Source organism: Dyadobacter endophyticus, from assembly GCF_014641595.1.
Lineage (GTDB): Bacteria > Bacteroidota > Bacteroidia > Cytophagales > Spirosomataceae > Dyadobacter > Dyadobacter endophyticus.
The window spans coordinates 749730-807400 of sequence record NZ_BMIA01000002.1; the positions used below are offsets into that span (position 1 = coordinate 749730).

The following is a 57671-nucleotide window of genomic DNA, read 5'->3' on the forward strand; positions in this document are numbered from 1 at the left end:
CATTATTGATGCGGATGCCCTAAACATACTTTCCACCCACCCGCATTTGCTTTATAAGCTGCCGGCCAATACGATTCTTACACCGCATCCCAAAGAATTTCAACGGCTTGCCGGGGACAGCAGCAACGAATACGAGCGGCTGGAAAAAGCACGGGTGTTTTCTTCGAAATATAAAGTGATTATTTGCCTGAAAGGTGCGAATACTGCTGTTGTTTTACCTAATGGCGAAGTCCATTTCAATTCCACAGGTAACCCCGGAATGGCCACCGGCGGCACAGGAGATGTGCTTACCGGCATTATCACCAGTTTGCTGGCACAAAAATACGCCCCGGCAGACGCCGCGATTCTGGGCGTTTACCAACACGGCCTGGCCGGTGACCGTGCCGCCGAAGCCCGCGGGCAAACCGCGCTGATCGCGTCAGATGTAGTGGAGTGCCTGGGTTGGTAACGATCTTAATTTGAAGTAAATTTGATTAAATCATTTATCAAGGCTTATGGACTTTCTAGAAAGAATCACGATCGACCCGGGCATTTGTCATGGCAAGCCCTGCATCAGAGGTATGCGTTGGCCTGTGGAAGTGATTATCGACATGCTAGGCTCAGGAATGTCAATCAATGAGATTCTCGAAGATCATCCCGAGCTCGAAAGAGACGATATTCTGGCTAGTTTAAATTACGCCAAGATGTTGGTATCGGGAAGGACTATCAATGAAGCTGCATAATGAACTTCCTATGCGATGTTCATATACCTATTAAACTAGCGAAGTTTCTTCAAAGCAAGGGGCATTCGGCAAAACACGTAAATCAGCTATCCGCCAAATGGCATACCGAGGATTCTGAGATTTGTTCGATCGCTGATAGAAACCAATGGATTGTCATTACAAAGGATGAAGACTTCCGCGCGTCCTTTTTACTCCGGCGTACTCCCCGCAAACTAATCCGTATCAGCCTTGGGAACATTTCAAACGAGGCATTGATCGAACTCTTTTCGGAGCACCTTGCATTAATTGAGGACATTGATCAAAACCAGTTCTTCTATCTTGAATTGGGTAAAATCAATACACTCTACACATTCTAACTCAATACCTGATAAACCACAAACGCCGAAACATAGGCTAGCACGGTCAGATAGGCGAGCTGGATCATGGGCCATTTCCAGCCGTGGGTTTCGCGGTAAACCACGGCGATGGTGCTCATACACATCATGGCGAATACGTAGAATATCAATAATGAATAACAAACAGCTGGCGTAAACATCTGCCCGCCGGTTTCGGGGTTCTTTTCCTGAATAAGCCTTTGTTTTACGGTTAGAACATCTTCCGTATCGCCACTGATGCTGTAAATCGTAGCCATCGTGCCTACAAACACTTCGCGGGCTGCGAAAGATGCGAGTAACGCAATGCCGATCTTCCAGTCGTAACCGATAGGTTTGATCACCGGTTCGATGAAACGGCCAAACTGGCCTGCATATGAACTTTCCAGCCTTGCCGATGCAACGGCGGCATCAATTTGTGCTTGCGGCGCTGCGTTCATGGAAGCAACAACCTGCTGTTCGGCCACATTCATGTTATCTCCCGGGCCATAGGAAGCCAGCACCCAAAGGATAATCGAGATCGCCATAATGACCTTACCCGCTTCAAGTACGAAGGATTTCACACTTTCGTACATCGTATACCCGACGTGCCCCCAGCGCGGCAGTTTGTAAGAAGGCATTTCGAGCATAAAATAGCTCGGTTCTTTTCTTGGAATAAACAATGACAACAACCAGGCAGAGCCTAATGCCCCGAGCAACCCGAGCAGGTAAAGGCCGAAAAGTACCAATCCCTGCACATTAAATATGCCCAACACCTTCGTTTCGGGTACCACTACGGCAATGAGGATTGCGTAAATCGGCAAACGTGCGGAGCAACTCATTAACGGGGTTACCAGAATAGTCAGCAAGCGCTCATACCGGCTGCTGATGCTGCGGGTCGTCATGATAGCCGGCACCGCACAAGCGACGCCCGAAATAAGGGGCACCACGCTGCGGCCATTCAGCCCGAAACGGCGCATAAGCTTATCCATAATCACCATCACCCGCGCCATATAGCCCGATTCTTCCAGAATGGCAACCAATGCAAAGAGGATCGCGATTTGCGGAATAAAAATGATAATGCCACCGATACCAGCCATGATACCGTCGGTGAGCAGGTCGTTCAGCACGCCTTCGGGCAATGCTCCTTTCACCCATTCGATCGCCGCGGCAGTACCGGCGTCGATCATGTCCATCGGATATGATGCCCAGGCGAATATGGCCTGGAAGACGATCAGCAGCACGATGGCAAATGTAACATAGCCCCAGACACGGTGCAGCAGGATGCTGTCCAGTTTACGGGTCCAATACGGCGGCTCGATGGCACCTTCCGATTTAACGGCTTTGGAGACGATCGGCTTTATTTTCTCATACCGCGCAACGGTCTCGTTGGCGAGGAAGTTATTTTCGTCGAAACCGTATTTCTCGATCAGCGCGTCAAGCTTAGCCCTTACCGGCTGTTCGAGAAAAGAAAAATTATCATGCTGACAAACATATTGCAATGCAACATAGTCATTATCAAGCTGGTGAATTTCCCTCACCTCGTTGATCAGCCCTATTTCATTTTCCTTGGGTTCATAGAAATACTGCAACACCGGTTTTTCGGTGCGCTCGGTAATCTGTTTTACTGCCTCTTTCAGGCTCTTTATTCCCTCTCCCGTCCGCGCATTAATGCGTACCACCGGCACATGAAGCTGCATAGCCAGTTGCACAGCATTCACGGTCAGGTTCATGCTTTCGGCCACATCGAGCATGTTCAAAGCCAGTACCGAGGGAATGCCCAGGTCGTTGATCTCGGTAAAAAGCAACAGGTTTCGCTGCAAATTGGAAGCGTCGGCCACAATCACCACCACGTCCGGAAAATCGGGATGTTTGGGGTTCGCGAGAATGTCCATTACCACAACCTCGTCGCGCGATTTGGGATAAATACTATATGTACCCGGCAAATCCACCAACGTCACATGCGAATCGTCGTGACCATTGGCACTGGCAATGCGAAATGTTCCTGATTTTTTTTCGACCGTCACACCCGGGAAGTTGCCTGTTTTCTGGCGCATTCCGGTGAGTGCATTAAATAGCGTAGACTTGCCGGCATTCGGGTTACCTACCAGCGCAACTTTTATATTTCCCTGTTTCAATGGAGAGGCTGTATGCGGAACGCAATCTTTACTCTAATTCAATCACTGCGGCTTCGTTCAAACGCAACGACAGGCTGTAATGGCCGCCAACGTTGATGCAGATCGGGTCACCGAAGGGCGCGATCGCATCCAGCCGTACTTCGCATCCTGGCAAACAACCCATTTCGAGCAGTTTCAGCGACATTGTGCGGTCCGTAAATGATTTGATTATGCCCTTTTCACCCTTTTTGAGGTGGGAAACGGTACGAGCCGACATACGTTCCTTATTTAGATTCATTTTATTTAAAGTACAAATAAAGCACTCTCAGACGGTAAATCAAACTTTACTTTGCCTAATGTGCCTACCGGTCGTCAAATCGTTCAAAATCCTGACCGTTTTATTATTTCCCTCCGGCTTTGTGTCGTACTTTTGCAGCGCGAAACGAAGTACCAAAAGCCGGGAAAAGTGTCGCTGGTTACATTACAACAGCAAACCGGAAGCCAAAGGCCAAAAGCCGATGGCCCACACCAATCACCTTGAACGAAATTAAGACCCTGATCTGGAAAGAAGTAACGCTCGAATGGCGCCAGAAATACGCCCTCAGCGGAATGCTGCTTTACGTGGTCAGTACGGTATTTGTTTGTTACCTAAGTTTTAATCTTCGTCGCAACCAGCTGACACCCATTGTCTGGAACACGTTGTTCTGGATTATTTTGCTCTTTACGGCGGTGAATGCCATTGCAAAAAGCTTTTCACAGGAACGCCACGGTCGGCTGCTCTACTACTACAACCTGTGCAGCCCTCAGGCTATTATCATTTCCAAAATCATCTATAATTCGCTGGTAATGGCGGTATTATCGGGACTTGGATTTATATTCTACGCATTTGTAATGGGTAACCCGATTCAGGACAATGGCCTGTTCTCGATCTGCATCCTGCTGGCTTCCATTGGTTTTGCCTCCGTTCTCACACTCATTGCGGGGATTGCGTCCAAGGCCGATAACAGTGCTACGCTGATGGCCGTGCTCAGTTTCCCGATCATCCTGCCCATGCTGCTCATGACGATCCGTCTCGCGAAGAACGCGCTCGACGGGCTCGACTGGTCGGTCAGCACGGATGAAATCACCACACTATTATCGATCGATCTGATAGTAATTACGCTCAGCTACCTGCTTTTCCCCTATTTATGGAGAAGCTGAAAAACAGCAGGTTACAGGGCACAACTTTTAAAGCATAAGTTCAAAATGAGAAAGATCTGGTGGAAAATCCTCTGCATCGTGATCATCTTCTACGTGATCATCATGGGATTTATCGGTCCCGTTCCACGCCTTCCAATTATTAACGAAAGTATCAGAAACACCTACTTTCACGTGGCGCTGTGGTTTGCAATGACCATCCTGCTTTTTACATCTATGATATACTCGATCCGCTATCTCAGCAAGGGAAGGATCGGAGATGATGATATTGCCAGCGAAATTGCCAAATCGGGCATCTTTTTCGGGGTATTGGGCTGTCTGACAGGCTCTGTTTGGGCTAATTTTACCTGGGGAGATCCCTGGCCGAACGATCCCAAGCTCAATGGCGCTGCTGTGGGTATCCTCATTTACATGGCCTATTTGCTGCTCAGAAGCTCTTTTGAAGATGAGCAACGCCGGGCACGGATATCTTCGGTTTACAACATTTTCGCTTTCGCGGTCTTTATTCCGATCATTTATATCCTGCCGCGCCTGACGGATTCACTGCACCCCGGTAGCGGTGGGAACAGTACATTTGGTTCTTACGACATCGACAACGACATCCGTAAGGTATTGTACCCAGCAGTAATTGGCTATATCCTTCTTGGCCTGTGGGTTGCAGAGCTGAGAATACGCATTAAACGGATCAGACGATTCCATGAGGAAGAGTTGATCAAAACAGGCAGATTGTGACATTCCGGCCTGATTTGGGCCGTTTACAAACGTTTCAAAGTAAAATTTCGTTAAGGTTTTAGTCCATTCATATATACAATGAAAAGAATTTCCCTCATCCTCCTGACATTGCTGGCCATTTCCGGCAACCTGTTCGCGCAGGCGGGCGACACATCCGTTGCAATGGCCGACAAGCTTCGTGAAGACGGTAAAATATGGGTCGTAGTGGCCGTCGTGGCCGTTATTTTCGCAGGCATTGCGATTAATATGCTCCGTATCGATTCCAAGTTGAAAAAGATTGAAAAAGAACTCAATATCAAGTAAGCCCTATGAAAAAGATACAGATATTCGGATTGGTCATCATCGCGGTTGCAATTGGTATTATCGTTTCAACTGCCGGTGATGCAAGTACTTACGTCGATTTCACCAAAGCCAAAGAAATGGCGCAGGATGGCGACAATGAGAGCATTCACGTGGTAGGCAAGCTTAAAAAAGACGCTGCCGGCCAGATCCTGGAAATGGAATACCGACCTGAAATCGACCCTAACCTGTTTGTTTTCACATTGGTAGACAATAATAACGTGGAGCAAAAGGTGGTCTATAAAAACACCAAACCGCAGGATTTCGACAAATCCGAGCAGGTCGTAGTGGTGGGCAAAATGCGTGACGGCTCATTCTCTGCCGAAAAGATCCTCATGAAATGCCCGTCGAAATACGAGAACGGTAAAATGGAAACCACGGAACATACCGCGAAAGAATCATGATTCACAGTACGATCGGAAGTGCAGGGCACCTGCTGGTTATAGTCGCATTTGTAACGGCCATCCTGGCTACATTCGCTTATTTCAAAGCGGGTATCGCAGGAGGGACCGTCGAAGAGACGCAGAGTTGGAAAAAGTTCGCGCGCGGCGTTTTCTGGGTACATTTGGCGGCAGTGTTGGGTGTGGTGTTCTCGCTCTACTGGATCATCGGTAACCATTATTTCGAATACCATTACGCCTGGAAAAACTCGTCGCTTTCCCTGCCCACAGGCTACACCATTTCCAGCTTCTGGCAGGACCAGGAAGGCAGCTTCCTGCTCTGGATCTTCTGGAACGTGGTGCTTGGCGCGACGCTGATCTTCACTAACCGTTCGTGGGAAGCCCCGGTAATGACCGTTTTCGCATTGGTACAGGCGTTCCTTACCTCCATGATCCTCGGCGTGGTAATCCCCGGCCTCGATCTGAAAATCGGCTCTACGCCATTCCTTTTGCTAAAAGAGGTAATGCCCGATCTACCGGTCTACAAAATGGACCCGAATTTCATCCCGAAAGACGGTAACGGCCTCAACCCGCTATTGCAGAACTACTGGATGGTGATTCACCCTCCTACCCTCTTCCTCGGCTTCGCGAGCACGCTTATTCCGTTCTCATTCGCGATTGCTGGCCTTTGGACCAAGCGCATTCACGAATGGATCCGTCCTGCCTTACCGTGGTCGCTGTTCTCAGCATTGGTTTTGGGTGTAGGTATTTTAATGGGTGCTTACTGGGCTTATGAAACGCTCAACTTCGGTAGCTACTGGAACTGGGATCCCGTGGAAAACTCGTCTATCGTGCCCTGGATCGTCCTGGTGGCGGCGGTACACGTGATGATCATCGCGAGAAGGAATGCGACGGCATTGAAAACATCGTTCATCCTTACGATTGCGACGTTCATTCTGGTCCTTTACTCGACCTTTATGACCCGCAGCGGTGTGCTAGGCAATGCTTCGGTCCACTCCTTTACCGACCTTGGACTGTCGGGTCAGTTGCTGATCTACCTTTTTACATTTATTATCGTGGCGGTCGGTTTGTTGGTTTACCGCTGGAAATCGCTGCCAAGCGATGAGGAGGAAGTATCGACTTACTCGCAAGAATTCTGGCTCTTCATCGGTGCCACATTGCTTTGCCTTTCCGGCTTCCAGATCATCGCTACCACTTCCATTCCGGTTTATAACAAAATCGCCGAGGCATTCGGTACCGTGCTGAATATGGCGCTTCCGGCCGACCAGGTAGCGCATTACAACAAGTTCCAGCTTTGGTTCTTTGCATTGATTATCGTTCTCACCGGTGTAGGCCAGTATTTCTGGTGGAAAAAAACCGGCAAAGGCAAATTGCAGGCATTGTACAACCCACTATTGGTTGCATTGCTGATCAGCGCTGCCGTGATCACATTCAAGCAGGTCCGCGACATCCAGTACATTGCGCTGCTCACGACTTCGATTTTTGCGGTGGTGGCCAACGGCAATATCCTGCTGAACATTATCCGGGGTAACTATAACCTGTCGGGCGGCGCGATCACGCATATTGGTGTAGCGCTGATGCTGATCGGTATTCTGTTCTCGTCGGCCTATACCAAGGTTGTTTCGATCAATAACTCCGGTTTGATGATCTCCCGCAGCGAGGAGTTTACGGCTAACGACAATAAGGAGAACAAAGAAAACATTACCCTTTGGCTCAACAAGCCTGAGAAAATGGGCGATTACATGCTCACCTGGCGCGACGTGCGCGTAGAGCCGCGTCACATTCCGGGTTACATTCCTAAGAGCTGGGTCGATATCGTAGAAGGCGATTTCCACGCCGTTGCATTGCGTGACATCGAGTTGAATGGCCAGAAATACAACAAAAAGGGCGATACCCTGGAAATTTTCCCGGAAAACTTCTATTACGAAATCGAGTACCGCGAACCGTCGGGCAAGATATTCACGCTTTTCCCTCGCGTGCAGATCAACCCGCGCATGGGTGGCATCGTTTCCTCACCGGACATTCAGCGCAAGGTCGATAAGGATTTGTACACCTACGTTTCGATGGTGACCAACCCTACCGCCGAGCCCGTATGGAGCCAGACGGAAAGCTTTACCGTTAACCTGCGCGATACTTTCTTTGTAAACGACTACGTGGCTATTCTCGACAACGTGGTACGTACCGAAGACGTGGAAGGCATTAAACTCAACGAAGGAGATGCGGCGGTGAAAGCGATCATCCGCGTGCTCGACAAAGACAAGGAATTTGTAGTAACCCCGTCTTTTGTGATTCGCGACCGTATGGTAGCGCGCAAGCCGGAAACGAGCAATGAGCTTGGTATGCGCATTCAATTCAACGAAATCAACCCGCAAACAGGGCAGTTTACATTTGGTGTGAACACGACGCAGCGCGACTTCATCGTCATGAAAGCGACCGAAAAACCATTGATCAATATCCTCTGGCTCGGAACTTTCGTGCTCGTGATCGGTTTTGTGATGGCTACCATCCGCCGTTTCAGGGATTTTGTCAAAATGCGCAACAAAGAAAGCGCCGCGACGGAGCCTAAGGCCAAAGTGACACCGAAAGTCCAAACTGCGTAAGCGATTCATTTGAAATACATTATAAAGCGTTCCGGCATTAAAATGCCGGAACGCTTTTCTTTTAAATACCAGAAACTAAGTTAACCGGCCTCTCCCGAAAGGTTTTGTTTGAGTTGCGTATAGAGGTGAGTATTTTGCGGAACTCAATCGACCTCATTACACATGGACAAGCCGCAACAAACCTCCCGGCGCGAATTTCTGCGCCAATCAGCCCTGTTCGCAGGCGCTTCACTTATTTCAACCCACGCATTCGGAAGCATTCATATTGGCAAACAAACCCGCGTGATCGTGATCGGTGGCGGGTTTGCCGGGCTGGCCGCTGCCTATGCCCTCAAGCAAAAGAATGTGGACGTAACGGTGCTCGAATCCCGCAACCGCATTGGCGGAAGAGTGTTTTCCCATACTATTGATCCAAAAGAAAACCTGGTCGTGGAACTAGGCGCCGAGTGGGTAGGCAACTCTCATGAGCGCGTACGTGCGCTATGCGGCGAATTTGGTATCCCTTTGCTCAATAACCAGTTCGACACCCATTTGATTTATCAGAACCAGTACACCAAAGCCAACGCCTGGGACTACTCCGAAAACTGGAAACCTAAATTTCAGGCATTGCTCGACGGTTATAAGCAGCTCAATGAAACCCAGAAAGAGCAGCTCGACGGCATCAGCTGGTGGCGCTACTTAGTCAACAACGGCTGCGAGGGCAAGGACCTGATCATCCGCGAACTCCTCGACAGCACGGATTTCGGAGAGAGTATCCGGCATGTGTCCGCGATGGTGGCCTTGTCGGAATATGCGGAGAGCAGTGAAAAGAATGAAATGGACCTTAAAATGCAGGGCGGCAATACGCAGCTCGCCAGGAAGTTCGCCGAAAAGATCGGGATCGAGCATATCCTCACCGGCCACACCGTCCGGCGCATTGAGCAGAAGGACAACGTGACTGTCACCTGCGATAACGGCAAAACTTTCGAAGCCGACCGGCTCATTTGCGCCATCCCGACATTCGCTATCCAGAAAATACAATGGGAGCCGGGGTTGCCCGACGTGCAGGCACAGGCCATTAACCAACTTCTGTACGCCCGGATCAACAAGAACGCGATTTTGTTTAAAGACAGGTTCTGGAAAGACGAGAGCTTCGACCTCATTACCGACCAGACGCCACAGTATTTCTACCACGCCACCAAAAACCAGAAATCGAAAAAAGGCGCGCTTATTTCCTACACAATCGGCGACAAAGCGGAACTGATCGCAAACCAGGACGATGCCTGGCGAAAAGATATGCTCCACCAGACGCTCAACCCGCATTTCAAAGGCGTCAGGAAGCGGATCGACTCGCAGGCCAACTACTATTGGGGAACCGATAAGTTGTCGCAGGGGGCCTACGCGATTTACGGTCTCAACCAATGGCACACGTTACGGCCTATTCTGCAAAAACCATTTCTGAAAACATCTTTCGCCGGTGAGCACCTTGCCGACTGGCAGGGTTTCATGGAAGGCGCGGTGGCCACCGGCGAAGCTGCTGCTGTGGAAGCACTGGCGATTTAAAACCGTAATCCAAGCCGCGTAAAGAAGAACGCTCCGTTGCTACCCATTTGTACCGGGTCCCAGGCACCACCCGATTCAGTCAATGCGGGCTGGAACTTGTCGGGATACACATTCAGAATGTTGCTGCCCCCGATGGATAGCGATACGTTTTTGGTGAATTTGTAATTCAATGTAAGGTCTGTCTGGACTTTGGGACTGTATGTATCGATCATATAGTCCCAATTGGCCAGCTTGATTTCGCCGAAACGGATAAACCGCAGCATCGCGCTGAACTTGCTGACCGAGTAGTCAAAAGTAAGGTTGATCTTCGACGGTGGTGCCGATGCGAGTACGAACCGCCGCTCGCGCTCATCAAAGTAAATATCCTCCTTCCCGGCCAGCTTCGGCACCGTATTCACCGGGCCGAGTTCCATCCAGTTGAAATTCGCAGCCACTGTGGTACTCAATCTGCCCACACCCAGCCGCATTGAATGCGCTACGATCACATCGAGCCCTTTGGTAGTAGTGTATTCCAATGCGTTGGTAAAGAATTGCGCCTTGCCTACCCGCAAATCTTTCAGCAATGCGCCGATATCTTCATCGTCGTCGCTGAACTGCCCGGTAAGCACCACGCGGTCTTTCACTTTTACATAATAACCATCCACCGTAACCGACAACCCCGAAGCCGGCGTGAATGTAATACCCAGGCTCGCATTCTGCGAAGTTTCCTGTTTCAGCTCCGGAATCCCCAGTGCTTTCGTAACCGCGCTATTGTTGTTGGCAAGCAGCACTTCCACGGGCTGTCCGTTCACGAAGTTGGTGAATGTCGAATTGAAATATTTCTGAGCCAGCGAAGGGGCGCGGAAACCGGTGCTTACCGAGCCGCGCAATGCCAACGCATCCGTGACTTTATAGCGCAGTCCAAGCTTGCCATTCAAAGTACTTCCAAAATCGCTGTATCGCTCAAAACGACCCGCCACATCAATCAGGAATTGTTTGGTAACATCCGCTTCGAGGTCGACATACACACCCACATTCGAGCGGGTATGGTTGGTCACGTCGGCTGGGCTGTAACCGGGAAAACCTTGCGAGCCTCCGGCGAATTGGGGATCGTAGTTACGGTAGGAAGCCTCTTCACCCGCGAAAATCTTGTAGCGCTCCGTACGGAACTCACCTCCGAATGCGACGTTAAGCCCCTGCATTATATTTTTATAAAAACGGCTGATATTCAAATTCGTAACATTCTGCCCCAGCTGAAAACCACCGGCATCGAACGATGTCTGCGAACGCTCGCCCAGCGACCTGTTCAGCGAGTTTTTAACACCAAAATGGAATTTGTTAAAACCATAGGTGTTGCTTAAATCAATATCCCATGACTTCCACACCCCACGAAAACCGGCAGCGACCGAACGGTCTTTGATTTTACTTGTAATGATCGGGTCGAATCCGTTGGGATAAACGGATGGAATATTGCGATCGTCGTCCGCGAAGCGAGTCCACGCGTAGGCATCGCCGCTGCGCTCGTTGAGGCCTCCGAAGCTGTAAAATTGAAAATTACTGCCGAGCGGTATTTTAGCATTGTAATAAATGGCCGCATTACGGATTTCCGGGTCGCCGTATTGGCGGCGCGCGAGGTCCGCCTCGCTGGCAACTGTGTTCGCGCGATTGGTATGATCGCGCGAATTGTAATCGGCTGTCAGGTTAACGAAGCCTTTTTTCGCGATTTTCAAGCCATAATTCGCATTGATATTGTAGTTCAATCCATCAAATTTTTTATCGTCGAAACGATATTTGGCTTTAAACATCCCCGCATTCGCATTCACAGTCAGTTGGTCTGTACTTTCCTTTAAAACGATATTGATCACGCCTGCGATGGCATCCGAACCATATTGTGCTGCGGCGCCGTCGCGCAAGATTTCGATGCGCTCGATAGCCGCCGCCGGTATCGCATTCAGGTCGGTACCGGTGTTACCCCGGCCGCGTGATCCGAAAAGGTTAACCAATGCGGATTGGTGGCGACGTTTCCCATTGATCAGCACGAGCGTCTGATCGGGTCCGAGCCCGCGCAATGAGGCAGGATCCACGTGGTCCGCACCATCGGAACCGGTCTGCCTGTTTGAATTGAACGATGGTGCGGCGAATTGCAAGAGTTGATTCACATCGAGCTGGCCCTGCTTGGTGGTCACTTCGCGGATATCGATTACGTCCACCGGCGCGGGCGTGTCCGTCGATGAGCGGTTAAGGTTTCGCGAGCCTACCACGGTCACCTGGTTCAGCACAGTGGCGTCCGAAAGTGCAAAATCCTGACTGGCAATGCCGTTCAATTCCCTTTCCACCTTATTGTAACCCACATAAGTCACTACCAAAGTCGCATTACTGTATCCGACAGCCAGACTGTATGTGCCGCTTCCGTCGGTCACCGTGCCATTGCCGGTTCCTTTTTCGACAACGGATGCTCCTATCAGCGGCTCGCCTTTCTCATCCGTCACTTTCCCGGATATTTGAAGGCCTTGCGCATGACAATAACATGAGAGGAACACGAAGAGCCATGTTTTGTATATCATTTTCATAAGACAAATATTAGGTGCTACTCGAACCAAATATGCAATATTCGTCTTTAAAATAAATAATAACCAAATAAAATTTCTTAAATGTTAATTTTTACAGAATTTATTTAAACCATCGGTTACATGAGGATAAAATGTAACATTTCCGTGTAAAAGCTTTTTCCAACTTCCTGCATTTCAAGCCGGTTGATATGTATCTTTGCCGCTTAAATATGTTTTTTGTATTCTGTTTCCTATGGTATCTGAACTCATCAAATCGGCATTGGGCCGCTTGCGAATTATCGCATTTCTTGAAGGCATTTCCTTTTTAGCGCTTCTCGGCATCGCAATGCCCCTTAAATATCTTGCCGGGCTCCCCCAGGCTGTGCGCATCGTAGGTATGGCGCATGGCGTGTTGTTCGTCCTTTTCGTGCTCCTGCTCATCCAGGTTGCCATAGAGAAAAGCTGGCCGCTCAAAAAATCGGCTTTGTCGTTCGCTTCTTCGCTGATACCATTCGGGACATTCTATGCAGATGCCCGATGGTTCAGAAACTGAGTATTCCCCGAACCTTTTATATTCCTAAACATCCCTTAAGATCAAGTGCTACGTACCTTTATCCTAACCCCTTTCATTTTCTGTTTCATCATTTTCCAAAGTATTGCCCAGAAACCGAACGAAAATTACCAGTACCATATCCATTCAGCCGCTTCGCCGGTCAAAATCGATGGTGTAGCCGACGACCCCGCATGGTCGGCCGCGGAAACGGCGAAAGACTTTTTCATGATCACGCCTATGGACACGAGCTTTTCCAGGGCGCTCACGGATGTGAAAATGTGCTACGACAAGCACAACCTCTACATCCTGGTTGTAAACTACAAACCGATCCAAGGCTCACTGATCGTGGAATCGCTGAAACGTGATTTTGCATTCGGGAAGAATGACAACTTCCTCCTTTTCATGGACACGTTCGATGACAAGACCAACGGTTTTTCGTTCGGTGCCAATGCAGCGGGTGCTCCCTGGGACGGCCAGCAGGGCGATGGCGGCACGGTTGACCTCAGCTGGGACAACAAGTGGGTAAGTTCCGTTAAAAACGAGGATGACAAATGGGTTTGGGAAGCGGCCATTCCCTTTAAAAGTATCCGCTATAAACCAGGTATTACACGCTGGGGCATCAATTTCAGTCGCCAGGATCTGACTATTTCCGAGAAATCGTCGTGGGCACCCGTACCGCGGCAGTTCCCGTCTGCGTCGCTCGCGTACACGGGCGTGCTCGTGTGGGATGTACCGCCCCCCAATCCGGGACCGAACATTTCGGTGATACCTTATGCGGCCATGCGCATGACGAAGGACCACCAGAACGACATTCCTACCAAATACAAACCGACCATCGGCGGCGACGTCAAAATAGGTCTTACACCATCGCTGAACCTCGATTTGACCGTCAATCCCGACTTCTCACAGGTGGACGTGGACGTGCAGCAGACTAACCTCGACCGTTTTGAGCTATTTTTTCCCGAGCGCCGGCAGTTCTTTCTTGAAAACGCCGACCTTTTCGCCAATTTCGGGTACGCTACCATCCGGCCGTTTTTCTCGCGGCGCATCGGCTTGGGCGTACCGATCCAGTTTGGGGCACGTATGAGCGGGAAGATCAATAAAAACTGGCGTATCGGCGTGCTGGATGTACAAACTGGCGCTAATGATACACTCACGCCCCATAACAACTACGCCGTGTTCGCATTGCAGCGGCAGGTGCTGGCGCGTTCCAACGTGCGGTTCATTTTTGTCAATAAAGATGCAACCAATTATACGCTCGAAAGGCATTCGGCCACTAACCGCTACAACCGGAACGTCGGTGCGGAGTTCAACCTTGCGAGCGCCAAAAACCTGTGGACGGGAAAGGTAATGTTCCTGAAATCTTTCACGCCCGGTAAATCCTCCGACGATTTCACGCACGCCGCCGACCTGAAATTCACCAAGGCGAATCTAATATGGCAATGGCAGCATGAGTACGTGGGCAAAAATTACAATGCGGAAGTCGGCTACGTCCCCAATGCCGTGCGCATGGGTTACTATAAAATCAGCCCGAACGTTGCCTATCTGTTTTTTATCAAACACCCGAAAATCATCAGCCACGGGCCGAAACTGGTAAGCAATGTTTACTGGGACAAAAAATTCGATCTGAGCGACCGGGAGTTCATCTTGTCCTACAACGTCAACTTTATCAACCGCGCGACGGTAGCCGTGTGGGGTTCCAGCAACTATGTGCGGTTGCTGCGCCCTTTCGATCCTACCAACCTCGGCGGCGCTACATTGGCGACCGGTACCGAGCATAACTGGAAAGCCGTCGGTTTCGACATCGTTTCTGGCCCTCAAAACCGCCTTACTTACCTCGCATCGGGCATTTTGGGGGGGTACTACCAAAACGGCAAGCGTAACAATCTGCGGGCCGAGCTTGGTTATCGCGTTCAGCCGTACGTCGCCATTACGATGGCCGGCAACTACAACGATATCCGGCTGCCCGAGCCCTGGAAGCGTACCCAACTGTGGCTCGTAGGTCCGCGCGTGGACGTGACGTTCACTAACAGCCTGTTTTTCACGACATTCATGCAGTACAACAACCAGGCCGACAATATCAACCTGAATGCCCGTCTGCAATGGCGCTACAAACCGGCTTCCGACCTTTTTATCGTGTACACCGACAATTATCTGCCCGAAAACTTCAAGGTGAAAAATCGGGCGATCGTGCTGAAATTCACTTATTGGTGGAATCTTTAATAAAACACTTCAATATTCTTCTTTTTGAGCTGGCTCAACTGCTCGCTGTATTTACGCTCGGCATCCTGTCCTAAAAACGGGTTGCCGCGCAAATGCAGCTTGTCGAGCTTGCTGATCTGCAAGAGCTGCATCGGAAATTCGGGAAAGTTGTTGCCCGACAAATCCAGTTCTTGCAGGTTTGTAAAAGCGACCAGCTGCGATGGGAAGGTGGTCAGCCAGTTGTAGCCGAGATCCACAATGCGCAACTCCTTCATACGCGTAATGCGCTCAGGTAGTTTGCTAAGGTGATTATGATGCGCGTAAAGTGTGTGCACGCGTTTCAGCTTATCGATGCGCTTCGGCAATGCGGTGACCTGATTATGGGAAACTGCAAAATGCGTCAGGCGTTTCAGCTTCGTGATCGATTTTGGCAGGGTTTCCAATTTATTATAATACAAATCCAGCACTTCCAGTCTGCGCATTTTTCGGATGCCTTTGGGCAACACTGCTACATTTGCCTTGTAGAAATTAAGGTCTTTAACGGGTTTCAATTTGCTGAAACTGGCATTAGTTAGACCGGTCAGCTGGTTATTCCCGAGCCAGAGCGTTTCGAGCTTTTTACAGTTGCGGGCAGCATGCGGGATGTCGGTAATGAGGTTCTTCTGTACATTCAGCAGCTGCAATGATTTGTTTTTGCTGATGGCAATGCTGTTATCACGTAATATGTTTTTGCTTAAATCGAGGTGCCGCAATTTGGGCAGGCGCGCCATGTCCAGATCGACGTTTTCGATATCGTTGTCGCCCAAAAACAGCTCTTCCAGGTTCGGGAAGCGGTATATTACTTCCGGGACGGACGTCAACAGGTTCTGTCCGAGCGCGAGCGTCTTCACCTTCAACGTATCTTTCGTCGCCACAGCCTCTACCAGGCCATGTACTACACTATCCTTTTTGATATGCGGCTCCCTGGGCGGCCGGGTGAAGAAGCCCACGAAAACGATGATAGAAGTTTTGGCACCGACCGTCCTGCGTGAGACAAAATCGGTGAGGTATGGCGCAATCCGGGACGAAATAATGGTTGCCAGCGAGTCGGCCACGGTCGATTCCTCCCGCTGCTTTCCGTTTACAGGTCGGAAACCGCTCGTGACGGCCAACACCAGGTAGTCGATTTTGCCCTTCTCATTCAGGTAAAGGGTGTTCCAGACCGTATAATCCCTAAATTTGTCGGTTTCGAGAATTTGTCCGTAAATACGCTCAAATGCCGTCTGTACCGTGTGCGGCTTTTCGTTCACTTCGCCTTCAACATTCAGGTAATCATGTCTTAGTTTCTGCGAAAGATCTTTGGGAACGTCTTTGTGGATCAGTACCACAGGCTGCGCCGCCAGGCCGATGCCTGCAACGAGCAATAAAACAGTGAAGAATATTTTCATGACAGGCAGTATTAAGTGAGCACGCAAACATAACTAAAAGAATAGTTATATTATTATACTTACTTATATATTTTCTGTCGTAATTTACTCATTCCTATTTACTCCGTTCAATCGTATACTGAACGAGTTGTTCGAGCGAGCGGCGGTAGGGTGAGTCGGCGAATTCGTTGAGCAATGTTAGTGCTTCCTTTACATACCTTTCCATTACCTCCTGCGCGTAGCGTAACCCCCCCGAGTCTTTCACGAATGCGATTACTTCACTTACCTTGTTGGGTTTGTGGCTTTCGTTGCGGATAATGTTGATAATGCGGCGTTTTTCGAGCCAGGGCGCGTGGTTGAGCGCATAAATGAGCGGGAGCGTCATTTTCTTTTCCTTGATATCGATACCGAGCGGCTTTCCGATTTCGTCCTCACCGTAATCGAAAAGGTCGTCCTTGATCTGGAATGCCATCCCTACCTTCTCGCCGAATGCGTGCATTTTTTCTACCACCTCCTTCGCCGCGCCTACCGAGCTGGCGCCCGCTGCACAGCACGAAGCGATGAGCGACGCGGTCTTCTGGCGGATGATCTCGTAGTAAACCTCTTCATTAATATCCAGCCTGCGGGCCTTTTCGATTTGCAGCAGCTCGCCTTCGCTGAGCTCACGGACGGCCGTCGAAACGATTTTCAATATTTTGAATTCCTCGTGATCGACCGAAAGTAGCAGCCCGCGCGACAACAGGTAGTCACCCACGAGCACGGCTATCTTGTTTTTCCACAATGCGTTCACAGAGAAAAAGCCACGGCGGTAATTGGAATCGTCCACCACGTCGTCGTGTACCAGGGTGGCCGTATGCAGCAGTTCGATCATCGCGCCACCACGGTAGGTCGATTCGGAGATATTGCCACAAACCCCTGCGGACAGAAATACGAACATTGGGCGCAGCTGCTTGCCTTTCCGCCTCACGATATAGTTCATGATCTGGTCCAAAAGCATTACTTCGCTTTTCATAAACTGGCGAAACTTCTGCTCGAAAGCTTTCATCTCATCCGCAATAGGAGCCTGAATTTCCTTTATTGAAAGGGTCATATTCATGTACGAGGGCTTAAAGGTCCCTCCTGATAATAAAAGGAAGCGAACAGGGGCATAAGTTTGTAAATATGTTCGTTTAACCCTCTGAACTCTGATCTTCAAATTTGGAATAAAATCTTCTGTTTATATCAATTTTAAACCGAAAATGTTTAGAATTGAACAAAGGCCAGGGCGTCCAAAACTGCCGACAGCCGACAGCCAGCAGCCGAAGTACAAAACTAAACCACGTAAACCAGTCGATATGAAAGCACTCGTTCTCGGCGGAGGATCTATGAAGGGAGCATTTCAGGTAGGTGTGATCCAGGCAGTCCTGGAAAACGGTTTTGAACCTGAAATGGTGTACGGGATTTCGGTAGGCTCGCTCAACGCCACGTTCCTCGCCAATGAAACCGGCAAGCAAATAGCCGAAAACAAAAAGATAGACTGGCCGCTGGCAGGTCGTAAGCTGCTCGAATTCTGGATCAAGAATATCACCCAGCCCCAGGATATTTCCACGCTGCGCTCACGGGTAATGCTGGGGATGAATACACTAATGAGCCGCTTTGACGGCATTGTGGACCCGTCGCCCCTGCATCAGCTCATCCGCAAGCACCTGCACGACGATTACCTCCGCGATACGCCCATTAAGGTTAAGGCCGGTGCTGTGAACATTGGTACCGGGGAAATGAAATATGTCTCCACACAGGATCCGCATTATGTGGATTTTGTATGTGCCAGCTCATCGATTCCGATGCTGATGCCGGCAATCGAAATCAACGGTCAGCTTTACCTCGACGGCGGTTTACGCGAGGTCGCGCCTATACGCGAAGCGATCGAGGACGGGGCAACGGAAATTATCCTGATCGGCTGCCATTCTCCCCTGCTCTACCAGCCGGAAGATATTAACACGCGCAATCTGATCACGCTGATCGAGCGTGTGCGGGATATTACCGTGAACCAGATTGTGAACAACAATATTCAATGGGCCGAGTCGTACGTCGACCGCTCGAACCTTCGGGGCAAGCCGATGAAACTGACGGTAGTAAGGCCATCGACACCGCTTTTCCTCGATTTACAGCATTTCAACTCGGAAGATATTTCGAGGCTGATCATAGAAGGCTACCGCGCGGGTGTGGAATCAATTTTGAATGCCGAAAAAGGCGGAGACTCGTCGATTACCGATCCGGCTATTAATGGAACGGCCATTCGCGATTCTTCCAGACATGGGCCACTTCACACTGAATCAAACAATGTAAAATCGTAATGAAAAACCAGACAAGGCAGATATTCGCGGTACTGCTGCTCGCTGCCCTCTCACACACTGCCCAGGCCCAAACCGGTGACTGCCGGTTCAAAGACGCCGAAGCGCTGAAAAGTTACCTGAAGCCAGGCAAGCGTACCACACCATTAATCATGGCGCACCAGGGCGGTACCGAAGACGGCTTCCCCGGAAACAGCATGGCTACCTTCGAACGAACTTACGCAAAAGTGCCATGCGTGCTCCTTGAAATCGACGTCCGCGCCACAGCTGACAGCCTGCTCGTCATCTCGCACGACGACGACCTTGCATTAAAGACGAATGGCAAGGGCTTATTGAGTAAAAAGAAGTGGAAAGAAGTCAGCAAACTGAGGTTAAAAGATCCCTATGGCTCCATGACGGAGCACCCCATACCCACATTCCAGGATGTTTTGAATTGGTCGGCCGGCAAGAATTTGGTCCTGATCGTCGATAAGAAGCCCGAAACCAGCATTACCCAAACTATCAAAATGCTTCAAGGAACGGGAAATCTTTATAAATCGGTATTGATCTGCTATTCGCTACAAGAAGCCCAGTTCGCACATAAGCTGGCACCACAGCTCATGCTGGCGGTAGGTTTCAACAGCCTCGAGCACATCGACACGATCGAGCAGTCGGGCTTGCCGTTTGAACAGCTTGTGGCGCTCACGCCACGAGAATTGCAGGACGGATCATTTTACCAGCGCATTCACGACCTGAACGTCGCATCTTCACTAGGCACGAACGGCAATATCGACACGCTTCAAGCCACGGATTCACGGCCATTGTACCAAAAGATCCGGGATTCCGGCGGGCCGGATATTATCTGTACCGACAATCCGATTTTGTTGCAGAGTATTTTTTATAAGAGGGACTGAAAGGAGGAAAGGGAGGATGGAGGAAAGGGAGGATGGAAAATGTCAGGCTGACAATAAGCAAAACAAAACGAGCCCGCATTACTGCGGGCTCGTTGTTATCTGAAGGCTCGCTATCCTTAATTAAAAATATAACGGATACCGATTTGTGCCTGCCATACGTCGTTGATTGTTCTTGACTTCACAAACGCATCACGTACGAGCACAGTCTCAGTGGATGTGCCGTTGCTGATAACCTGCGTACCCATACGGTAGGTGGGAACACCCTGAGCGTTTACACTCGCGAAGTTGAGCGGGTTGGATTGCGTGCTGTTCGAAGAAGCAGTTACCTGGTTTGCTACACCCCATTTATTGTTGATCATATTACCAACGTTGAAAATATCGGCACGCAGACGGATGATATTCTTCTTGTCCTTTTTGCCCACTTTTACGTAGAAATCCTGCTCGACCGTTACATCGAAACGGGTCAGCCATGGGTAAGCACCGCCATTACGCTCTGCATATTTGCCTTTTCTTTCCGACAGGTAAGGATGGTTGTCGATGTATTTCTGGAATGCTTCGGCCTGCTGTTCCGGCGAGAATGTATAAGTTTTGCCGTTCGCAGTAGTTGTCAGCGTCTGGAAAGTAAGGTCGCTTGCTTTGTTTGGAACAAAGATCAGGTCGTTGTTCTGACCGTCGCCGTTCATATCGGTAGCGCTGATGTAGGAGATTTTGGTACCGCTTGAAGATACGCCTCCCAATGTAATCATCGTAGCTCCACCGAATTTACCGCCATACTCTTTGCGGTAAGAAACGTAACCTACGAAGCGGTGACGAACGTCGTTACCTGAATAGGCCAGATCAAGATAGTTCAACCCATTCACACCCGGCACGTTGCCTTCCACGGTAGAAGAAACCGAAGCAATGTCCTTAGCCATACCGTAAGTATAACCTACCATTCCACCGAAACCGCGTGTCGCAGGTTTTTCGAGTTTACCGGTCAATGAGTAAGAATAGCCTTTATTCGTGTTAGTCAATACGTAAACATTTGATACGTCGTCTTCTATTAAGCGGGCTGTCGTCGCAGCACCTCCGCTAAGACCCGACGCAGGGAACCTGTTGCGAGTATCAGGACCTGCGAATTGTGCAGTAGGCGCTTTCAGGTTTACATCAATGTAGCGAAGCGAGTTGTAGTTTTTGTTGAAAATACCTTCCACGGTGGCTACAACGCCCCAGCCAAGTTGCTGGTCGATACCAATGTTACTTTTCCAAATTTGTGGCAACTTCAAATTTTCGTCCGATGCGTTCACCTGATAGCCTTTAAGTACCCCGGTCGAATCCGGATTGTAACGCGACGGATCCAATGTGAAAGGGTAGGCAGTCGTATTGCTTCCGGAGATGGTTGCAGAGTTCACACCATTGTTACCCAACTGGTTCGAGATCAACACGTAAGGAATGCGGGAAAGAAACAAACCGGTTCCTCCGCGAACCTGCGTAGTGCGGTCGCCTTTTACATCCCAGTTGAAACCTACGCGTGGTGAAAGGTAAACGCGGGATTTGGGAACATTACCTGTATTCACTTTATAAATTCCGCCATTCGGATCGCGGAAGTCTATTTTCGCGACATCTGCATTGTAATATTGCTTCGAAGTATTCGGCATGTTGACATAATCAGCGCGAAGACCGGCAGTAAGTTTGAAGTTAGGTGTAGCCTGGAACTCGTCCTGTGCGTACAAACTGATCGTCTGTGTTTTGAACACCTGCCATGGAGCGGCACCGCCCGGAAGTAATGAGTAGCGGTAGTTAAAACGTACCACGGTATCAGGAGCAGTCGTCAGGTCCTTGTTTGCCAGGTATGCATTCGCTGCATTTTTGAAATCCTGGATCGATTTGAATACCCAAACACCATTTGAGGTCGGGAAGAACAGGTTGTTCGACTTGAAGTGCTCATATGACGCACCGACAGTCACTGTATGCTTTCCTGCGAAATACGTCAGGTTGTCGGTAATGTTGAAAGTAGAGTAATCCAGACGGTTGTTCGGTGTAAATGGATCCGAACCGATGGTAGTGTAAGTCGATCCGTCTTTCTGGATTTCGATCGTCGGGAAGATCGGCGCTTTATATTTGCGGTCTTCAATCTGTTTATTGAATGTACCGATCAGGTTGTTGGCAAACTTACCGCCGAAGTTCGAGTTCAATTCCGCTACGAAGGAACGCGTGTTGTCCTGGATAATGTAGCCTGTATTCTGCGGAGAAATCGCCGAAAGCGAATTGGTGCGGTTACCGAAACCTGCCGTGTTGGAGCTGTTGCTTTGGCTGATCAACACGTCCGAATCCGAATCGTGGTGCGAGTAACGCAATGTCAGCTTGTGCTTATCGCTGATGTTGTAGTCGATGCGGGCAAGAAACTTCTTGCTTGTGTTCTCGTTGTTAAAGCCGTCCAATGCACCTACGTCGTACTTGAACTTGTCTTTCATGAAGGAAGAAAGGTCCTCCATATCAGCCAATGTAGTTCGCGATATGTTACCGCCTGATCCCTGGCCACGGTTCAGTACGAAGTCGAGCGCCGGGCTTGAACGTTTTACGAACTCACCATTTACAAAAAAGAACAGTTTGTTCTTGATGATCGGACCGCCCAGGCGGAAACCGGTTGTTTTTTCGTTGAATTCAGCCACCTTGAAATCGCTGCCGTCAATCTTCTTTCCTGCCAGGCTCTTGTTTTTAAAGAAATGGAAAACAGAACCTGAGAATTCGTTGGTACCCGAGCGCGTTACCGCGTTGATACCCGCACCCGCGAAGCCCGATTGACGCACGTCATAAGGAGCGATGTTGATCTGTACTTCTTCGATCGCATCCAGAGAAATCGCCGTCGAACCAGTACGACCACCCGCCTGCGCTTCGTTACCCAAACCGAAACCGTTGTTGAACACGGAACCATCAATGGTGAAGTTGTTATACCGGCTGTCCTGCCCGCCGAAAGAGCGGCCGTTGCTGTATGCGTTGTATTTGGTAATGTCATTCAGCGTACGTCCAAGCGTAGGCAGGCTTGTGATAAGGCCTTTGTTGAAAGTAGTAGCTGCACCCGTGCGGTCGGAGCTGAAAATATCGCTTCCGGCGCCGGTAACAATCACCTCCGCAAGGTCGGTCGAACCGTCTTTCAGTTCGAAATTGACGTTGGCGGCAGTACCGAGGTTAGCAAAAATGTTTTCCTGTGACTGCTCATTAAATCCCACGAAAGATACTGTCACCTTGTAAGGACCACCCACGCGCACTGCCGGGATCGTGTAAAGTCCTTGTTCGTTGGTTACCGAGCCGTATTTTGTTCCCGACGGTTCGTGTATCGCAACGACCGTGGCGCCTGGGAGCACCTCGCCTTTGCCGTCTGCCACACGTCCCGTAATGGCTGATGAAGTCACCTGGGCTTGGGCCCCAGGTCCGAATAGAGAGAATAGAAGTGCGGTAACCGTGAGGCAGACCGCCCGGAAGAGTAAACTTTTCCCGTTCATAAATTTGGTGATTTGGTTTGTAAGAATACTAGCGGATTCATTCAAGGAGGATGAATAATTGGTGCAAAATAATAGCTTTTTACGTTTACAAACAAAAGACTAAATCCTACTAAAATGCAATACTAATCTTCGTAACTAGCTGATTTATTGAAATAATGCAGATTCGTGCAACAATACTTCAATATTTTCAATTTTATCAAATCATTAAGAAATTGCAAGAAGGGCCAGAGGCTTTGGAAGGGCAGATTTGAGGGCAGAAAAAAGATTTTTTATCTATCAGGCAGCAATTATTATACCACAAGGTAACCGCTGTTTAACAAATAATTAAATTTTAGGAAGGACCGTTTTTTTCCTTCCCGGAAATCCTTACAACCTTTGCGATGTGATTATCGGCTGTGGGCTGTCGAAATATTATCGTTCAACCAACATTATGCAACTCAATTTCAAACAAATAGGCGAAACAGGCAAGCCCCTGATCATCCTCCACGGTGTTTTCGGCTTTCTCGACAATTGGCTTACGATCGGGAAAACCCTTTCGGAGCAGGGTTACCGCGTTTACCTGGTCGACCAGCGCAACCACGGACGCTCCCCGCACGAAGCCCCGCTCAATTTCCCGACGCTCGCCGCTGATTTAAAGGATTTTCTGGACCAACAGCAAATCGCTTCACCGATCTTGGTCGGGCATTCCATGGGCGGAAAGACGGTCATGGAATATGCAGTGACCCACCCCGGCACGTTCGATGCACTCGTGGTGGTCGATATCGGGCCCAAAGCCTACCCTATTCACCACACCAAAATCCTGAAAGGGCTGAATGCAATTCCGCTGGACCAGATCGAAAACCGCAACCAGGCCGACGAAGTCCTTAGCGAATACGAGCCGTTGCTGGGCGTGCGGCAATTTTTACTGAAAAACCTGTATAGAAAAGAAGAAGGCGGCTTTGCCTGGCGTTTTAACCTGCCGTTGCTCACAACCGACATGGCCAATGTGGGCGCGCAGATCAAGTCCGACGAGCCGGTAGAAACCCCCACGCTGTTCATGCGGGGAGCTAATTCTAATTATGTATTGGATGAAGACCTGGAAGGCATTCTCGATCTTTTCCCAAACGCACAGTTGAAAACGATCGAGGGAGCAGGGCACTGGGTGCAGGCTGAGCAGCCGAAAGCATTTGTCAGCACCCTGCTTGAATTTCTGAATGAAGCTATCTGACGTATTTCGTTCTCGGTGAATTGCAAGTGCCTATTATAAGCTGGTCATCGCTTAGCGATATTTCCCAGGTCGGACAAGTAATGCAGTTCAGCAGTTCGCATTGCGGGTTGTTGGGCAATGCAATTTGTGGTTTTACATCGAGCAAGGTACCATTGATGATCATGGTAGCAGGTGCGCAGCAGCGCGGGGTACCGTTGGCGTTCAACACAACGCCGTCATGCCGAAATATCAACGAATCGGATTTGGCAGCGGCAATCGGCTCCCAGGTACTTTTATTATCCAGTGAAGATCTTTCAACCTCAACAGAATGCCAGATACCCGACACTGTCGAGAAAGCGTAATTGGGTGAAGGGTCGTTGACACTATCTTTTTTACAAGACAATAACCACACCAAAACAAGGGGTATGTATAATAGTCTTTTCATACTTATTAAATAATTTTATTTACTCCGTAGATTCACAATCAGGCTTTTTGGTTGGAAAGGAATGAAAAAATGCAGCACCTATGAATGATTCCGGGATTTCCCTGTACTTAATCCCTACAATACTGGCCGAAGGGACGCAAAACGACGTACTCTCTCCCCAGATCCAAGATGCCGTACGGCACCTGGATGTTTTCTTTGTGGAAAACATCCGCACCGCCAGGCGGTTCATCAGCAGCCTGAAACTTGGCCGGGTCATCGACGAGTTGACATTTATCGAACTGAATAAAGATACCCCCGAAACGGAAACCGCTGCTTCGCTGCGAAACCTTTCAAAAAGTGCGGGTGTAATATCGGAAGCCGGCTGCCCCGGCGTCGCCGATCCGGGCGCGGTAGCCGTACGCATTGCGCACGAGCTGGGGATACGCGTGGTGCCTTTGGTAGGGCCGTCGTCCATTCTGCTGGCATTGATGGCATCGGGAATGAGCGGACAGTCATTTGCATTTCATGGCTATCTGCCAATCGATAAAGTACAGCGTAAAAAAGCATTGCAAAACCTTGAAAGAAATGCGCGGCAATACCAGCAAACGCAAATATTCATGGAAACTCCTTTCCGCAACAACCAATTGCTCGAAGCCGTAATAGAAGCGTGCTCACCCGATCTGGCCTTATGCATTGCAGCCAATGTAACCGCCCCCGACGAGCTGATCAGGACAATGCCGGTGGGAAAATGGAAAGCGGCGAAGCCTGACCTGCACAAAATCCCTTCGATTTTCCTGATCGGATAGGCTTTTAGAGAAAGATATTGATCTATCTTTCGTTCTTTTTGAAAACTGCTATTCACTTTGAAAAAATATATTCTGATAGCCATTCTGGCAGCGGCGGGCCTGTGGAGCTGTAATGAAGACAGTCTCGACGCCAGTATTACCGTCGATTCCAACTTCCAGTCGGGAACAGGGGGTACGGATGGCTGGACTCCCGAATATGCCGGATTCGCAGCAACGGCCGACTCTACCCAACTCGATACTGTCGCCGCTACCGCGTTGCTTCCCCGCGGCCTCGACACCACACAATACGGCTACCGGATTCTGTCGAGGTATTCCAAAGGCAATATGTTCAGTTACCTTAAAAAGCGCGTGAGTGGTTTTACCCCGAACAAATCTTACGAGATGGTGCTTCAGGTCGACCTGGCGACGCGATACACCGCAAGTACGATTGTCGACAAGGTCACATTCAAAGCGGGCGTATCCCCAATCGAGCCATTGACAAAGCTGGTTTCCGGCACGTATACATTCAACCTCGACAAGGGCACGGGCAACCAATCAGGCAAGGCCGTTTTGCTGGCCGGAAGCATTGCCAGTACCAATTCCGACACCCGTTACCACACATTATTAAGGTATTCCAATGACGGACAACCCGTTACGGTGGTCGCCAATAACGAGGGCGAACTATGGTTTTTCGCCGGGACCGATTCCGATTATAAGGATACGACGATATTTTACTTCGACCGCATCATTGCCCGGTTCAAAGAACTGTAAAGTGTTTTGTAAATTCGCCCCCATTCATTAACCCACATATCCCTACCGGAATGGTCCAGGTACAAACATTTGTTTTCAACCCATTTTCTGAAAATACTTATCTTCTTCACGACGAAACAGGCGAGGCCATTATTATCGATCCGGGCTGCTACGACCGTGCGGAAGTGAACGAGCTCGCCGCATATATTGAAGAACACGGCCTGAAACCCGTGCAGATTGTGAATACACACGCCCATATCGACCACGTGCTCGGCGTAGCCGCGCTCAAACGGAAATACGGCATTCCGTTTGTCTTGCATAAGCTGGACGAGCCGCTTTTGAAGGCCGTTAAATCTTACGCGTCCAATTACGGCTTTTCTACATTTGAAGAACCCGAAATCGACAGCTTTATCCGGGAAGGCGAGACTATTGAATTCGGCAATACATCCCTGAAAATCCTATTCGTACCTGGCCACGCGCCCGGGCATGTGGCATTTGTGAATGACGCGGATAGATTCGTGATTGGCGGCGATGTGCTGTTCCGCATGAGCATCGGCCGCACCGATCTCCCCGGCGGCGACCACGGCACCTTGCTGAAAAGCATCCGGGAGCAAATGTTCACCCTCCCCGACGATTATACCGTTTATGCCGGCCATATGGAACCTACCAACATTGGTTTTGAGAAAAGAAACAACCCGTTTTTCAAATAGCGCCTTATGATCCGTCGCAACATCCCCAATGCCCTCACCTGCGGAAACCTGCTTTGTGGCTGCATTGGCGTGGTAGAAGCATTCCACAATAACCTGATACTATCGTGCCTGCTCATTGGCGTCGCATTGATATTTGACTTTCTGGACGGTTTTATCGCCCGTTTGCTGAAAGTCACCTCCCCCATCGGACGCGACCTCGATTCGCTTGCCGATATGGTGACGTTCGGCTTGCTGCCCGCGATCATCCTGTATCAGCTGCTGATGCAAAGCATTCCCGACCTCTTGGGTATCTGGAAGGCCTATCCGGCGTTTATCATCGCCATTTTCTCGGCGATCCGTCTCGCGAAATTCAATAATGACCCACGCCAGTCCGATTCGTTCATAGGCGTGCCCACACCCGCGAATGCGATGCTCATCGCTTCCCTGCCGCTCATCGTTCACACAGAGAGCGCGTTTTGGAAAGATATCATCATCAATACCAACAATCTATTGATTTTAAGCGCCGTCATGTCCTATGCCCTTGTGATGGAGCTTCCCCTGATCGCACTCAAATTCAAGCAGTTCGGCTGGAAAGGAAATGAATCACGCTTCATTCTAATTGGGATCACAGTTCTTTTGCTCGTTACCTTAAAATTCCTCGCCGTTCCTGCAATACTAATCGTGTACGTACTTCTCTCCATTGCCGACAACCTCAGGAAAAAGCAGATTTGAATTGGTAGGCACGACTTTTTTTTGCATTTTTGCAATCTTTCCGGCAACGTATGTTGCTTATTATTATCATTTTAGCATTAAATACCGTTCCTTTCTGCCTTTTGACCCTCAGCAGCTTTGAACAGTCCCGATTAGCATGGCATTCTCCCGCATTACAGGCCTGGGTTTCTACGTTCCCGACAATGTTATTACCAACGACGATCTTACGCAATGGATGGAAACCTCCGATGAGTGGATCCGTGAGCGGACCGGCATTCAGGAACGTCGGTATTTCGAGTATGGAAAAGATACCAATTACAGCATGGCTGCTGCGGCATCGCGGCAGGCGTTGGACAGGGCCGGGCTTACGCCTAACGACATCGACGTGATCGTGTACGCTACCATTACCCCCGATTATTTCTTCCCTGGCTCGGCATTTCTGATGCAGCGTGAACTGGGGATGGACGGCAAGCCGGTGATCGACATCCGCGAGCAATGCTCAGGCTTTGTGTACGCACTTTCGATTGCCGATCAGTTCATCAAATCGGGGATGTACAAAACGGCATTGGTAGTTGGTTCGGAGATACAGTCATCCTGGATCGACAAGAGTACTGCCGGGCGTAATACCGCAGTTATTTTTGGGGATGGCGCCGGAGCTGCGGTAGTTTCCGCAACGAACGATCCCCAACATTGTATATTATCTACACACCTCCACGCCGACGGCCGGTTTGCGGAAGAACTCTATGTGAAAGATCCGGGTAGCAGCCGCGAAGGTCGCCCGGTAAGCCAGGAGGTAATCGACGGTGGCGGGCATAACGTCTATATGAATGGCAATGCGGTTTTCAAACATGCGATCGTACGGTTTGGCGAGGTGATCCAGGAGGCATTGGAAGCCAATGGCTACACCGCCGGCGACATCGACTTGCTCGTTCCGCACCAGGCAAACTTACGGATCAGCGACTACGTACGCCAGCAACTTGGGCTTGCTGAATCGCAGGTAATCAACAACTTACAACGTTTCGGAAATACGACGGCCGCTTCCATTCCTATCGCATTGACCGAGGCTTGGGAGACCGGAAAAATTCAGGAAGGCGACCTGATTTGCCTCGCGGCCTTCGGCAGCGGGTTTACTTGGGCATCGGCACTCATCAGGTGGTAGGTTCCGGACTAGAATTGTCCGGTCGACAACATTACCAGCGTGCACCCTTCTATTGGTATGATATTTTTATCTATTAAAATATCCTTAAATTCAGGATTCTCTGTACCAGGGTTGAAGATAACGCGTTTAGGATTTAGAGAAACGATATAATCGTAGTATTCAGGTTGGTGGCTCGGATTGATATACAAAGTGACGGTATCTACGTCTTTCCAGTCAGTTTTGTCTGTGTTGATTTCTTCTCCTAATGCAAAACCTTTCCTGCGTCCGATGAGTAAGATGGGATGACCATAGTGCGTGAGTTTCTGTGCGGCCAGGTAAGCGTATCTGGATGGGTTGGGAGTTGCTCCAATAATGAGTGTACGTTTCATGCCAAATCAATTTAGTAGAAAATAAAGGGCCAAATGTGTCCATAGCCGCCGCGGTCGCTACCGCCCCGGTATTAACAGCAGCCCCACACACTTTTTAAAACACCAAAAGATCGTTCCCGCGTTCTCGACGGGAATGGTAACGTAAAGACCAACTGTACGACCATAGAACCTTATAATATATTTTATCAAATGAATGAATCAAATGTAAGCCGGAGCTTCTGGAATGAAAAGTGGGCAAAAATTATATTCGACGAGATCGAGAATGCTCCTCATTACGAGGTGTCTAATTATGGCAGACTGAAAAGTTTTCAGAACAACCCGAAGGAAGGAGTCGTGATCAAGGGATCTGTCATTCAGGGTTATAGGTCTTTGAATATCCGCGTCGCAGGCGGGAAAACCATTAACCGGTACGTGCACAAACTCGTAGCCGAGCACTTCGTGGACAGGCCGGATACCGAGCACAACTTCGTGATCCACCTGGATTTCGATAAACAGAACAACTACTACGAAAACCTGAAATGGGTTACAAAAGCGGAAATGATCGATCATAACCGCGAAAACCCTGCATTCATCAACCGGGTAATCCCGCGCCGTACCAAAAATTACAAACTCACGGAAAGCAAAGTACGGATCATCAAAAAATTGTTGAAAAACGACAATAACCGCTTGAAAATGATTGCGAAGCAGTTTGGGATTACACATACCCAGCTCAACCGCATACGTTCGGGGGAGAACTGGAAACATGTAACCATTGAGGATTGATTGAAATACTTATTTGAGTTTTTCTGCGGCGGAAACCGTATAACCGCTGCCGTTCGCACCCTCTTCAAAATCAACTGACACGCCGATCACGTACATTAAATGGCGCTTGTCTATCAGCACCTTAATGCCTTCGATGAGGTATGCCTGGTCATGCTCTGTGGCTGTGTCGAACCCAAGCAGAAAAGATCCGCTGCACGCACCCCCTCTAAGCCCTACCCTAAGTCCGTAGGTATCCGGGATTTTATTGGCTTCCAGGGTTGATCTGATTTCTAGCTGCGCCTTTTCGGTCAATTGAATTGGGTTATCCATTCCTGCTCTTTATTCTTGATTGCGATAAATGGGTTAACGCAAACCGTTGCCGTTCCATTCGCGTTTTGAAATAAAATATCAGCCAAGTGCTGCTAATCCTTTAATTTTGTGCCTCATTTTGGCAGAAAATTACAATTTCACACATGGAATATTACCTGATTCTGACAGTTTTGATACTGGGAGCCGTCGTGACTTTCGGCATGTACCTCACCATCACGACCGTCGCCAACAAAATTTTCGAAAAACAGCGCTGGGATATGCGCAGCAAAAATATCGAGATCACATTACCCCTTCGCTTGCAGGCTTACGAGCGCATGTCCCTCTTCCTGGAACGTATTTCTCCCAATAACCTGTTGTTGAGACTGGCACCTGCGGCAACGAGCGCGCTGGAACTGCAACAGATCGCACTCCACGAGATCCGGGAAGAATATAACCATAATGTAGCGCAACAGCTCTACATTAGCACACAGGCCTGGGAGCAGATCGTGAATGCGATGAACGAGACAGTGGCGGTGGTGAACCAGGCAGCAGCGGAAGTAAGTGCGGAAGCCCCGGCCTCCGACCTCGCTAAAAAGATATTCTCACACGTGATCGAGAAGGAAATACAGCCTTCGACGCATGCTTTGAAGGTTTTGAAGGAGGAGATACGAAACGTGTTTTAGGGCCTTCGACGATCAAAAATTAACATCAACAATTACAATGCTGACGGCCGAATGCCGACAGCCGATAGGTATTAAAAAATGCTCTACCCCAATACATTAGAACAAAAACTGGGATTCGACAAGCTTAGGGAACGTTTAAAAGAGCTTTGTATCAGCTCTTTGGGACAGGCTTTTGTTGAAAAAATCCGGTTCTCCGAAAACTTCGGCATGGTCGAGAAACTCGTGAGCCAGACCGCCGAAATGCTGCGCATACTCGAACTGGGCGAGAACTTCCCTTCCCAGAATTACATCGACGCCACGCCTTATTTGAAAAGGGCTTCCATTGAAGGCATGCTGCTGACCCAGCCCGAATTTTCTGATTTGAAAGTCTCGCTGCTGACGATCCGCCTTTGCCTCCGCTTTTTTGAAAGCCAGGAACCCGATGCTTTCCCGATTTTGGGAGAATATGCCAAAACGATTAGGGTCGAAAAGGCCGTTACCGATGCCATCGACCGCATTATCGACGATCGCGGACAAATCCGCGATTCGGCCTCGCCCGAGCTATCGCGCATCCGCAAGCGGTTGATTTCGGAGCAATCGGGCATTCGTAAAAAACTCGATACGATCCTGAAATCTGCCAAAAGCAATGGCTGGATTGGCGACGACGTGTCGCTGACCGTCCGGAACGGCCGTATGGTAATTCCGGTGGCGGCCGAGCACAAGCGAAAACTGCGCGGGTTTATTCATGATGAATCAGCGACCGGCCAGACCGTTTTCATCGAACCCACGGATATTTTTGAATCCAATAATGAGATCCGTGAACTCGAATATGAGGAACGCCGGGAGATCAACCGCATCCTGCTTGAACTGACTGCCTACGTCCGGCCATTTGTACCCGATTTGCAGAAGGCTTACGGCTTCCTGGGACTTATGGACTTCCTTCGTGCCAAAGCCCGGCTGGCAGGCGAAATGGGCGCCATTAACCCGCCGTTTGAAAACCGGCAATTTATCGACTGGCGTGAGGCGCGGCATCCGTTACTGCATTTGTCTTTTCAGAAACAAGGCAAGAAGGTTGTTCCATTGAATATCGAATTGCAGGAAAAGCAACGCATTCTGATCGTTTCCGGACCAAATGCCGGTGGTAAATCCGTGGCATTGAAAACCGTTGGCGTGATCCAGTACATGTTCCAATGCGGCTTACTCGTACCCATGCAGGAAGGCTCTTCCATGGGCTTTTTTCAGAATATTTTCATTGACATCGGCGATGAGCAATCACTTGAAAATGACCTGAGTACTTATAGTTCGCATTTGACCAACATGCGCCATTTTCTTTCGATGGCCAACAAAAGGACCTTGTTTCTGATCGACGAGTTCGGAACAGGGACCGAACCGGGCCTCGGCGGTGCGATTGCGGAGGCTATTCTCGAAAACCTTACCCAATCGGGCGCTTTTGGGATGATTAATACGCATTATACCAATTTAAAAGTACTGGCCGACAAGACCGATGGGCTGGTTAACGGTGCGATGCGGTTTGATGGTGAACATCTGGAACCGCTGTATCAGCTGGAAATAGGTCGCCCCGGAAGCTCATTTGCATTTGAAATCGCTTCCAAAATCGGGTTACCGAAAGCAGTGGTAGCCCGTGCGAAAGAGAAGCTGGGAACGCAGCAAGTGAATTTTGAAAAACTGCTGAAAGAGCTCGATATCGAGCGCCGCGTATTTGCCGAGAAGAACATTGAGATCGGTATCAAAGAGCGCAAGCTCGCGAAGCAATTGGCCGACTACACTGCATTGAAAGAAAAGCTCGATAATAACGAGAAAAAGATCGTCAATGAGGCCAAACAAAAAGCCAAGAGCCTGATTTCAGATGCTAATCAACTGATCGAGAATACTATTCGGGAAATAAAGGAAAACAAGGCCGAGAAGGAAAAGACCAAAACGGTAAGGACCCACCTCGAAAATTTTGGGAAGAAAAACCTTGTGCTGGCCGAAGTAGCCGAACCGCAGCCCGCCGAGGAGGAATACGAGCCGGAAGGCGGCGACATTACGCCTGGCAGCTACGTGCGCATCAGCGGGCAGACCGCTATTGGCGAAGTGCTTTCGATCAAAGGGAAAGATGCCGAAATCCGCATCGGCGACCTGAAATCGACCATCAAACTGAACCGGCTTGAAAAAGTGTCGCGGAAAACCTACCGCGCCGCTACCGGTGAAAAAGGCGTAAAAACAGCTTCCAAAGGCGTCGATATGAACGAGCGGATGCTCAATTTCAGTTTCAACCTGGATATGCGCGGCAAACGCGGTGAAGAAGCGCTGGGGCTTGTTGATCAGTTTATGGACAATGCCATTATGCTCGGCTATGACGAACTCCGCATCGTGCACGGCAAGGGCGACGGCATCCTGCGTACGCTGGTACGCAACCACCTGCGCGGGTACAAGCAGGTAGCGGGCATGTACGACGAGCACGCCGACCGCGGAGGCGCGGGGGTGACGATCGTGAAGTTGAAGTAATGCTTTTAGAAATACTTCATAATGCAAAAAGGGCGCCTCATCAGCGCCCTTTTTGTTTGATATATCCAGTTATCAGTGAACTGCTGCGGAAGAAGAAGCAGGTACTGTTTTACGTCCTTTCATCCAGAAATACAGAATACCGAACGCAACGATCAGCAGCGCAGGGAACATCACCATCGTGCTCAGTGTCGCCTGCCCGGCGGCAAGCTCCATTTCGTCGCCCGTCAGACCTGCTGCCAGTTTTTCAGCTTTGGCATCGTCCAGCCATTTACCGATTACAGGCTGCCAGATAGCCGTTGAGAACATTCCGATACCACCAACGATAGACATACCTAATGCACCGCTCAAAGGCACGTTCTGCGCCACGAAACCGATCATGGTTGGCCAGAACAACGCTACACCCATTGCGAAGATCACAGCCGCTGCATAAGCCGCAGGGCCAGTCACTGTGCTGAACAGGTAAATACCGGCCGCTGCCAGGATCGACGAGCCCCAGAGGATACCCGTCTGACCGATTGCTGCCACGATCGGGTGAGCGAAGTAGCGGGCGATGGCCATCAGACCGGTTACCAATGCAAGAATCAGCATTGGGCTTGCACCGCTTTTGCTCATGATCAGACCTGTCCATTGCTGCGGACCAAATTCGCTGATAGCGGTAAATGCCATACAAACGAAGATAAAGAGGAACAGCGGAGTGAACATCGCCTTCACGTTCTCACCGATTGAGGTTACACCAGCCACGTGTGGTTTCGGGAATGCCTGTCCCCAGAAAAGGAATGCGTAAATGAATGTCGGGATGAGAATCACCCAGATTTGTGCCTGCCAGCCGAGGTTGGCGTCGGTCATAAATTTTGAAATCAGAGAACCCACTACAATACCGCCGGGGAACCACATGTGGAAGCGGTTGAGCATTTTGCTCATTTGCAGTCCTTCGTAGGAGTCGGCGATCATTGGGTTACAAGCGGCCTCTGTACAGCCGTTACCAACCCCGATGAGGAATGTAGAGATCAGAAGGCCGGTGTAGCCGCCTGAATAAATCGTCATGATAATACCAATCGCGTGGCACACAAACGCCACCTGCATGATCGTTTTCGGGCCGATCGTGTGGTACACAAGCCCGCCGATAATCATCGCGAGGGGAAACCCGAAGAACCACATCGAGTTAATAAAGCCCAGTTGCTCGGCCGAGAGATTGAACTCAGTGCCCAGCTGGGGCAGAATCCCTGCACGGATACTGAATGAGAATGCAGTGGTTATGAGCGCAAAACAACTTGCATTGAAGAGTCTTCCGCTGTTAACTGATTGGGACATGTGACGTAATGGGTTTGATTATTTGAATTAGATGATTGACTTCGGGATACCGGTTTTTATTCAAAGATTTTCACAAAAAAAACAAACTCCGGGGAATTCTACTGCTTTTCATTATTCCTAAGCAATGTTTTTTATGTCTTAAATTTATATTTGTAGGAAGTAAGAGTCTTTTACACGGCTCTTTCTTATCTGTATAATCTATTTGAAAAACCTTAAACCAACTGGAATGTCAAGAAAGATCAGAATGGGCATGGTAGGCGGGTCCCTGGATGCATTTATTGGTGGGGTCCATCGCCGTGCAGCGATCATGGATGGAGAAATTGAGCTGGTTTGTGGAGCGTTCAGCTCCGATCCTGCTAAATCGAAAGAAACCGGAAAAGCGCTATATCTGCCTGAAAACAGGGTTTATAACGACTTCGAGGAGATGATCCTGAAAGAAAAGCAACTGCCGGAAGGGGAACGCATGGATTTTGTTACCATCGTGACACCCAACCACATGCACGCCGCGCCTACGAAGCTTGCGCTTGAAAATGGCTTCCACGTCGTATGCGATAAACCCATTACCCTTAATACCGAAGAAGCGGAAGAAATCGTGGCTGTGGTCGAAAAAACAGGCCTTGTCTTCTGTCTTACACACAACTATACCGGATACCCTATGGTAAAAGAGGCCCGCCAGATGATTGCCTCAGGTGCCATTGGAGAAGTAAGAAAGGTAATTGTGGAATATCCGCAAGGTTGGCTGGCGACATTGGTGGAAGTAACGGGCAACAAACAGGCCGCATGGCGCACCGACCCAAAGCGTTCGGGAGCCGCGGGAGGCCTGGGCGACATTGGTACACATGCCGAAAACCTGGCCGAATACATCACCGGTCTCAAAATCACCCAGATTTGCGCCGACCTTACAATATTTGTAGAAGGCCGTTTGCTGGATGATGATGCTCATATTCTACTGCGCTTCAACAATGGCGCGAAGGGCATCCTGCAAAACAGCCAGATTGCCAACGGAGAGGAAAACGACCTCAATATCCGTGTTTACGGCGAAACGGGCGGTTTGCAATGGAAACAAATGGAGCCTAACACGCTGATCCACAAAACCAACCAGGGCACCCGCATCATCCGCACGGGCGTGGGTAACCTGTCCAAAGCCGCGCAGGTACACACCCGCATTCCCGCTGGCCACCCTGAAGGCTATTTCGAAGCCTTCGCTAATCTATACCGCAACTTCGCCATCCACGTGAGGGCTTACTGGGAAGGCAAAAAAGCCGATCCGGTGTACGACTTCCCAAGCGCACAGGATGGTCTGAGGGGTATGAAGTTCATCGACGCCGTCATTGCCTCGAACAAGACGGAGACGAAATGGACCGATTTCTGATCTGAATACGCAATCCAATTACTGTACATCTCAATTTAACCCGCGAGAGCGGACTGTTTTTCACCAATCATTCCATACCCATTTATGAACAAAATCAAAGTTGGCGTTGTCGGAACAGGCTTCATTGGCCCCGCACATATTGAAGCACTGAGACGTCTTCCTAATGTAGAAGTTGCCGCACTTTGCGAAGTGACCGCAGAACTGGCCAAGGAAAAAGCTGACGCGCTTGGCATTGCCCGTTCCTACACGTTTGACGAGCTGTTGAAACAGGATGACATCCAGGCTGTCCACATTTGTACACCTAACTTTTTACATTACTCACAGTCGAAAGCAGCATTGCTGGCCGGCAAACACGTGATTTGTGAAAAACCATTGGCGAAAGACCTTGCAGAAGCCGAAGAGCTCGTGGAACTGGCTGCTAAAACCGGCCTCGTGAATGCAGTTCACTTCAACCTGCGTTACTATCCGCTGGCGCGCCAGATGAAATCAATGCGTGAAAAAGGTGAATTGGGTGAGATTTATTCGTTCATCGGTTCTTACCTGCAAGACTGGTTGTTCTACAACACTGACTATAACTGGCGCCTTGAACCGGACAAATCCGGCGACTCACGCGCTATTGCGGACATCGGTTCCCACCTGATGGACATCCTGGAATACATTACCGGTCTGAAAACAGTAGCGGTCCTGGCCGATTTCAATACCGTGCACAAGACCCGCAAGAAGCCTTTGAAAGCCGTTGAGACCTATTCAGGCAAAATGCTGCAACCGGAAGACTACGCCGATGTACCTATCACTACCGAAGATCATGCGAACGTTTTGCTCCGTTTCGACAATGGCAACAAAGGAGTAATCACCGTTTCACAAGTTTCGGCTGGTCGAAAAAACCGTATGTCGCTGGAAATCTCCGGTTCTAAAAAGACATTCAGCTGGTGCTCCGAGTCGCCGAACGAAATGTGGATCGGTAACCGCGATAAAGCGAACGAAGTCCTGATGCGTGACCCATCGCTTGTGAACGAGGACGTTCGTTCGACCATCACCTTCCCAGGCGGCCACAACGAAGGCTTCCCGGATACATCAAAACAAATGTTCAAAGAAGTTTACGCCGCCATCGCCGCCGGCAAGCAACCCGAAAACCCAACATTCCCAACTTTTGCGGACGGGTACCGCGAGTTGTTGATCTGTGAGAGGATTTTGGAGAGCAATAAGAAGGAGGCTTGGGTAACTATTTAATTTAAAAAAATATGAAAACCATTAAAGGACCCGGTATCTTCCTCGCCCAATTCCTTGGCGATGAAGCTCCGTTCAATTCACTCGATACCATTGCCGACTACATGGCAGGGTTGGGTTATAAAGGTTTACAACTCCCTACCTGGGATCCGCGCGTGATCGATGTAAAGCAAGCTGCTGAGTCGCAGACGTACGCGGATGACCTGAAAGGTAAGTTGGCCGACAAAGGCCTTGAAATCACTGAGCTTGCTTCCCATATTATTGGTCAGCTGGTGGCTTCGCACCCTGTTTATGACGAAATGTATGACAATTTTGCCGTGCCCGAGGTTCGCAAAAACCCGAAAGCGCGTGCAGAATGGGCTACGCAGCATTTGAAATATGTAGCGCAGGCAAGCCGCAGACTAGGCCTGAAAGCCAGTGCTTCTTTCACAGGCGCATTGGCATGGCCATTCCTGTACCCATGGCCTCAGCGCCCCGCCGGACTGGTAGAAACGGCATTCAAAGAACTGGCCGCTCGCTGGAAACCTATTTTGGATGTGTATGACGAAAATGGCGTGGACGTGGCGTACGAATTGCACCCGGGCGAAGATGTGTTCGATGGTAGTACTTTCGAGATGTTTGTTGATTACCTCGGCGGCCACACCCGCGCGAATATCAACTACGACCCAAGCCATTTCGTGTTGCAGCAATTGGATTACCTCCAATTCATCGACCTCTATCACGACCGCATCAAAGCATTCCACGTAAAAGACGCGGAATTCAATCCGAGCGGCAAGCAGGGCGTTTATAGCGGCTTTGCAGGCTGGGCTGATCGCGCCGGTCGGTTCCGTTCACTGGGCGACGGCCAGGTAGATTTCGGTGCAATTTTCTCAAAATTGTCGCAATACAATTACGACAGCTGGGCTGTTCTTGAATGGGAATGCTGCATCAAATCGCCCGTGCAAGGCGCGGCGGAAGGTGCACCGTTCATCGAAAGTCACATCATTGAAGTGACGACTAAAGCATTCGACGATTTCGCCGGAACCGGTGCAGACGAAGCTTTTAACCGCAAGGTCCTGGGCCTATAATTGTCGATCGTACAAGTATATTGAAAACCTATTTTCCTTATGGAAAGTAGGTTTTTTCTACGTTAACCAATTCCAATCAATCTAATGAATGACTCCCCTTTTCGAAAACTTTTAAAACGTTTCAGGATTGCCGGCGCGACGGCCCTGGCATGTTGCAGCCTGGTCGCTACGGCCCAGACGGTGACGCCGGAAAAGCGCGTGCTGGTATTCTCGAAAACAGCCGGCTTCCGGCACTCCTCGATCCCGGCAGGTAAAACGGCCATCCTAAAACTGGGAAAAGAGACTGGTTTTGCCGTGGATACAACCGAAAATGCAGCTGTTTTCACCAACAAAAACCTGCAAAAATACAGCACCATCATATTCCTGAACACCACCGGCAATGTATTGAATGATAAGCAGCAGGATGCATTCGAACGCTACATTCAGGCTGGCGGTGGCTACGTGGGTATCCACGCCGCGACTGACACCGAATACGAGTGGCAATGGTATAACAAACTCGCAGGCGCCCAATTCCTCAGCCACCCGGGCAATCCGAATGTACAGGAAGGTGAAGCATTTGTGGTAAATGACCAACATCCTTCAATGGATGGTTTTCCAAAAAAATGGAAGATCAAAGACGAGTTTTATGATTTCAAGAACTTCAATGAGAAGGTAAACGTGCTCGTCAAGATCGACGAGAAGACTTACAAAGACGGCAAAATGGGTGACAACCACCCGATGTCTTGGTACCACGAGTTCGACGGAGGACGCGCATTCTACACCAACTTCGGGCATGAAGACGCGACTTTTACCAATCCTGTTTTTGTAAAACACCTTACGGGTGGCCTCAACTGGGCCATGGCATCGAAGCTGGATTATTCCAAATCCCGCCCCGAAGAGAACCGCTTTACTAAAAAAGTACTTGCTTCCAAACTCGACGAGCCAACGGAACTGGTTGTACTCGATGACCAGCGCGTGCTTTTTACGGAAAGAAAAGGCAAGGTGAAGCTCTATAATCCTAAAACCGGCAAGATAAAAATCGTTGGCGAGGTGCCCGTTTATACGAAACAGGAATACGGGCTGATGGGTCTGAACATCGATCCGAACTTCAAGACCAACAAACTGATTTATATGTACTATTCGCCGCCATCGTCGGAGGCGGATACCGCACAGCATTTGTCGAGATTTAAATACGACGATCTGAAAGATACCGTACTGCTCAGCACCGAGGAAGTTCTTTTAACCGTACCTGTCAAACGGACCGACTGCTGCCACACCGGCGGATCCATTGCCTGGGACAACAAAGGCAATCTTTATCTTTCGACCGGCGACGATGTAAATCCATTCCAATCCAATGGATACGGCCCTATCGACGAACGTCCGGGTCGCGAAGGCTGGGACGGCCAGCATACCTCATCGAACACCAATTCTTTGAGAGGAAAAGTTCTTCGCATTAAGCCCCGCTACGGCGACCGCCGTGCCAATATGCCTGGTGGAACCAATCTGTACGACATTCCGGAAGGAAATTTATTCCCTCCAGGAACCGAGAAGACCCGCGCTGAGATTTATGTAATGGGTACACGTAACCCTTACCGCATTTCGGTTGACCAGCACACCGGCTATTTATATTGGGGCGATGTTGGGCCTGATGCTTCTGTGGATGATCCGAAGCGCGGCCCAAGAGGTTATGACGAAGTGAATCAGGCCAGAAAGGCCGGCTATTTCGGTTATCCGCTATTTATCGGCAACAACAGGCCTTACATCGATTTCAACTTTGCCGACAGCACTTCGGGTAAACCTTTCGATCCGGCGAAACCGATCAATAATTCTCCGCATAACACCGGTATTCAGGAGCTACCTCCTGCTCAGCCTGCGTTCATTTACTATCCTTATGCCGATTCTCCGGAATTCGGAGCGATTGTGGGTAAAGGAGGCCGTAATGCGATGGCCGGACCGGTTTACTATGCCGCTGATTATCAAGATAGCAAGAGCAAATTTCCGTCATACTACAACGGCAAATTCTTCGCTTACGACTGGATTCGCGACTATATCAACATCGTGACCATGAATGAGAAAGGTGATTTGCAGAGCATTGAGCGCTTTCTGCCGGGCACGAAATTCAGTCACCCGATCGATATGCAATTTGCTAACGACGGCTCGCTGTACACCCTCGAATACGGGCCTAACTGGTTTGCGCAAAATGACGAGGCAAGTCTCTCACACGTCACTTTCAATGCCGGAAACCGCGTTCCTGTGGCTATCGCCGCCGCGACGAATACAACTGGTGCAGCACCCTTGAAAGTAACGTTCTCTTCCAAAGGCTCCATGGACCACGACGGCGACCCGATTAAATACGAATGGTCGTTTGGAAAGGGACTGCCGAAAAGTACCCTGGCTAACCCGAGCTTTACCTACGCGAAGGCTGGCGAATATAGCGCTACGCTTAAAGTGACCGACAATGCAGGCAACTCCAATACTTCGGAAGTCATCGTGCGCGTGGGTAACGCTATTCCAAAAGTGGATGTGGCCATTAAAGGCAACAAGACTTTCTATTGGAACGATAAACCTGTCAACTACGAAGTGTCAGTGTCCGACAAAGAGGACGGTAGCCTGGCTACCAAGAAAATCCCGGAAGACGAAGTTACATTGACCATCAACTACCTCGAAGGCTTCGACAAAACGCAGCTGGCGCAAGGGCATCAGGCAAATACCGGCTTTGAAACCGGTAAACGGATGATAGAACTGAGCGATTGCAAGGCCTGCCATTCGGTCGATAAAAAGTCGATCGGACCCGCATACCGCGAAGTAGCGAAGAAGTACGCCAGCGAACGCAACTCATTGAAAACGCTCACCGACAAGGTACTTAAAGGAGGAAGCGGCGTTTGGGGCGAGCAGGCAATGCCTGGCCACCCGCAGCACAAGCCCGAGGAAGTAGAAGAAATGGTGAAATACATTCTCGGACTTGCTAACCAAAAGGCTGTCGATAAAAAGCCATTGAAGAGCTCTTACGTAACCCAGGCTAAGAAAAAAGATGGTTCGTACATTTTCACGGCCAGCTACACCGACAAAGGTAACGGCGCGATGGGACCACTCACCGGCTCTAAAACCGTAGCATTGCGTCCGTCGACCCTGATGGCAAACATGGCGGACACGACCAGAAATACCTTCAAATACAAAGGTAATAATGGTAGTGAAATGGTCATTGGGATGAAAGATGGCAGCTTTATCGCATTCGATGATATCGACCTGACCGAGATTTCCAAACTGGCTGTTTCAGTGGGTAGCAAAGCAGGCCAATCTGCCGGCGGGACTTTGGAAATCCGGCTTGACGGCGTTGCCGGCGTTAAGATTGGCGAGGGCAAAGTCGATAAATCCGAAACCATCAGCATTCCTGTGAAAGCGCCGGCGGATGGCAAGCTGCACAAGGTGTATTTTGTATTTAAAAATGCTGAAGCGGGTAATAAGCCACTGTTTTCGATGGAATCGGTACGGTTTGAGAATACTGTGCTGTAAAAGCAGCTTATGTTGAAAATAACAAAAGCGGGCTTCTTGAAGGAGCCCGCTTTTGCATTTAAATAACTGGTCAGACCCTACTTTTGAATCACCATCTTTCTCACACCGTTGCTTTTGCCGTCGGTTACCAGTTCATAAAGAAAAACCCCGTTTTGCAAAGTTTCCGCCGAAATTGTGAGTTTCCCTTCACCACGCTCCTTCACCGGGTAGGAGTTCATTCTGACTCCATTCACTGAATACACATTAATAACCGCCTCCCCGACTGCCTCCGGAATGAAATATTTGATTGACGAGCTTCCCGAAAAGCCATTCGGCACATTTTGTTCGAGCACTACGCCATTAGCATTAGGCGCCGTCCGCGCTGCATTTCCCGTCAAAGGTTTTACCGTACTCGAAGCAACAATTCGCTCCAACTGTTCGAGCCGCTTCGACAATGCGGCTACTTGTACATTCATTTCTTTCAATTCGGCATCCTTCTGCTCAATTACTTGCTGCTGTTCCTTCACTGAATTGATCAAAATGTATGTTACCGCATTGGCATCATAATCCAGATACTCTGTTTTATTGCCCAATGAATCCTGGTGCATGAATGTGTCGATGGTGTAAGGAGCTATTTTCTGCATTTCCTGTGCGATGATGCCGACAAACCGCTTGTCGCCCGTCTCGATTCCTGCTTTGCCGTTGTACTGAAACCATACCGGTTTGATTTGTTTGAGCAAATCGAGACCGTCGGTAAAGTCGGTGACGTTCTTTTTAAGGCGGCTGTCGGAGATTACACTCCAATTAGGAGACCCTGGCTTTGCCGCAGCCGATGTACTAAGTTGCAACTGAAAAAATGGTGCAGAAACACCTATACCTACCGTAGCATTGCTAGCGCCAAGAACGACGCTGTTGCTCGATGCAACCTTCGCGTTTGCTCCAATCGCGGTGGCATTTACAAGCGTGTAGTCCCCTCCGCTCATATAACCCAAATAGGTATTGTTGTTACCGCTCGTATTGCTATACCCTGCTTTGAATCCAAAAAAACAATTGTAATTCCCTTTATTCTCATACCCAGCCTGACTGCCCAAAAAAGCGTTTCCGGTATCAACTCCGCCCGACCAGAGCCCGCTTTTGTATCCAACTATGACATTCTCGTTCCCATGTGAAAGAACATGAGCCGCACGGTCACCAATGAATGTGTTTTGATTACCGCCTTTGTTGCCTTCACCCGCAGCGAAACCTATGAATGTATTATTGTTCCCATTATTATTATATCCGGCAATACCCCCTACGAATGTATTCTCGGCCCCAGTAGTGTTCTTAAAATAGCCAGCATTATTACCGACAAACGTATTACTACTACCCGTCGTATTTGACGCCCCTGCGTAGTGTCCGATAAACGTATTGTAAGTGCCGGTGTTGACTTTCCCGGCATCAAGCCCAAAAAATGAATGCGCTGATCCTTGCGTGCCAGCCCCCTGCCCATAATGCGTTTGCGCATTTACCCGGGTAATTGCACAAACCCCAACCAGCAGTGCTCCTGCCATTTTGTACCATTTTTTCATACTGCTAGTGTGTTTAATAGGGACGAGTCCTCATGATAATACAATGCCTTCTTAATTTCCTGGGTTTTTAAATCTCACTCCACCAACATTTTCTTCGCGCCCATACTTTTACCGTCGGTGACCAGATCGTAAACATGCAAACCGCTCTTGTATTTGTCTGCTGAAATGACCAATTCACCGGCACCACGCTCGGATATCACGTGTGAGCTAACTTTTACGCCTCCTACCGTATAGATATCGATGACCGCCGTTTTTACGGATTGCGGAATAAAATATTTGATGGAAGTCCTGTTTGAAAAACCGTTGGGGACATTTTGTTCCAGGGCGCCATTGGAATGTTCATCCACTTTGTTGAAAGTCCCTGGCACCGAACTTATCAACCTTTCCAATTTTCCCAAGCGATCTTCCAGCTCCCTGATTTTCGTTTCCTTGTTCTCAATCGCTTTTTGCTGCTCTTTTACGGAATTGATCAGGATATAAGTGACTGCATTAGCGTCATAGTCCAGGTACTCTGTTTTGTTGCCTAAAGAGTCCTGATGTATGAATGTGCCGATGGTGTAAGGCGCTATTTTCTGCATTTCCTGCGCGATGATGCCAACGAATTTCTTATCGCCCGTCTCGATTCCTGCTTTGCCGTTGTACTGAAACCACACGGGTTTGATTTCTTTGAGCAAATCGAGGCCGTCGTTAAAGTCGGAAATATCCTTCTTCAACCTTCTATCTGACATGATTATCCAGCTCGACGAACCGGCCTTTGCGGCTGTGCCCGTACTCATTTGCAGCTGATACACCGGTGCCGACACCCCGATTCCTATGTTGGCGTTATTGCCTAAAACCAGGCAATTGCTCGCTGTGACTTTCGCGGACGCCCCAAGCGCAGTTGCATTGACGATATCCTCTTTCCCTCCGGCACTGTATCCCAGATAGGTATTCTTTTCGCCCGTAGTGTTATAATATCCGGCGCCGTGTCCAAGAAATGTATTGAGACTTCCACTTTTATTGGAGTACCCAGCCTTACCACCCAAAAAAGCATTTCCAGTACCACTTTCGCTATTGAATCCTGATTGAGTACCAACAAAGGTGTTCAGGCTTCCCGTGGTGTTCCAGCGGCCCGACCCGTTGCCTATGAAATTGTTATCATTTCCATTATTATACCATCCGATTTCTTTCCCGAGCATCACATTATTATCTCCTTTGCTTTGCATTCCGGAGCCGTCACCTACAATTGTATTGTTGTTTCCTTTACTCTGCCAGCCCGCAGAGGCACCGAAGTAAGAATTGGATTGTCCTTCGGCATTGGCCCCGGCAGCTGTTCCGACAAACGTGCAGAAGCTCTTATTATCAAAATTCGCCCCTGCTTCATGTCCTATCAGCGTATTTGCGGTTCCTGTTGTATTAACGAAGCCCGCTTTGGTACCTATAAAAGTGTTAGCGAAGCCCAATGTATTGGAATAGCCCGATTTCCGTCCAATAAAAATATTGCTGCTTGACTTATTGCTATAACCGGCCTCGGCCCCGATGAATACGTTATCGTTACCATTCGCATTCGCATTTCCCGCCTCATACCCCAGAAATACGTTACTGGAACCGGTACTTAGTCCACCGGCGCCCGCCCCCAGATAGGAATTGTAGTTTCCAGCGCCGGTAACACCGCAACTGGATCCAACAAACGTATTTCCATGGGAATCTCCGTTCCCCGCACCAGCGTTGTAACCAAGTAAAGTATTTGATGTTCCGGTATTCGTTTGACCGGCACTATAACCCACAAAAGTGTTGTAGCCGCCGGAAGTCGTATTAGCGCCGGAGAAGTGTCCTAAAAAAGTATTGAAGGAGCCGGAATTCACTTTACCCGCATTGGTGCCAAAGAAGGCGTGACCTGTTCCGGAAACGCCCGCGCCAGTCCCGTAGTGAGTTTGAGCATTGCCCGGGCGGGTCACCGCTCCCATCATCGCGATGGCCAATAAAATTGGTTTGAAAAAATGTTTCATAATACTATTGTTTAGGTGAATGAGGTGTCTTTCAGATCTAAATCCAACTCAATTTCACCTTTCAATAGCACTTGGTAGCACAAAAATGATTCAGGGGTGACAGAAGCTTAGTCAAAGGAAAGTGCCGCAAAGTAGTTCGTGTTTAGGTAATAATGCGGACAACATCTCTACTAATACGAAATACCAGCTAGCTCGGCACGCGACTATAAATACCTGTAATTAGGTAACCTGAAAAGCAACAACTAATTGAAATTCCTACTTCGCAAACCCCTCAATCCCCAACCCAAACAAAGCAAAATCATACTTTACAGGATCGCTGGGATCGAGCAGGCGCAGCGATGCGGTAAGTTCAGTGGCAGTCTGCCAGTCGGTGACGGGCCGTTTGATAAGCCCTAGAACGCGTGCGACGCGGTCGACATGGACATCACAGGGGCAGACGAGTTGTGCAGGACGGATGGTGTTCCAGATGCCGAAGTCGACACCTTGGTTGTCTTTGCGCACCATCCAGCGCAGAAACATGTTCAGGCGCTTGCACGAGGATTTGCGCACGGGTGTGGCAATGTGCTTGCGCGTACGTAAAGGAAAGTTTTCAGAATTTGAAAAAAGGTCGTGGAAGCCTACCAGCCCTTTTTCGATGGTAATATCGCTGGACGTCATAGGACTGCTGAATGCAAATTCCAGCGAGTCATGGACTTTGTAGTATTCCTGAAAGAAATGCAGGAAATAGAGTGTATCGGTGGCGTTGAAAGTGCGATGTTTGAAATGCAAGAAGGGTTTCAGGTCGCTTTCATGGTGATTGCGTACGAAATCGTAAGGCGCATTGTCCATCAATGTAGCCAGTTCGAGGCATTTACTGATAATGGTTTTGCGTTGCCCCCAGGCAAGTACTGCCGCCCAAAAGCCCATGATTTCGATATCCTGCTTGGTAGAAAACCGGTGCGGGATGCTGATCGGGTCGAAAGGAATGAAGTCCGGCCGGTTATATTGTGCTACTTTTTCGTCCAGCAGTTCCGCCACATATTCCGCCGGGTAGGCGGTTGTATCAACGTCTGGCATGGCTACCTCCGAACAGGTAAGCCAGCACACGTGAAATACCTGAGAAAATCATCACAATCCCGGAAAAGAGAAATGTAAAAATGGCGATAAACGGATACAACAGGGTAAACATAACGCTCCAAATCTTGTATCCGGCCGTATGTTTAAGCGCTTCGCGTTCCTCTTCTCTTTTGGAACGAAATTGTGGTGCGTGCTTCATAATATCTTTACCGTGGTTACTCAAGATAACTGACTACGGCCCTGAATCGTTTGCTATTGGGGGAAACTTTTTCAAATGCGCGGGACGACAGTTTGATCACAATGTCGTCGTTTACGCTCGTATCGGGAATGCGGCCGATAATGCGGACGATGATTTTCTCCTGATTGTATTCATTCAAAACCTCTACCAGCGAACCGATTGGCGCTGTACGGTGCAAACCCAGAAACTTGCTCGTACTTTCGTCCGTTTCGATCACCTCCGCCAGACCTGATTCCGATTTCTTCTTGCTTTTCACCACTTTCGGAGGAGCAACTTCTTCCACGGGTTTCACAACCTTCTCGGGAACCACTGCTTTCGCTTTCACCGAATCTTTCACCACGGTAGTAGCTACCTTAGGTGCTGGCGGTGTTACAACCGGTGCAGCTGCTTTTTCGGCGCCTTTTTCACTCACGATAAGCTCCTGGCCATCTTTCAGGTTATCGTCCGTAAGATTGTTCCATTTGCGGAGGTCGGCCATCAGAACACCATATTTAACGGCAACACGGTACAATGTCTGACCCGGTTCTACTTTGTGGATCCCATTCGCCGGAGCGGCAGTGGCGGGTGCCGACGGGGCTGATGTACTTGTGGCTACCGAGGGTGTATCGGCAACAGGCTTGGTTTCTTTCACCTCTGCCTTCACAAGTTCCTTTTTCTCCTCTTTCTTATCGTCCTTTCTGGAGTCTTTCTTAGTGGCCTTAGGCGTGTAAGGCACGCGGATCGTCTGTCCCGACTGAATCTGGTCGCTCATGCCGGGGTTGGCTTCGCGCAGGGCGTGGATCGTGGTTCCGTACTGGCGCACGACGGCAAACATCGTCTGCCCCTGGTTAACCTTATGTATAACAAAGATCTTCCCCCCTACCTTTTCGACCCCAACGGAGTCAACAGCACTCAATCCCCTAGCCCGGGCACTCGTCAAACCTAGCATCAATCCTGCCAAAAGGGCCAGGCAAAAAATGTATTTCATTTATTATGAAAGCGTTAAACTCGAAAACTCGTTGCTATTTTTAAGATAAACCAATGTGGACGCTTTCAGCATCATCGTCGAGCGGCCTGTTCCTTCCCGCTCTTCCGATAGTTTCTCGTGTAAAACCTGTTGCTTCTGATCGGTTACTATGAGGAGGTATTGCACTGTTTTATCTTGCTCGTAAATATAATAAGAAAAGATTATATAGGGTCTTTTCTCCAAATAATCAATGGCTACCGGAATGTGACCGCCCGTTGCGTCACTAATAAATTGGGCGAGCCTTTCGAAGTACATATTCTCTTCCATGTAACGAACGGGCTCCATTAAAATTACCTTGTCGTCCCGTTCCGGTAATGCTTCATTCCATGGCAGCAGCTCCCCGGTCGCTGCGTTGCAATGCATATGCCTGAACGAATCGCCGCGCTTGATAGCCACTTCCAGCAAACCTTCCCCTGCATTTTTGACGAGCAAATGGTTGGATAAAACCCACGACAGCAAACCAGCGTCCGCTTTTACGGCGAGCAGATCCGTCGGCTCGGGCACCTCGGGATAACGGTAATTGTGTAAATAAATATGCTGATCGGAAAAAGCTGTCAGCGATGTCCACCAATCGGTAGCTTCTACCTGCCGATGCCATTTTACGGCAAGGCTGTCCGTATCGATCACCGCAAACGACACTTCACGGCGCTCCGTATCCCTTAACTCTATGGCCCACAGCGTACTACCCGGCCGGGCATCTGGCATTACACGCCAGATGTTTTCGGAAAAGCGGAACGAAAAAAGATTTTGCAATTTTTTACCTTTATTTTGAATCAAATTTAACTGACAACGACCTCGTGCGCATTCTAGGAATAATACCGGCCCGCTACGCTTCTACCCGCTTCCCTGCCAAGGCTTTGGTGGACATTGGCGGCAAAAGCATGATCCAGCGGGTTTATGAACAAGCGTCCAAAGCTACTCAACTCGATCAGGTAATCGTAGCGACCGACGATGAAAGAATATTGTACCACGTCCGCGAATTCGGCGGACGCGCCGTAATGACGTCGCAGGACCACCAGAGCGGCACCGATCGCTGCTTCGAAGCACTTACCCAAACGGAAGAAACTTACGATTACGTCATCAATATTCAGGGCGACGAGCCATTTATCAGCCCCGAGCCGATCGACCATCTCGCTTCTGTGCTGAATGGTGAAACCGAACTGGCTACCTTGGTGAAGGTGATCGACAATGACGACATTCTCTTCAATGTAAATGTGCCGAAGGCCGTTTTGAACAAGCGAAATGAAGTCATGTATTTCAGCAGACAAACGATCCCTTACCTGCGCAATGCGCAAAGCCAGGACGAATTCCTGAAATCGCATGTTTTTTACAAACACATAGGTATTTACGCATACAGAACCGACGTTTTAGCCGAAATCACCAAACTTCCCGTTTCGTCGCTGGAAAAAGCCGAAGCATTGGAACAGCTGCGCTGGCTGGAAAACGGCTACGCGATCAAGGCCGTCGTCACCTCCGACGATTCACATGGGGTAGACACGCCCGACGATCTTGACAGGGTTACAAGAAAATTTTTGCCCTGACTGACCATTGTGGAATACATTTTTTACAAGGAAGGTTAACGTATAAGGATAAGCCGTATATTTCTTAAAAAACGTTAAAACCGTTTTACGTATACGACCCGCTTCTTCCCGTGCGTTACCCTTTTATTGTTTTAATAGTTTATTCCACTTGAAAAAAGAGTCCTATGCAATATAACATCCTTTGGGCCGATGACGAAATAGATCTTCTCAAACCGCACATCATGTTTCTCACTAATAAAGGTTACAACGTAACGCCCGTCAACAGCGGTGCGGATGCGCTGGACCGTATCGAGAACGACCGGTTTGACATTGTTTTCCTCGACGAAATGATGCCCGGTATGACCGGCCTCGAAACGCTCGCACAGATCAAACAACAGCAGCCCAACCTGCCTGTGGTGATGATCACGAAAAGCGAAGAGGAACACATTATGGAGGATGCCATCGGTTCCAAAATCGACGATTACCTCATCAAACCGCTGAATCCCAACCAGATATTACTTTCGGTTAAAAAAATATTGGATAACAAACGGCTCGTTACCGAAAAAACCACCCTAAGCTACCAGCAGGAATTCCGCAGCCTGGCCATGCAATACCAGGACCGCATCGGTCACGAAGAATGGGCGGACATTTATAAAAAACTCATCTACTGGGAGCTGGAACTCGAAAGCTCCGACGACCAGGGAATGGCAGAAGTTTTCAGCATGCAGAAGAGCGAAGCCAATGCCAATTTTTGCAAATTCATTGAGGATGAATATGAAGAGTGGCTGAACGACCCGCGCTCCGACAAGCCGATCCTGTCGCATCAGTTGATGAAACAAAAGGTGTTTCCCCATCTGAAAGGTTCAAGCGAGCCGTTGTTCTTCCTGCTGATCGACAACTTCCGCTACGATCAATGGAAAATGATCCAGCCTATTATGCAGGAATTTTTCAATATCGAGGAAGAGTCGTCGTACTATTCCATCTTGCCGACCACAACCGGCTACGCACGTAATGCGATCTTCTCCGGCCTGATGCCCAGCGAAATGGAACGCAAGCACCCGCAATGGTGGGTAAGCGACGAAAATACACCAGAAGGAGAAGAAGGGCTGAACAACCATGAGCAGGATTTCCTTCAAAAACAACTGGAAATGAACCATTTGAATATCAAGTTTTCATATAACAAGATATTAAATACAAACCAGGGCAAAGCATTGGTAGACACCTTCAACAACCTGCTCACCAACCAGCTCAATGTCGTTGTATACAACTTTGTGGATATGCTTTCCCACGCGCGCACGGATGTGCAGATGATCAAGGAGCTCGCGCCCGACGAAGCCGCATACCGCTCTATTACCCGCTCCTGGTTCCAGCATTCGCCGCTGCTCGATTTCATCCGTAAAATCGCTGAAAAGAAAGGGCGCCTGATCCTCACCACCGACCACGGTATGATCCGTGTGCAGAAACCGGTGAAGATCATCGGCTACCGCGAAACGAATACGAACCTCCGTTACAAACACGGCAAAAACCTGGGCTTCGACGACAACCATTTGATGGTTTGCCGCAAGCCTGAGCGTATTTTCCTGCCAAAACCACACGTTTCTACATCGTATGTGTTCACGAAAGAGGATTACTTCTTCGCCTACCCGAACAACTACAACCAGTACGTGAACCTCTACCGCGACACTTTCCAGCACGGGGGCGTGTCGCTCGAAGAGATGATTATCCCGGTGATCGATTTGAAGGCAAAATAGGACAATGTATATGCAAAAAGGGGCGCCTGAGTTTGATCAGGCGCCCCTTTTTTGATGCTTGATGCAGCAATTATTCGCTCACGGTTATACCGCCATTCTCGCATTTGATCACGCGGGCGGGAAAGCGTTTCAGGAAGTCGTGGTTGTGTGTAGCCATCAGAATTGCGGTACCGGCATTGTTAATCGTCCGGAACACCTGCATAATCTGGTCGCCTACCTCGGGGTCGAGGTTACCGGTTGGTTCATCCGCGATCAGGATTTGTGGCTCGTTCAGCATAGCACGTGCGATTACCACGCGCTGTTGCTCTCCACCCGAAAGCTGGTGCGGCATTCTTTTCTGGGCAGTTCCAAGGCCTACCTGCATTAAAACTTCCGCAATGCGCTTGGAAATTTTGCCCTGATTCTCCCAGCCAGTCGCACGTAGCACAAACCCGAGGTTGTCCTCCACGGATCGGTCCGACAGCAATTGAAAATCCTGGAAAACGATACCTATTCTGCGGCGAAGAAATGGAATATCGGCTCTTTTGATGTTGTGAAGCTCGTAACCGGCCACTTTGGCAGAACCGGTATGCAGCCATAAATCGGCGTATAGTGTTTTTAAAAGCGAGCTCTTACCGCTACCGGTCCGGCCGATAAGGTAAACGAATTCGCCCTTACTGATTTCAAAATGAACGTCGTTCAAGACAGGCCTTTCACCCTGATAAATATCCGCCCTTTCCAGTCTGATTATTGGCTCCGTCGAATCGGTGGTCATAAGATTTGCGAATGATAATGGTGAGCAGAATGCTCAAATTAATAGTGTGGTGGATGTTAATGTCATGCTGCGCGAAGTCGAAGCATAATTGCAACAGCGTGCATGCACTTCGACTGCGCTCAGCGTGACAATATCAATTAAGCATTCCCTTTATTATAATCCGAAAGGAATTTTTCAAGACCGATATCGGTCAATGGGTGTTTCAGCAATGCTTCGATAGCGCTCAATGGGCCTGTCATAACATCAGCACCTACTTCTGCGCATTGAATGATGTGCATTGGGTGACGAACTGATGCTGCAAGTACCTGCGTATCGAAACCATAGTTTCTGTAAATAGTCAGGATCTGCTCGATCAGCGCGATACCGTCGGTAGAAATATCGTCAAGGCGACCTACGAATGGAGAAATGTAAGTAGCACCGGCTTTCGCGGCTACCAGAGCTTGTCCTGGGGAGAAGATCAGCGTACAGTTGGTACGGATGCCTTTGCCTGAGAAATATTTCAGCGCTTTGATACCTTCTCTGATCATCGGGATTTTTACCACGATTTTCTCGTCGATCTCAACCAGCTCTTCGCCTTCGCGCACCATTCCTTCGAAATCAACTGAGATTACTTCCGCACTTACGTCGCCATCCACAATGTCGCAGATAGCTTTGTAGTGACGCATTATATTATCCTTACCCGTAATTCCTTCTTTCGCCATCAAAGATGGGTTGGTGGTAACACCGTCTAATACACCAAGCGCCTGCGCTTCCCGAATTTCGTTCAGGTTCGCAGTATCAATGAAAAATTTCATATTGAAAATTTATTGGTTAGAATATTCCACAAAAGTAGGAAACCCTGAACAAAAGCAAAAGAAAGAAGGGTGGAATACAGGGGGGAAGGAAATAAAAAAAGGCAAACCGAGAATCTCACCGCATCGACCATCTACCCTTGCTTCCGTCAGGACCTGGGGGATTCGAAAGGAGCTGGTAGTTCCGATTTGCCGATGCAAAGATAAAGACATTTTATTAACAAAAAGAAAACATTCCTTTGACGTTTCCCCTTACTTTTGCGTGAATCAACTAGAAATGAACCAGTATGCCCCGATTATTTTTTTTATTTTTTCTGATTTTCCTTTACTCTTGCTCCCAATCCTCCGACGCATTTCTCCAAAAAGGCAAAGAGCTTATGCAACAGGGCAAGACCCGCGAAGCCATTGAATTTATCAACAAAGCCATTGAAAAAAATACCACCAATGCCGATGCGTTCAACCTCCGCGGCGTGGCTTATTATGAGTTGAAAGAATACCCCAACGCCTTGCTGGACTTTGGTCAGGCGATCAAGCTGCAACCGGGCTCCTACCGGCCCTACTTCAACCGCGCATTGCTCTATACGGACGAAAACAAGCTGGATTCCGCATTTACGGATTATAACAAATCGGCCGAGCTCGCGCCCGATACTGCCGATGTTTTCCTGAACCGCGGCCAGTTGCTCGTCCTCATGGATAAGACGCCTGACGCGATCAAGGATTTCGAAAAAGCGACCCGGCTCGATGCTAACAACAAACAAGCCTGGTATAACCTTGGAAACACCTATTACAGGTCGCAGGATTTCAAACAAGCGGTATTAGCATTCCGTCAAACGGTGAAGCTGGACGGCCAATATGGAAAGGCATTTTATGGCCTGGGCCTTGCGCAGTATAACGATGGGGAAAAAGATTTGGGCTGTACCAGCCTGAAACAGGCGCTGAACCTGGGATATAGCGACGCTGCCAACGCATTGGCGCAATTTTGTCAGAAATAATGTGTTAAACCTTTAAAACCAAACCCGCTTTGTCATGAGACTTATCAAGATATTTTTCGGCATAATCTTTGTCATTTTTGCCTATTTGCAGCTGAACGACCCCGATTCCGGTATCTGGATCGCCGTTTACAGCTTCGCCGCCCTCGCTTGCTTCATGAGCATCCGGGAGCTTTGGCCTTCCTGGGTGTTTTACGTGCTTGGGGCTGGTTATCTGGTGGCTGCGATCCTGCAATGGCCGCCTGAATTCGAAGGTATTTTCTTTGGAGAAACTGCCATGAGGAGCCTCAATATTGAACTTGCACGAGAGTCGCTGGGCTTGGGTATATGCGCGACGGTAATGGCGGTGCTGGGCAAATGGGGTTGATCAATCCCTGACCCACTCGATTTCTTTCAACCCGAATTCCAATTCTTCCGGCTCGGTAGCCAGTCTGACACGCAATTTTCCAAGCGTCGTCACATTGGTCACCGAGCCGTTTGTTATGTTTCCTTTATGGAGAAATCTCACTTCTTGCCGATAACCATGTAAATGATTGAGGTACTCGGCGCGGATCGCGTCGTGCTGGGAACCGGAGCGCAACCGGACGTAATAGGCGTCCAGGAATTTCAGCAGCTTACGAAACTCTTCCGCCAGTGAAAACCTGCGGTCAGTCTCCCGCGCAAGCGAAGTCGCGTGGTCGCTCTCAAACACCGACTGGTTGATATTCACCCCAATACCGACGATTGAGGTCGCAAAACGGTTTCCCTGCAATGAGTTTTCGATCAGTACCCCTACCGCTTTACGGTTGTTCATATAAATATCGTTCGGCCATTTCACTTTCGTATCGGCCACATAGCTGCCCAGGTAGCTCCGGATGGCGAGCGCCGTCACCTGACTGATCAGGAATTGCTCAGGAATTGGCAGAAAACCTGGGGTAAGAACTACTGAAAATGTAAGATTTTCGCCTGCATTAGCGTTCCAGACTGTCCCGCGCTGGCCTCTTCCTTTTACCTGATTGTCGGTAATGACAACCGTTCCTTCCTCAAACAGTCCTGCATGTACTATTTCAGCCGCTATGTCGTTGGTGGAATGACAAGTTGGCAGATATATTACTTTTTTACCAATTATTAGCGTATCCTGTGTGGAGTTGTACAATTTTTTTGTTTTACTTTAGGGTTTTAGAAAAGGAAATAACTACGCATGAAACAACGCAAAAATAAAGAACTATCCTCAAAAGATCTCACCGAACTGGTGGTGAAGGGCATGACAGAAAAGAAGGGTTTGGACATTGCCATATTAGACCTCAGAAAAGTAAAAAATTCAATAACCGACTTTTTCGTGATTTGCTCGGGGAATTCCGACACACAAATAGATGCTTTGGCCAACTCGGTTGAAGACGAAGTTTATAAAATATCCAAAACAGAGCCCTGGCAAAAAGAAGGAAAGGCGAATGGGGAATGGATTTTGATTGATTATGTCGATGTTGTCGCACATATTTTCAACAAAGAACGCCGCAAACATTACGATCTGGAAGAACTTTGGGGAGATGCAGAGGTGACATACCTGGAAGACTCCATGGTATAAAGGCCCGCCGGGTGAACATTAGCCCCGCCGGGATTGTTGTTTATTATATTTCCTCTTAATTAAAACGAACGAATGTCTGAAAACGATAACAAAAGGGGGCCACTCAACCCTAAAAGTCCTCAGAAGGGATATCAAGGTTGGATTATAGCCGCTCTGATCGCTACTATACTCGGAATCACGTACCTCAACAGAACATCGACAATCCGCGAAACAACTCAGAAACGTTTTGAGAAAATGATGGCGGACAAGGAAGTGGAGCGTGTTACGATTGTGAACGACAAGTCAGTAGAGGTTACGCTTAAACCCGAGGCCCTTAAACTCGACAAATACAGGGTAGTTGCAAAGGAAAATAACTATTTCGGCGGAGAAACTGCCTCTCACTACCAGTTTCAGGTAACATCGGCAGAGACCTTCAAGAAGGATTTCGATAAAATGCAGGAAGGTACCCCCGACGATGATAAAGTGCCTTTTGTGGTAGATACCCGCAACGACTGGACCAGTTTCCTCGGAACCTGGGGCTTTTTCATTGTCATGATCCTGGTAATGTACTTCATCCTTGGCAGAATGTCAGGCGGTGTAGGTCCAGGTGGCCAGATCTTCAATATCGGCCGCTCACGTGCGACGCTTTTCGACGCAGAAAACAAGGTTAAAATCACATTTAACGATGTAGCCGGCCTCGACGAAGCGAAAGAAGAGATTAAAGAGATTGTAGAATACCTTCAAAGTCCTGACAAATTCAAGAAACTGGGTGCGAAAATCCCCAAAGGTGCATTACTCGTAGGCCCTCCGGGAACGGGTAAAACGTTGCTCGCGAAAGCAGTTGCGGGTGAAGCAGGCGTGCCATTCTTCTCCCTTTCAGGTTCCGATTTCGTGGAAATGTTTGTGGGTGTAGGTGCTGCACGTGTGCGTGACCTTTTTAAACAAGCAAAAGAAAAGGCGCCTTGTATCATCTTTATCGATGAAATCGACGCAGTTGGTCGTTCACGTGGCCGTGGCGCAATGCCTGGCTCCAACGACGAACGTGAGAATACATTGAACTCCTTGCTGGTGGAAATGGACGGTTTCGCAACCGACTCCGGCATCATCATCGTAGCGGCCACCAACCGCCCCGACGTACTCGACCCTGCATTGCTCCGTCCGGGACGTTTCGACCGACAGATTTCGGTTGACAAGCCGGACGTAATCGGTCGTGAAGCAATTTTCAAAGTGCATTTGAAACCATTGAAACTGGCTACCGACGTTAATATCCAGAAACTTTCGTCCCAGACTCCTGGCTTTGCCGGCGCTGAAATCGCGAACGTTTGTAACGAAGCAGCGTTGATCGCCGCCCGTCGTAACCGTGAGGAGGTGACAATGCAAGACTTCCAGGATGCGATGGACCGTGTAATCGGTGGTTTGGAAAAGAAAAACAAACTGATCTCACCCGAAGAGAAACAAATCGTGGCTTACCACGAGGCGGGCCATGCGGTGGCGGGCTGGTTCCTCGAACACGCCGATCCATTGGTGAAAGTGTCGATCGTACCTCGTGGTGTAGCGGCATTGGGTTACGCACAATATCTCCCGCGTGAGCAGTATCTGTACCGTACCGAGCAGCTGTTCGATGAAATGTGTATGACATTGGGCGGCCGCGCTGCGGAAGATGTAGTATTCGGAAAGATTTCTACCGGCGCACTAAGTGACCTCGAAAGAGTCACCAAAGTGGCATACAGCATGGTAACCATGTACGGCATGAACGAGCGCATCGGTAACATTTCGTTCTACGATTCGAAACAATCCGACTACGCATTCACCAAACCTTACTCCGAATCGACTTCACAAGCGATTGACGAAGAAGTAAGAAAGTTGGTCGATCAGGCCTATCAGTTCGTCAAAGGCTTGCTGAACGAGAAACGTGATGCATTGGAAGTGTTGGCGAAAGAATTGCTGGAAAAAGAAATTCTGTTCCAGGCCGACCTCGAAAAGCTGATCGGGAAACGTCCTTACGAAAAGGAAACGAGCTACCAGGCTTATATCAACCGTCGTTCGAACGAAGAAGCTGCAATCCATGAAGAAGTGGTGAAACAGACGCTCGAAAAAGAACGCAAAGAAGAAGAAATGGCGGAAGCCGAAAAAAGCGCCAACAACGAATAGGCACTTTTTAAGTGAATAAAAATCTGATAGCCGGACAATTCAACCTGTCCGGCTATTATTTTTACAACATATATAAACCGTTTGACCCTAAACCATCAAAAGCATATGCCCTTTGAAATCTTCAAACAACATTTCGGTGAACTTACCGAATATGTGATACATGAAACAACCACTGAAAA

At 49.1% G+C, this 57671-nt stretch carries 52 protein-coding genes (2 of these 52 cut by a window edge); 33 read left to right on the plus strand and 19 right to left on the minus strand.

Annotated features, from left to right (window positions below; translation table 11 throughout):
• The 3 genes in view from IEY24_RS15335 to IEY24_RS15345 are tightly spaced (at most 46 nt apart) and all read left to right on the plus strand, a layout consistent with a single transcriptional unit that may run on beyond the window.
• Window positions 1-448 carry the 3' portion of an NAD(P)H-hydrate dehydratase gene (locus IEY24_RS15335; protein ID WP_188933576.1) on the plus strand. The gene continues 1034 nt to the left of window position 1, outside the view, so the window shows 448 of its 1482 coding nt (coding positions 1035-1482); its start codon lies off the left edge, out of view; it ends in the stop codon at window positions 446-448.
• 46 nt (window positions 449-494) lie between these two features.
• A complete protein-coding gene (locus IEY24_RS15340) occupies window positions 495-722 on the plus strand; it encodes a DUF433 domain-containing protein (protein WP_188933578.1) in 228 nt (75 codons plus the stop codon).
• Window positions 722-1078 (plus strand): DUF5615 family PIN-like protein, encoded by a 357-nt coding sequence (locus tag IEY24_RS15345; RefSeq protein ID WP_188933580.1) that lies wholly within the window; start codon window positions 722-724, stop codon window positions 1076-1078. The genes IEY24_RS15340 and IEY24_RS15345 overlap by 1 nt, the downstream gene beginning before the upstream one ends.
• Here the strand turns inward: IEY24_RS15345 and feoB are convergent.
• Both feoB and IEY24_RS15355 read right to left on the minus strand, forming a co-directional pair.
• Window positions 1075-3210 (minus strand): ferrous iron transport protein B, encoded by a 2136-nt coding sequence (gene feoB, locus IEY24_RS15350; RefSeq protein ID WP_188933582.1) that lies wholly within the window; start codon window positions 3208-3210, stop codon window positions 1075-1077. The two genes, IEY24_RS15345 and feoB, sit on opposite strands and share 4 nt — an antisense overlap.
• 28 nt (window positions 3211-3238) lie before the next feature.
• Window positions 3239-3466, minus strand: a complete 228-nt coding sequence (locus IEY24_RS15355; protein WP_188933584.1) for a FeoA family protein — start codon at window positions 3464-3466, stop codon at window positions 3239-3241.
• Window positions 3467-3726: 260 nt separating this feature from the next.
• On the opposite strand from IEY24_RS15355, the gene IEY24_RS15360 reads away from it, so the two are divergent.
• The 6 genes from IEY24_RS15360 (at window position 3727) to IEY24_RS15385 (ending at window position 10000) form a co-directional block, all read left to right on the plus strand.
• Entirely contained in the window at window positions 3727-4389 is a 663-nt protein-coding gene (locus IEY24_RS15360; protein ID WP_188933586.1) for a heme exporter protein CcmB, read from the plus strand.
• Between the two features lie 45 nt (window positions 4390-4434).
• A complete protein-coding gene (ccsA, locus tag IEY24_RS15365) occupies window positions 4435-5118 on the plus strand; it encodes a cytochrome c biogenesis protein CcsA (RefSeq protein WP_188933588.1) in 684 nt (227 codons plus the stop codon).
• A gap of 78 nt (window positions 5119-5196) precedes the next feature.
• Window positions 5197-5421 (plus strand): CcmD family protein, encoded by a 225-nt coding sequence (locus tag IEY24_RS15370; RefSeq protein WP_188933590.1) that lies wholly within the window; start codon window positions 5197-5199, stop codon window positions 5419-5421.
• A gap of 5 nt (window positions 5422-5426) precedes the next feature.
• A complete protein-coding gene (locus tag IEY24_RS15375) occupies window positions 5427-5861 on the plus strand; it encodes a cytochrome c maturation protein CcmE domain-containing protein (protein ID WP_188933592.1) in 435 nt (144 codons plus the stop codon).
• Complete coding sequence (ccsA, locus tag IEY24_RS15380; RefSeq protein WP_188933594.1) at window positions 5858-8458, plus strand: cytochrome c biogenesis protein CcsA; 2601 nt, start codon at window positions 5858-5860, stop codon at window positions 8456-8458. Before IEY24_RS15375 ends, ccsA (IEY24_RS15380) begins: the two co-directional genes overlap by 4 nt.
• A gap of 162 nt (window positions 8459-8620) precedes the next feature.
• The gene (locus IEY24_RS15385) at window positions 8621-10000 is read left to right on the plus strand and encodes a flavin monoamine oxidase family protein (protein ID WP_188933596.1); all 1380 of its coding nucleotides are present in this window, start codon (window positions 8621-8623) and stop codon (window positions 9998-10000) included.
• Here IEY24_RS15385 and IEY24_RS15390 read toward each other — a convergent pair.
• Complete coding sequence (locus IEY24_RS15390; protein ID WP_188933598.1) at window positions 9997-12549, minus strand: TonB-dependent receptor; 2553 nt, start codon at window positions 12547-12549, stop codon at window positions 9997-9999. The two genes, IEY24_RS15385 and IEY24_RS15390, sit on opposite strands and share 4 nt — an antisense overlap.
• A 232-nt stretch (window positions 12550-12781) precedes the next feature.
• Between IEY24_RS15390 and IEY24_RS15395 the strand changes: the two genes are divergently transcribed.
• Both IEY24_RS15395 and IEY24_RS15400 read left to right on the plus strand, forming a co-directional pair.
• Window positions 12782-13081, plus strand: coding sequence for a DUF3817 domain-containing protein (locus IEY24_RS15395; RefSeq protein WP_188933600.1), 300 nt, complete (start codon window positions 12782-12784; stop codon window positions 13079-13081).
• Between the two features lie 45 nt (window positions 13082-13126).
• The gene (locus IEY24_RS15400) at window positions 13127-15304 is read left to right on the plus strand and encodes a DUF5916 domain-containing protein (RefSeq protein WP_188933602.1); all 2178 of its coding nucleotides are present in this window, start codon (window positions 13127-13129) and stop codon (window positions 15302-15304) included.
• On the opposite strand, the gene IEY24_RS15405 is transcribed toward IEY24_RS15400, so the two are convergent.
• Window positions 15301-16710 (minus strand): leucine-rich repeat domain-containing protein, encoded by a 1410-nt coding sequence (locus tag IEY24_RS15405; protein WP_229222382.1) that lies wholly within the window; start codon window positions 16708-16710, stop codon window positions 15301-15303. The two genes, IEY24_RS15400 and IEY24_RS15405, sit on opposite strands and share 4 nt — an antisense overlap.
• 94 nt (window positions 16711-16804) lie before the next feature.
• On the minus strand, window positions 16805-17779 hold the full coding sequence (locus IEY24_RS15410) for a polyprenyl synthetase family protein (protein ID WP_188933604.1): 975 nt from the start codon (window positions 17777-17779) through the stop codon (window positions 16805-16807).
• A gap of 244 nt (window positions 17780-18023) precedes the next feature.
• On the opposite strand from IEY24_RS15410, the gene IEY24_RS15415 reads away from it, so the two are divergent.
• Both IEY24_RS15415 and IEY24_RS15420 read left to right on the plus strand, forming a co-directional pair.
• Window positions 18024-19025 carry a patatin-like phospholipase family protein gene (locus IEY24_RS15415; protein WP_188933606.1) on the plus strand — a complete coding sequence of 334 codons (1002 nt, stop codon included), beginning with the start codon at window positions 18024-18026 and terminating at the stop codon, window positions 19023-19025.
• Window positions 19025-19915: a glycerophosphodiester phosphodiesterase family protein gene (locus IEY24_RS15420; RefSeq protein WP_188933609.1), complete on the plus strand. Its 891-nt coding sequence runs from the start codon at window positions 19025-19027 to the stop codon at window positions 19913-19915. The genes IEY24_RS15415 and IEY24_RS15420 overlap by 1 nt, the downstream gene beginning before the upstream one ends.
• A gap of 116 nt (window positions 19916-20031) precedes the next feature.
• Here the strand turns inward: IEY24_RS15420 and IEY24_RS15425 are convergent, their stop codons facing one another.
• Complete coding sequence (locus tag IEY24_RS15425; RefSeq protein ID WP_188933611.1) at window positions 20032-23397, minus strand: TonB-dependent receptor; 3366 nt, start codon at window positions 23395-23397, stop codon at window positions 20032-20034.
• Window positions 23398-23827: 430 nt separating this feature from the next.
• On the opposite strand from IEY24_RS15425, the gene IEY24_RS15430 reads away from it, so the two are divergent.
• Window positions 23828-24604 (plus strand): alpha/beta fold hydrolase, encoded by a 777-nt coding sequence (locus tag IEY24_RS15430; protein ID WP_188933613.1) that lies wholly within the window; start codon window positions 23828-23830, stop codon window positions 24602-24604.
• Here the strand turns inward: IEY24_RS15430 and IEY24_RS15435 are convergent.
• Complete coding sequence (locus IEY24_RS15435) at window positions 24597-25028, minus strand: hypothetical protein (RefSeq protein WP_188933615.1); 432 nt, start codon at window positions 25026-25028, stop codon at window positions 24597-24599. The two genes, IEY24_RS15430 and IEY24_RS15435, sit on opposite strands and share 8 nt — an antisense overlap.
• Before the next feature lie 80 nt (window positions 25029-25108).
• Here IEY24_RS15435 and IEY24_RS15440 point away from each other — a divergent pair, with 80 nt between their 5' ends.
• The 5 genes from IEY24_RS15440 to IEY24_RS15460 all read left to right on the plus strand — a co-directional run bounded on the left by IEY24_RS15440 (window position 25109) and on the right by IEY24_RS15460 (window position 29101).
• Window positions 25109-25813: an SAM-dependent methyltransferase gene (locus IEY24_RS15440; protein ID WP_188933617.1), complete on the plus strand. Its 705-nt coding sequence runs from the start codon at window positions 25109-25111 to the stop codon at window positions 25811-25813.
• A 57-nt stretch (window positions 25814-25870) separates the two neighbouring features.
• Window positions 25871-26563: a hypothetical protein gene (locus IEY24_RS15445; protein ID WP_188933619.1), complete on the plus strand. Its 693-nt coding sequence runs from the start codon at window positions 25871-25873 to the stop codon at window positions 26561-26563.
• A 50-nt stretch (window positions 26564-26613) separates the two neighbouring features.
• Window positions 26614-27252, plus strand: a complete 639-nt coding sequence (locus tag IEY24_RS15450; RefSeq protein WP_188933621.1) for an MBL fold metallo-hydrolase — start codon at window positions 26614-26616, stop codon at window positions 27250-27252.
• 6 nt (window positions 27253-27258) lie between these two features.
• The gene (gene pssA, locus IEY24_RS15455; RefSeq protein ID WP_188933623.1) at window positions 27259-27963 is read left to right on the plus strand and encodes a CDP-diacylglycerol--serine O-phosphatidyltransferase; all 705 of its coding nucleotides are present in this window, start codon (window positions 27259-27261) and stop codon (window positions 27961-27963) included.
• A gap of 136 nt (window positions 27964-28099) precedes the next feature.
• On the plus strand, window positions 28100-29101 hold the full coding sequence (locus IEY24_RS15460; protein ID WP_188933625.1) for a 3-oxoacyl-ACP synthase III family protein: 1002 nt from the start codon (window positions 28100-28102) through the stop codon (window positions 29099-29101).
• A gap of 8 nt (window positions 29102-29109) precedes the next feature.
• On the opposite strand, the gene IEY24_RS15465 is transcribed toward IEY24_RS15460, so the two are convergent.
• Window positions 29110-29469: a CoA-binding protein gene (locus tag IEY24_RS15465; RefSeq protein ID WP_188933627.1), complete on the minus strand. Its 360-nt coding sequence runs from the start codon at window positions 29467-29469 to the stop codon at window positions 29110-29112.
• Window positions 29470-29658: 189 nt separating this feature from the next.
• Between IEY24_RS15465 and IEY24_RS15470 the strand changes: the two genes are divergently transcribed.
• Window positions 29659-30231, plus strand: a complete 573-nt coding sequence (locus IEY24_RS15470) for an NUMOD4 domain-containing protein (protein ID WP_188933629.1) — start codon at window positions 29659-29661, stop codon at window positions 30229-30231.
• Window positions 30232-30240: 9 nt separating this feature from the next.
• Here the strand turns inward: IEY24_RS15470 and IEY24_RS15475 are convergent, their stop codons facing one another.
• A complete protein-coding gene (locus tag IEY24_RS15475) occupies window positions 30241-30540 on the minus strand; it encodes a HesB/IscA family protein (RefSeq protein ID WP_188933631.1) in 300 nt (99 codons plus the stop codon).
• 143 nt (window positions 30541-30683) lie between these two features.
• Here IEY24_RS15475 and IEY24_RS15480 point away from each other — a divergent pair, with 143 nt between their 5' ends.
• Both IEY24_RS15480 and IEY24_RS15485 read left to right on the plus strand, forming a co-directional pair.
• Window positions 30684-31202: a DUF7935 family protein gene (locus IEY24_RS15480; RefSeq protein WP_188933633.1), complete on the plus strand. Its 519-nt coding sequence runs from the start codon at window positions 30684-30686 to the stop codon at window positions 31200-31202.
• Window positions 31203-31280: 78 nt separating this feature from the next.
• A complete protein-coding gene (locus IEY24_RS15485; protein WP_188933634.1) occupies window positions 31281-33689 on the plus strand; it encodes an endonuclease MutS2 in 2409 nt (802 codons plus the stop codon).
• Between the two features lie 72 nt (window positions 33690-33761).
• Here the strand turns inward: IEY24_RS15485 and IEY24_RS15490 are convergent, their stop codons facing one another.
• A complete protein-coding gene (locus IEY24_RS15490; RefSeq protein ID WP_188933636.1) occupies window positions 33762-35000 on the minus strand; it encodes an MFS transporter in 1239 nt (412 codons plus the stop codon).
• Between the two features lie 244 nt (window positions 35001-35244).
• Between IEY24_RS15490 and IEY24_RS15495 the strand changes: the two genes are divergently transcribed.
• The 4 genes from IEY24_RS15495 (at window position 35245) to IEY24_RS15510 (ending at window position 42158) form a co-directional block, all read left to right on the plus strand.
• Window positions 35245-36372: a Gfo/Idh/MocA family protein gene (locus IEY24_RS15495; protein ID WP_188935197.1), complete on the plus strand. Its 1128-nt coding sequence runs from the start codon at window positions 35245-35247 to the stop codon at window positions 36370-36372.
• A gap of 84 nt (window positions 36373-36456) precedes the next feature.
• A complete protein-coding gene (locus tag IEY24_RS15500; RefSeq protein WP_188933638.1) occupies window positions 36457-37602 on the plus strand; it encodes a Gfo/Idh/MocA family protein in 1146 nt (381 codons plus the stop codon).
• A gap of 11 nt (window positions 37603-37613) precedes the next feature.
• Window positions 37614-38666 (plus strand): sugar phosphate isomerase/epimerase family protein, encoded by a 1053-nt coding sequence (locus tag IEY24_RS15505; RefSeq protein WP_188933640.1) that lies wholly within the window; start codon window positions 37614-37616, stop codon window positions 38664-38666.
• An 84-nt stretch (window positions 38667-38750) separates the two neighbouring features.
• On the plus strand, window positions 38751-42158 hold the full coding sequence (locus IEY24_RS15510; RefSeq protein ID WP_188933642.1) for a ThuA domain-containing protein: 3408 nt from the start codon (window positions 38751-38753) through the stop codon (window positions 42156-42158).
• Between the two features lie 77 nt (window positions 42159-42235).
• Here the strand turns inward: IEY24_RS15510 and IEY24_RS15515 are convergent, their stop codons facing one another.
• The 6 genes from IEY24_RS15515 to IEY24_RS15540 form a co-directional block, all read right to left on the minus strand.
• Window positions 42236-43705 carry a tail fiber domain-containing protein gene (locus tag IEY24_RS15515; RefSeq protein ID WP_188933644.1) on the minus strand — a complete coding sequence of 490 codons (1470 nt, stop codon included), beginning with the start codon at window positions 43703-43705 and terminating at the stop codon, window positions 42236-42238.
• A 74-nt stretch (window positions 43706-43779) separates the two neighbouring features.
• Window positions 43780-45693 (minus strand): tail fiber domain-containing protein, encoded by a 1914-nt coding sequence (locus IEY24_RS15520; protein ID WP_188933645.1) that lies wholly within the window; start codon window positions 45691-45693, stop codon window positions 43780-43782.
• Between the two features lie 255 nt (window positions 45694-45948).
• Window positions 45949-46749 (minus strand): TIGR02757 family protein, encoded by an 801-nt coding sequence (locus tag IEY24_RS15525; RefSeq protein WP_188933647.1) that lies wholly within the window; start codon window positions 46747-46749, stop codon window positions 45949-45951.
• Window positions 46736-46948, minus strand: a complete 213-nt coding sequence (locus IEY24_RS15530) for a hypothetical protein (protein WP_188933649.1) — start codon at window positions 46946-46948, stop codon at window positions 46736-46738. Before IEY24_RS15530 ends, IEY24_RS15525 begins: the two co-directional genes overlap by 14 nt.
• A gap of 16 nt (window positions 46949-46964) precedes the next feature.
• Window positions 46965-47954, minus strand: coding sequence for a LysM peptidoglycan-binding domain-containing protein (locus IEY24_RS15535; RefSeq protein WP_188933651.1), 990 nt, complete (start codon window positions 47952-47954; stop codon window positions 46965-46967).
• 3 nt (window positions 47955-47957) lie between these two features.
• Window positions 47958-48746 (minus strand): DUF4905 domain-containing protein, encoded by a 789-nt coding sequence (locus IEY24_RS15540; RefSeq protein WP_188933653.1) that lies wholly within the window; start codon window positions 48744-48746, stop codon window positions 47958-47960.
• A 44-nt stretch (window positions 48747-48790) separates the two neighbouring features.
• On the opposite strand from IEY24_RS15540, the gene kdsB reads away from it, so the two are divergent.
• Together kdsB and porX are read left to right on the plus strand one after the other, a co-directional pair.
• A complete protein-coding gene (kdsB, locus tag IEY24_RS15545; RefSeq protein WP_188933655.1) occupies window positions 48791-49534 on the plus strand; it encodes a 3-deoxy-manno-octulosonate cytidylyltransferase in 744 nt (247 codons plus the stop codon).
• Between the two features lie 164 nt (window positions 49535-49698).
• Window positions 49699-51264 (plus strand): T9SS response regulator signal transducer PorX, encoded by a 1566-nt coding sequence (porX, locus tag IEY24_RS15550; RefSeq protein ID WP_188933657.1) that lies wholly within the window; start codon window positions 49699-49701, stop codon window positions 51262-51264.
• A 70-nt stretch (window positions 51265-51334) separates the two neighbouring features.
• Here the strand turns inward: porX and IEY24_RS15555 are convergent, their stop codons facing one another.
• The gene (locus IEY24_RS15555) at window positions 51335-52018 is read right to left on the minus strand and encodes a cell division ATP-binding protein FtsE (protein ID WP_188933659.1); all 684 of its coding nucleotides are present in this window, start codon (window positions 52016-52018) and stop codon (window positions 51335-51337) included.
• Window positions 52019-52155: 137 nt separating this feature from the next.
• Window positions 52156-52812, minus strand: a complete 657-nt coding sequence (gene fsa, locus IEY24_RS15560; RefSeq protein WP_188933661.1) for a fructose-6-phosphate aldolase — start codon at window positions 52810-52812, stop codon at window positions 52156-52158.
• Between the two features lie 284 nt (window positions 52813-53096).
• On the opposite strand from fsa, the gene IEY24_RS15565 reads away from it, so the two are divergent.
• Together IEY24_RS15565 and IEY24_RS15570 are read left to right on the plus strand one after the other, a co-directional pair.
• Window positions 53097-53801, plus strand: coding sequence for a tetratricopeptide repeat protein (locus IEY24_RS15565; protein WP_188933663.1), 705 nt, complete (start codon window positions 53097-53099; stop codon window positions 53799-53801).
• Window positions 53802-53835: 34 nt separating this feature from the next.
• The gene (locus IEY24_RS15570; protein WP_188933665.1) at window positions 53836-54165 is read left to right on the plus strand and encodes a transmembrane 220 family protein; all 330 of its coding nucleotides are present in this window, start codon (window positions 53836-53838) and stop codon (window positions 54163-54165) included.
• Here the strand turns inward: IEY24_RS15570 and IEY24_RS15575 are convergent, their stop codons facing one another.
• Window positions 54166-54933: a biotin--[acetyl-CoA-carboxylase] ligase gene (locus IEY24_RS15575; RefSeq protein ID WP_188933667.1), complete on the minus strand. Its 768-nt coding sequence runs from the start codon at window positions 54931-54933 to the stop codon at window positions 54166-54168. It abuts the gene before it with no gap.
• A 45-nt stretch (window positions 54934-54978) separates the two neighbouring features.
• Between IEY24_RS15575 and rsfS the strand changes: the two genes are divergently transcribed.
• The 3 genes from rsfS to IEY24_RS15590 all read left to right on the plus strand — a co-directional run.
• Window positions 54979-55362 (plus strand): ribosome silencing factor, encoded by a 384-nt coding sequence (gene rsfS / locus IEY24_RS15580; RefSeq protein ID WP_188933669.1) that lies wholly within the window; start codon window positions 54979-54981, stop codon window positions 55360-55362.
• Between the two features lie 72 nt (window positions 55363-55434).
• Window positions 55435-57492: an ATP-dependent zinc metalloprotease FtsH gene (gene ftsH / locus IEY24_RS15585; RefSeq protein ID WP_188933671.1), complete on the plus strand. Its 2058-nt coding sequence runs from the start codon at window positions 55435-55437 to the stop codon at window positions 57490-57492.
• A 105-nt stretch (window positions 57493-57597) separates the two neighbouring features.
• Window positions 57598-57671, plus strand: the 5' end (the start) of a protein-coding gene (locus tag IEY24_RS15590) for an aldose 1-epimerase (RefSeq protein WP_188933673.1). It continues 874 nt past the right edge of the window; the window shows 74 of its 948 coding nt (coding positions 1-74); the start codon lies at window positions 57598-57600; the stop codon falls past the right edge of the window.

Coding starts and splice junctions, on each gene's coding strand:
- IEY24_RS15340 (WP_188933578.1), top strand. CDS start 495: ATGGACTTTCTAGAAAGAATCACGATCGACCCGGGCATTTGTCATGGC.
- IEY24_RS15345 (WP_188933580.1), top strand. CDS start 722: ATGAACTTCCTATGCGATGTTCATATACCTATTAAACTAGCGAAGTTT.
- IEY24_RS15355 (WP_188933584.1), bottom strand. CDS start 3,466: ATGTCGGCTCGTACCGTTTCCCACCTCAAAAAGGGTGAAAAGGGCATA.
- ccsA (WP_188933588.1), top strand. CDS start 4,435: ATGAGAAAGATCTGGTGGAAAATCCTCTGCATCGTGATCATCTTCTAC.
- IEY24_RS15370 (WP_188933590.1), top strand. CDS start 5,197: ATGAAAAGAATTTCCCTCATCCTCCTGACATTGCTGGCCATTTCCGGC.
- IEY24_RS15375 (WP_188933592.1), top strand. CDS start 5,427: ATGAAAAAGATACAGATATTCGGATTGGTCATCATCGCGGTTGCAATT.
- ccsA (WP_188933594.1), top strand. CDS start 5,858: ATGATTCACAGTACGATCGGAAGTGCAGGGCACCTGCTGGTTATAGTC.
- IEY24_RS15385 (WP_188933596.1), top strand. CDS start 8,621: ATGGACAAGCCGCAACAAACCTCCCGGCGCGAATTTCTGCGCCAATCA.
- IEY24_RS15390 (WP_188933598.1), bottom strand. CDS start 12,549: ATGAAAATGATATACAAAACATGGCTCTTCGTGTTCCTCTCATGTTAT.
- IEY24_RS15395 (WP_188933600.1), top strand. CDS start 12,782: ATGGTATCTGAACTCATCAAATCGGCATTGGGCCGCTTGCGAATTATC.
- IEY24_RS15405 (WP_229222382.1), bottom strand. CDS start 16,710: ATGAAAATATTCTTCACTGTTTTATTGCTCGTTGCAGGCATCGGCCTG.
- IEY24_RS15410 (WP_188933604.1), bottom strand. CDS start 17,779: ATGACCCTTTCAATAAAGGAAATTCAGGCTCCTATTGCGGATGAGATG.
- IEY24_RS15415 (WP_188933606.1), top strand. CDS start 18,024: ATGAAAGCACTCGTTCTCGGCGGAGGATCTATGAAGGGAGCATTTCAG.
- IEY24_RS15420 (WP_188933609.1), top strand. CDS start 19,025: ATGAAAAACCAGACAAGGCAGATATTCGCGGTACTGCTGCTCGCTGCC.
- IEY24_RS15425 (WP_188933611.1), bottom strand. CDS start 23,397: ATGAACGGGAAAAGTTTACTCTTCCGGGCGGTCTGCCTCACGGTTACC.
- IEY24_RS15430 (WP_188933613.1), top strand. CDS start 23,828: ATGCAACTCAATTTCAAACAAATAGGCGAAACAGGCAAGCCCCTGATC.
- IEY24_RS15435 (WP_188933615.1), bottom strand. CDS start 25,028: ATGAAAAGACTATTATACATACCCCTTGTTTTGGTGTGGTTATTGTCT.
- IEY24_RS15440 (WP_188933617.1), top strand. CDS start 25,109: ATGAATGATTCCGGGATTTCCCTGTACTTAATCCCTACAATACTGGCC.
- IEY24_RS15450 (WP_188933621.1), top strand. CDS start 26,614: ATGGTCCAGGTACAAACATTTGTTTTCAACCCATTTTCTGAAAATACT.
- pssA (WP_188933623.1), top strand. CDS start 27,259: ATGATCCGTCGCAACATCCCCAATGCCCTCACCTGCGGAAACCTGCTT.
- IEY24_RS15460 (WP_188933625.1), top strand. CDS start 28,100: ATGGCATTCTCCCGCATTACAGGCCTGGGTTTCTACGTTCCCGACAAT.
- IEY24_RS15465 (WP_188933627.1), bottom strand. CDS start 29,469: ATGAAACGTACACTCATTATTGGAGCAACTCCCAACCCATCCAGATAC.
- IEY24_RS15470 (WP_188933629.1), top strand. CDS start 29,659: ATGAATGAATCAAATGTAAGCCGGAGCTTCTGGAATGAAAAGTGGGCA.
- IEY24_RS15475 (WP_188933631.1), bottom strand. CDS start 30,540: ATGGATAACCCAATTCAATTGACCGAAAAGGCGCAGCTAGAAATCAGA.
- IEY24_RS15480 (WP_188933633.1), top strand. CDS start 30,684: ATGGAATATTACCTGATTCTGACAGTTTTGATACTGGGAGCCGTCGTG.
- IEY24_RS15485 (WP_188933634.1), top strand. CDS start 31,281: ATGCTCTACCCCAATACATTAGAACAAAAACTGGGATTCGACAAGCTT.
- IEY24_RS15490 (WP_188933636.1), bottom strand. CDS start 35,000: ATGTCCCAATCAGTTAACAGCGGAAGACTCTTCAATGCAAGTTGTTTT.
- IEY24_RS15495 (WP_188935197.1), top strand. CDS start 35,245: ATGGGCATGGTAGGCGGGTCCCTGGATGCATTTATTGGTGGGGTCCAT.
- IEY24_RS15500 (WP_188933638.1), top strand. CDS start 36,457: ATGAACAAAATCAAAGTTGGCGTTGTCGGAACAGGCTTCATTGGCCCC.
- IEY24_RS15505 (WP_188933640.1), top strand. CDS start 37,614: ATGAAAACCATTAAAGGACCCGGTATCTTCCTCGCCCAATTCCTTGGC.
- IEY24_RS15510 (WP_188933642.1), top strand. CDS start 38,751: ATGAATGACTCCCCTTTTCGAAAACTTTTAAAACGTTTCAGGATTGCC.
- IEY24_RS15515 (WP_188933644.1), bottom strand. CDS start 43,705: ATGAAAAAATGGTACAAAATGGCAGGAGCACTGCTGGTTGGGGTTTGT.
- IEY24_RS15520 (WP_188933645.1), bottom strand. CDS start 45,693: ATGAAACATTTTTTCAAACCAATTTTATTGGCCATCGCGATGATGGGA.
- IEY24_RS15525 (WP_188933647.1), bottom strand. CDS start 46,749: ATGCCAGACGTTGATACAACCGCCTACCCGGCGGAATATGTGGCGGAA.
- IEY24_RS15530 (WP_188933649.1), bottom strand. CDS start 46,948: ATGAAGCACGCACCACAATTTCGTTCCAAAAGAGAAGAGGAACGCGAA.
- IEY24_RS15535 (WP_188933651.1), bottom strand. CDS start 47,954: ATGAAATACATTTTTTGCCTGGCCCTTTTGGCAGGATTGATGCTAGGT.
- porX (WP_188933657.1), top strand. CDS start 49,699: ATGCAATATAACATCCTTTGGGCCGATGACGAAATAGATCTTCTCAAA.
- IEY24_RS15555 (WP_188933659.1), bottom strand. CDS start 52,018: ATGACCACCGATTCGACGGAGCCAATAATCAGACTGGAAAGGGCGGAT.
- fsa (WP_188933661.1), bottom strand. CDS start 52,812: ATGAAATTTTTCATTGATACTGCGAACCTGAACGAAATTCGGGAAGCG.
- IEY24_RS15565 (WP_188933663.1), top strand. CDS start 53,097: ATGCCCCGATTATTTTTTTTATTTTTTCTGATTTTCCTTTACTCTTGC.
- IEY24_RS15570 (WP_188933665.1), top strand. CDS start 53,836: ATGAGACTTATCAAGATATTTTTCGGCATAATCTTTGTCATTTTTGCC.
- rsfS (WP_188933669.1), top strand. CDS start 54,979: ATGAAACAACGCAAAAATAAAGAACTATCCTCAAAAGATCTCACCGAA.
- ftsH (WP_188933671.1), top strand. CDS start 55,435: ATGTCTGAAAACGATAACAAAAGGGGGCCACTCAACCCTAAAAGTCCT.